The 56,832-nt window shown below is 40.9% G+C and carries 61 protein-coding genes, 2 pseudogenes and 2 other annotated features (2 of these 65 only partly in view); of the genes and pseudogenes, 47 read left to right on the forward strand and 16 right to left on the reverse strand.

Annotated features, from left to right (window positions below):
- Positions 1-877, forward strand: the 3' portion of a protein-coding gene (locus tag AC1Q59_RS05295) for a nitrate/nitrite transporter (RefSeq protein ID WP_492364750.1). The gene continues 620 nt to the left of window position 1, outside the view; the window shows 877 of its 1,497 coding nt (coding positions 621-1,497); its start codon lies off the left edge, out of view; the stop codon is at positions 875-877.
- A gap of 180 nt (positions 878-1,057) precedes the next feature.
- Positions 1,058-2,728: a dihydroxy-acid dehydratase gene (ilvD, locus tag AC1Q59_RS05300; protein WP_492364882.1), complete on the forward strand. Its 1,671-nt coding sequence runs from the start codon at positions 1,058-1,060 to the stop codon at positions 2,726-2,728.
- Between the two features lie 187 nt (positions 2,729-2,915).
- Here the strand turns inward: ilvD and AC1Q59_RS05305 are convergent.
- A pseudogene (locus AC1Q59_RS05305) lies at positions 2,916-2,996 on the reverse strand (YjcZ family sporulation protein); the annotation flags it as partial.
- Between the two features lie 135 nt (positions 2,997-3,131).
- Here AC1Q59_RS05305 and AC1Q59_RS05310 point away from each other — a divergent pair.
- Both AC1Q59_RS05310 and AC1Q59_RS05315 read left to right on the forward strand, forming a co-directional pair.
- Complete coding sequence (locus AC1Q59_RS05310; protein ID WP_492364751.1) at positions 3,132-3,335, forward strand: hypothetical protein; 204 nt, start codon at positions 3,132-3,134, stop codon at positions 3,333-3,335.
- 18 nt (positions 3,336-3,353) lie between these two features.
- Complete coding sequence (locus AC1Q59_RS05315) at positions 3,354-3,647, forward strand: spore coat protein (RefSeq protein WP_492364752.1); 294 nt, start codon at positions 3,354-3,356, stop codon at positions 3,645-3,647.
- 32 nt (positions 3,648-3,679) lie between these two features.
- On the opposite strand, the gene AC1Q59_RS05320 is transcribed toward AC1Q59_RS05315, so the two are convergent.
- Entirely contained in the window at positions 3,680-3,823 is a 144-nt protein-coding gene (locus AC1Q59_RS05320) for a hypothetical protein (protein WP_492364753.1), read from the reverse strand.
- Between the two features lie 144 nt (positions 3,824-3,967).
- Between AC1Q59_RS05320 and AC1Q59_RS05325 the strand changes: the two genes are divergently transcribed.
- Positions 3,968-5,338 carry an amino acid permease gene (locus tag AC1Q59_RS05325; protein WP_492364754.1) on the forward strand — a complete coding sequence of 457 codons (1,371 nt, stop codon included), beginning with the start codon at positions 3,968-3,970 and terminating at the stop codon, positions 5,336-5,338.
- Between the two features lie 30 nt (positions 5,339-5,368).
- Here AC1Q59_RS05325 and AC1Q59_RS05330 read toward each other — a convergent pair whose 3' ends face one another.
- Positions 5,369-5,995, reverse strand: a complete 627-nt coding sequence (locus AC1Q59_RS05330) for a LysE family transporter (protein WP_492364755.1) — start codon at positions 5,993-5,995, stop codon at positions 5,369-5,371.
- Between the two features lie 133 nt (positions 5,996-6,128).
- On the opposite strand from AC1Q59_RS05330, the gene AC1Q59_RS05335 reads away from it, so the two are divergent.
- The gene (locus AC1Q59_RS05335) at positions 6,129-6,467 is read left to right on the forward strand and encodes a hypothetical protein (protein ID WP_492364756.1); all 339 of its coding nucleotides are present in this window, start codon (positions 6,129-6,131) and stop codon (positions 6,465-6,467) included.
- Positions 6,468-6,556: 89 nt separating this feature from the next.
- A complete protein-coding gene (locus tag AC1Q59_RS05340; protein WP_492364757.1) occupies positions 6,557-6,832 on the forward strand; it encodes a YqhV family protein in 276 nt (91 codons plus the stop codon).
- Between the two features lie 226 nt (positions 6,833-7,058).
- On the opposite strand, the gene AC1Q59_RS05345 is transcribed toward AC1Q59_RS05340, so the two are convergent.
- Complete coding sequence (locus tag AC1Q59_RS05345) at positions 7,059-7,691, reverse strand: LysE family transporter (RefSeq protein ID WP_492364758.1); 633 nt, start codon at positions 7,689-7,691, stop codon at positions 7,059-7,061.
- A gap of 160 nt (positions 7,692-7,851) precedes the next feature.
- On the opposite strand from AC1Q59_RS05345, the gene AC1Q59_RS05350 reads away from it, so the two are divergent.
- The gene (locus tag AC1Q59_RS05350) at positions 7,852-8,301 is read left to right on the forward strand and encodes a YndM family protein (RefSeq protein ID WP_492364759.1); all 450 of its coding nucleotides are present in this window, start codon (positions 7,852-7,854) and stop codon (positions 8,299-8,301) included.
- Positions 8,302-8,439: 138 nt separating this feature from the next.
- Here the strand turns inward: AC1Q59_RS05350 and AC1Q59_RS05355 are convergent, their stop codons facing one another.
- Both AC1Q59_RS05355 and AC1Q59_RS05360 read right to left on the reverse strand, forming a co-directional pair.
- Positions 8,440-8,649, reverse strand: coding sequence for a capping complex subunit for YIEGIA (locus AC1Q59_RS05355; protein ID WP_492364760.1), 210 nt, complete (start codon positions 8,647-8,649; stop codon positions 8,440-8,442).
- 2 nt (positions 8,650-8,651) lie between these two features.
- Positions 8,652-9,563: a YIEGIA domain-containing protein gene (locus tag AC1Q59_RS05360; protein WP_492364761.1), complete on the reverse strand. Its 912-nt coding sequence runs from the start codon at positions 9,561-9,563 to the stop codon at positions 8,652-8,654.
- A 143-nt stretch (positions 9,564-9,706) separates the two neighbouring features.
- On the opposite strand from AC1Q59_RS05360, the gene AC1Q59_RS05365 reads away from it, so the two are divergent.
- Entirely contained in the window at positions 9,707-10,318 is a 612-nt protein-coding gene (locus AC1Q59_RS05365) for a YitT family protein (RefSeq protein WP_492364762.1), read from the forward strand.
- Between the two features lie 3 nt (positions 10,319-10,321).
- Here the strand turns inward: AC1Q59_RS05365 and AC1Q59_RS05370 are convergent.
- A pseudogene (locus tag AC1Q59_RS05370) lies at positions 10,322-11,535 on the reverse strand (MFS transporter).
- A 55-nt stretch (positions 11,536-11,590) separates the two neighbouring features.
- Complete coding sequence (locus tag AC1Q59_RS05375; protein WP_492364763.1) at positions 11,591-12,091, reverse strand: DUF3231 family protein; 501 nt, start codon at positions 12,089-12,091, stop codon at positions 11,591-11,593.
- 190 nt (positions 12,092-12,281) lie between these two features.
- Between AC1Q59_RS05375 and AC1Q59_RS05380 the strand changes: the two genes are divergently transcribed.
- Positions 12,282-14,267 (forward strand): tripartite tricarboxylate transporter permease, encoded by a 1,986-nt coding sequence (locus AC1Q59_RS05380; RefSeq protein WP_492364764.1) that lies wholly within the window; start codon positions 12,282-12,284, stop codon positions 14,265-14,267.
- Between the two features lie 37 nt (positions 14,268-14,304).
- Here the strand turns inward: AC1Q59_RS05380 and AC1Q59_RS05385 are convergent, their stop codons facing one another.
- The gene (locus AC1Q59_RS05385; protein ID WP_492364765.1) at positions 14,305-15,282 is read right to left on the reverse strand and encodes a tripartite tricarboxylate transporter substrate binding protein; all 978 of its coding nucleotides are present in this window, start codon (positions 15,280-15,282) and stop codon (positions 14,305-14,307) included.
- Positions 15,283-15,487: 205 nt separating this feature from the next.
- Here AC1Q59_RS05385 and AC1Q59_RS05390 point away from each other — a divergent pair, with 205 nt between their 5' ends.
- Positions 15,488-16,057 carry a uracil-DNA glycosylase gene (locus tag AC1Q59_RS05390; protein ID WP_492364766.1) on the forward strand — a complete coding sequence of 190 codons (570 nt, stop codon included), beginning with the start codon at positions 15,488-15,490 and terminating at the stop codon, positions 16,055-16,057.
- Positions 16,058-16,109: 52 nt separating this feature from the next.
- Here AC1Q59_RS05390 and AC1Q59_RS05395 read toward each other — a convergent pair whose 3' ends face one another.
- On the reverse strand, positions 16,110-16,406 hold the full coding sequence (locus AC1Q59_RS05395; RefSeq protein WP_492364767.1) for a HesB/YadR/YfhF family protein: 297 nt from the start codon (positions 16,404-16,406) through the stop codon (positions 16,110-16,112).
- Positions 16,407-16,621: 215 nt separating this feature from the next.
- Here AC1Q59_RS05395 and AC1Q59_RS05400 point away from each other — a divergent pair, with 215 nt between their 5' ends.
- The 4 genes from AC1Q59_RS05400 to AC1Q59_RS05415 all read left to right on the forward strand — a co-directional run bounded on the left by AC1Q59_RS05400 (position 16,622) and on the right by AC1Q59_RS05415 (position 21,485).
- Complete coding sequence (locus AC1Q59_RS05400) at positions 16,622-17,326, forward strand: response regulator transcription factor (protein ID WP_492364768.1); 705 nt, start codon at positions 16,622-16,624, stop codon at positions 17,324-17,326.
- Positions 17,323-18,717, forward strand: a complete 1,395-nt coding sequence (locus AC1Q59_RS05405) for a sensor histidine kinase (RefSeq protein WP_492364769.1) — start codon at positions 17,323-17,325, stop codon at positions 18,715-18,717. The genes AC1Q59_RS05400 and AC1Q59_RS05405 overlap by 4 nt, the downstream gene beginning before the upstream one ends.
- 25 nt (positions 18,718-18,742) lie before the next feature.
- Positions 18,743-20,371 carry a DL-endopeptidase inhibitor IseA family protein gene (locus tag AC1Q59_RS05410; protein WP_492364770.1) on the forward strand — a complete coding sequence of 543 codons (1,629 nt, stop codon included), beginning with the start codon at positions 18,743-18,745 and terminating at the stop codon, positions 20,369-20,371.
- A 199-nt stretch (positions 20,372-20,570) separates the two neighbouring features.
- Complete coding sequence (locus tag AC1Q59_RS05415) at positions 20,571-21,485, forward strand: DL-endopeptidase inhibitor IseA family protein (RefSeq protein WP_492364771.1); 915 nt, start codon at positions 20,571-20,573, stop codon at positions 21,483-21,485.
- Positions 21,486-21,543: 58 nt separating this feature from the next.
- Here the strand turns inward: AC1Q59_RS05415 and AC1Q59_RS05420 are convergent, their stop codons facing one another.
- The 3 genes from AC1Q59_RS05420 to AC1Q59_RS05430 all read right to left on the reverse strand — a co-directional run bounded on the left by AC1Q59_RS05420 (position 21,544) and on the right by AC1Q59_RS05430 (position 23,490).
- Positions 21,544-22,170: an FMN-dependent NADH-azoreductase gene (locus tag AC1Q59_RS05420; protein WP_492364772.1), complete on the reverse strand. Its 627-nt coding sequence runs from the start codon at positions 22,168-22,170 to the stop codon at positions 21,544-21,546.
- 97 nt (positions 22,171-22,267) lie between these two features.
- Entirely contained in the window at positions 22,268-22,705 is a 438-nt protein-coding gene (locus AC1Q59_RS05425) for a MarR family winged helix-turn-helix transcriptional regulator (RefSeq protein WP_492364773.1), read from the reverse strand.
- 86 nt (positions 22,706-22,791) lie between these two features.
- Positions 22,792-23,490: a hypothetical protein gene (locus AC1Q59_RS05430; RefSeq protein ID WP_492364774.1), complete on the reverse strand. Its 699-nt coding sequence runs from the start codon at positions 23,488-23,490 to the stop codon at positions 22,792-22,794.
- 144 nt (positions 23,491-23,634) lie between these two features.
- Between AC1Q59_RS05430 and AC1Q59_RS05435 the strand changes: the two genes are divergently transcribed.
- The 4 genes from AC1Q59_RS05435 (at position 23,635) to murB (ending at position 27,800) form a co-directional block, all read left to right on the forward strand.
- Positions 23,635-24,483 carry a pirin family protein gene (locus AC1Q59_RS05435; protein ID WP_492364775.1) on the forward strand — a complete coding sequence of 283 codons (849 nt, stop codon included), beginning with the start codon at positions 23,635-23,637 and terminating at the stop codon, positions 24,481-24,483.
- A 51-nt stretch (positions 24,484-24,534) separates the two neighbouring features.
- On the forward strand, positions 24,535-26,151 hold the full coding sequence (locus AC1Q59_RS05440; protein WP_492364776.1) for an amidohydrolase: 1,617 nt from the start codon (positions 24,535-24,537) through the stop codon (positions 26,149-26,151).
- A gap of 151 nt (positions 26,152-26,302) precedes the next feature.
- On the forward strand, positions 26,303-26,800 hold the full coding sequence (locus AC1Q59_RS05445) for a flavin reductase family protein (protein WP_492364777.1): 498 nt from the start codon (positions 26,303-26,305) through the stop codon (positions 26,798-26,800).
- 82 nt (positions 26,801-26,882) lie between these two features.
- Entirely contained in the window at positions 26,883-27,800 is a 918-nt protein-coding gene (gene murB / locus AC1Q59_RS05450; protein WP_492364883.1) for a UDP-N-acetylmuramate dehydrogenase, read from the forward strand.
- Between the two features lie 62 nt (positions 27,801-27,862).
- Here murB and AC1Q59_RS05455 read toward each other — a convergent pair whose 3' ends face one another.
- Positions 27,863-28,192 (reverse strand): hypothetical protein, encoded by a 330-nt coding sequence (locus tag AC1Q59_RS05455; RefSeq protein WP_492364778.1) that lies wholly within the window; start codon positions 28,190-28,192, stop codon positions 27,863-27,865.
- A gap of 137 nt (positions 28,193-28,329) precedes the next feature.
- Here AC1Q59_RS05455 and AC1Q59_RS05460 point away from each other — a divergent pair, with 137 nt between their 5' ends.
- The 6 genes from AC1Q59_RS05460 to AC1Q59_RS05485 all read left to right on the forward strand — a co-directional run bounded on the left by AC1Q59_RS05460 (position 28,330) and on the right by AC1Q59_RS05485 (position 35,145).
- A complete protein-coding gene (locus AC1Q59_RS05460; RefSeq protein WP_492364779.1) occupies positions 28,330-28,803 on the forward strand; it encodes an ArsR/SmtB family transcription factor in 474 nt (157 codons plus the stop codon).
- A gap of 2 nt (positions 28,804-28,805) precedes the next feature.
- Complete coding sequence (locus AC1Q59_RS05465; RefSeq protein ID WP_492364780.1) at positions 28,806-30,077, forward strand: MFS transporter; 1,272 nt, start codon at positions 28,806-28,808, stop codon at positions 30,075-30,077.
- 236 nt (positions 30,078-30,313) lie between these two features.
- Entirely contained in the window at positions 30,314-31,315 is a 1,002-nt protein-coding gene (locus AC1Q59_RS05470) for a polysaccharide deacetylase family protein (RefSeq protein WP_492364781.1), read from the forward strand.
- 146 nt (positions 31,316-31,461) lie between these two features.
- The gene (gene pfkB, locus AC1Q59_RS05475; protein ID WP_492364782.1) at positions 31,462-32,391 is read left to right on the forward strand and encodes a 1-phosphofructokinase; all 930 of its coding nucleotides are present in this window, start codon (positions 31,462-31,464) and stop codon (positions 32,389-32,391) included.
- Entirely contained in the window at positions 32,388-34,268 is a 1,881-nt protein-coding gene (locus AC1Q59_RS05480; protein ID WP_492364783.1) for a PTS fructose transporter subunit IIABC, read from the forward strand. Before pfkB ends, AC1Q59_RS05480 begins: the two co-directional genes overlap by 4 nt.
- Positions 34,269-34,323: 55 nt before the next feature.
- Complete coding sequence (locus tag AC1Q59_RS05485) at positions 34,324-35,145, forward strand: DUF2935 domain-containing protein (protein WP_492364784.1); 822 nt, start codon at positions 34,324-34,326, stop codon at positions 35,143-35,145.
- A gap of 130 nt (positions 35,146-35,275) precedes the next feature.
- Here the strand turns inward: AC1Q59_RS05485 and bcbE are convergent, their stop codons facing one another.
- The gene (gene bcbE, locus AC1Q59_RS05490) at positions 35,276-36,550 is read right to left on the reverse strand and encodes a bacillibactin exporter BcbE (protein ID WP_492364785.1); all 1,275 of its coding nucleotides are present in this window, start codon (positions 36,548-36,550) and stop codon (positions 35,276-35,278) included.
- Positions 36,551-36,734: 184 nt separating this feature from the next.
- Positions 36,735-36,996: a binding site (T-box leader), on the forward strand.
- Between the two features lie 201 nt (positions 36,997-37,197).
- Positions 37,198-37,444, forward strand: a binding site (T-box leader).
- A gap of 66 nt (positions 37,445-37,510) precedes the next feature.
- On the opposite strand from bcbE, the gene trpE reads away from it, so the two are divergent.
- The 7 genes from trpE to trpA are packed head-to-tail and all read left to right on the forward strand — an operon-like array spanning position 37,511 to position 43,902.
- Entirely contained in the window at positions 37,511-38,908 is a 1,398-nt protein-coding gene (gene trpE, locus AC1Q59_RS05495) for an anthranilate synthase component I (protein WP_492364786.1), read from the forward strand.
- Positions 38,889-39,500 carry an anthranilate synthase component II gene (locus AC1Q59_RS05500; RefSeq protein ID WP_492364787.1) on the forward strand — a complete coding sequence of 204 codons (612 nt, stop codon included), beginning with the start codon at positions 38,889-38,891 and terminating at the stop codon, positions 39,498-39,500. Before trpE ends, AC1Q59_RS05500 begins: the two co-directional genes overlap by 20 nt.
- The gene (gene trpD / locus AC1Q59_RS05505) at positions 39,472-40,500 is read left to right on the forward strand and encodes an anthranilate phosphoribosyltransferase (RefSeq protein WP_492364788.1); all 1,029 of its coding nucleotides are present in this window, start codon (positions 39,472-39,474) and stop codon (positions 40,498-40,500) included. The genes AC1Q59_RS05500 and trpD overlap by 29 nt, the downstream gene beginning before the upstream one ends.
- On the forward strand, positions 40,501-41,292 hold the full coding sequence (trpC, locus tag AC1Q59_RS05510) for an indole-3-glycerol phosphate synthase TrpC (RefSeq protein WP_492364789.1): 792 nt from the start codon (positions 40,501-40,503) through the stop codon (positions 41,290-41,292).
- Entirely contained in the window at positions 41,289-41,909 is a 621-nt protein-coding gene (locus AC1Q59_RS05515) for a phosphoribosylanthranilate isomerase (RefSeq protein WP_492364790.1), read from the forward strand. Before trpC ends, AC1Q59_RS05515 begins: the two co-directional genes overlap by 4 nt.
- Complete coding sequence (gene trpB / locus AC1Q59_RS05520; RefSeq protein ID WP_492364791.1) at positions 41,906-43,123, forward strand: tryptophan synthase subunit beta; 1,218 nt, start codon at positions 41,906-41,908, stop codon at positions 43,121-43,123. The genes AC1Q59_RS05515 and trpB overlap by 4 nt, the downstream gene beginning before the upstream one ends.
- On the forward strand, positions 43,120-43,902 hold the full coding sequence (trpA, locus tag AC1Q59_RS05525; protein ID WP_492364792.1) for a tryptophan synthase subunit alpha: 783 nt from the start codon (positions 43,120-43,122) through the stop codon (positions 43,900-43,902). The genes trpB and trpA overlap by 4 nt, the downstream gene beginning before the upstream one ends.
- A gap of 46 nt (positions 43,903-43,948) precedes the next feature.
- Here the strand turns inward: trpA and AC1Q59_RS05530 are convergent, their stop codons facing one another.
- Positions 43,949-44,407: a DinB family protein gene (locus AC1Q59_RS05530; protein WP_492364793.1), complete on the reverse strand. Its 459-nt coding sequence runs from the start codon at positions 44,405-44,407 to the stop codon at positions 43,949-43,951.
- A 469-nt stretch (positions 44,408-44,876) separates the two neighbouring features.
- On the opposite strand from AC1Q59_RS05530, the gene AC1Q59_RS05535 reads away from it, so the two are divergent.
- The 15 genes from AC1Q59_RS05535 to AC1Q59_RS05605 form a co-directional block, all read left to right on the forward strand.
- Positions 44,877-45,419, forward strand: coding sequence for a hypothetical protein (locus AC1Q59_RS05535; protein WP_492364794.1), 543 nt, complete (start codon positions 44,877-44,879; stop codon positions 45,417-45,419).
- 170 nt (positions 45,420-45,589) lie between these two features.
- Positions 45,590-46,675 carry a hypothetical protein gene (locus tag AC1Q59_RS05540; protein ID WP_492364795.1) on the forward strand — a complete coding sequence of 362 codons (1,086 nt, stop codon included), beginning with the start codon at positions 45,590-45,592 and terminating at the stop codon, positions 46,673-46,675.
- A complete protein-coding gene (locus AC1Q59_RS05545) occupies positions 46,662-48,830 on the forward strand; it encodes a molybdopterin oxidoreductase family protein (protein WP_492364796.1) in 2,169 nt (722 codons plus the stop codon). Before AC1Q59_RS05540 ends, AC1Q59_RS05545 begins: the two co-directional genes overlap by 14 nt.
- Positions 48,831-49,388 carry a 4Fe-4S dicluster domain-containing protein gene (locus AC1Q59_RS05550; protein ID WP_492364797.1) on the forward strand — a complete coding sequence of 186 codons (558 nt, stop codon included), beginning with the start codon at positions 48,831-48,833 and terminating at the stop codon, positions 49,386-49,388.
- Positions 49,389-49,399: 11 nt separating this feature from the next.
- A complete protein-coding gene (locus tag AC1Q59_RS05555; RefSeq protein WP_492364798.1) occupies positions 49,400-49,927 on the forward strand; it encodes a QcrA and Rieske domain-containing protein in 528 nt (175 codons plus the stop codon).
- Entirely contained in the window at positions 49,917-50,102 is a 186-nt protein-coding gene (locus AC1Q59_RS05560; RefSeq protein WP_492364799.1) for a hypothetical protein, read from the forward strand. The genes AC1Q59_RS05555 and AC1Q59_RS05560 overlap by 11 nt, the downstream gene beginning before the upstream one ends.
- 5 nt (positions 50,103-50,107) lie before the next feature.
- Entirely contained in the window at positions 50,108-50,419 is a 312-nt protein-coding gene (locus tag AC1Q59_RS05565) for a hypothetical protein (RefSeq protein ID WP_492364800.1), read from the forward strand.
- Positions 50,406-50,693 (forward strand): hypothetical protein, encoded by a 288-nt coding sequence (locus AC1Q59_RS05570; RefSeq protein ID WP_492364801.1) that lies wholly within the window; start codon positions 50,406-50,408, stop codon positions 50,691-50,693. The genes AC1Q59_RS05565 and AC1Q59_RS05570 overlap by 14 nt, the downstream gene beginning before the upstream one ends.
- On the forward strand, positions 50,686-52,191 hold the full coding sequence (locus tag AC1Q59_RS05575) for a nitrate/nitrite transporter (RefSeq protein ID WP_492364802.1): 1,506 nt from the start codon (positions 50,686-50,688) through the stop codon (positions 52,189-52,191). Before AC1Q59_RS05570 ends, AC1Q59_RS05575 begins: the two co-directional genes overlap by 8 nt.
- 16 nt (positions 52,192-52,207) lie before the next feature.
- Positions 52,208-52,858: a sensor histidine kinase gene (locus tag AC1Q59_RS05580; RefSeq protein WP_492364803.1), complete on the forward strand. Its 651-nt coding sequence runs from the start codon at positions 52,208-52,210 to the stop codon at positions 52,856-52,858.
- Positions 52,859-53,059: 201 nt separating this feature from the next.
- On the forward strand, positions 53,060-53,713 hold the full coding sequence (locus AC1Q59_RS05585; protein ID WP_492364804.1) for a response regulator: 654 nt from the start codon (positions 53,060-53,062) through the stop codon (positions 53,711-53,713).
- 15 nt (positions 53,714-53,728) lie between these two features.
- Positions 53,729-54,184 (forward strand): GAF domain-containing protein, encoded by a 456-nt coding sequence (locus AC1Q59_RS05590; RefSeq protein ID WP_492364805.1) that lies wholly within the window; start codon positions 53,729-53,731, stop codon positions 54,182-54,184.
- The gene (locus AC1Q59_RS05595) at positions 54,177-55,208 is read left to right on the forward strand and encodes a PAS domain-containing sensor histidine kinase (RefSeq protein ID WP_492364806.1); all 1,032 of its coding nucleotides are present in this window, start codon (positions 54,177-54,179) and stop codon (positions 55,206-55,208) included. The genes AC1Q59_RS05590 and AC1Q59_RS05595 overlap by 8 nt, the downstream gene beginning before the upstream one ends.
- 193 nt (positions 55,209-55,401) lie before the next feature.
- On the forward strand, positions 55,402-55,710 hold the full coding sequence (locus tag AC1Q59_RS05600) for a PadR family transcriptional regulator (RefSeq protein WP_492364807.1): 309 nt from the start codon (positions 55,402-55,404) through the stop codon (positions 55,708-55,710).
- Positions 55,711-55,724: 14 nt separating this feature from the next.
- On the forward strand, positions 55,725-56,832 hold the 5' portion of the coding sequence (locus AC1Q59_RS05605) for a chromate transporter (protein ID WP_492364808.1). Its footprint extends 89 nt past the window's final position; only the first 1,108 of its 1,197 coding nucleotides appear in the window; it begins with the start codon at positions 55,725-55,727; its stop codon lies beyond the right edge, outside the window.

The raw sequence follows: 56,832 nt of genomic DNA on the forward strand, positions 1-56,832 counted from the left end.
TCTGTTTTATTTTCTCACCTTTGGATCTTTTGTTGCGTTTACCATCTATCTTCCTAATTTTCTTGTTGCTCATTTTGATCTAGAAAAGGTCGATGCAGGGGTAAGGACTGCAGGATTTATTGCGATTACCACTTTCATTCGTCCTTTAGGAGGATGGCTGGCAGATAAATTTAATTCCTACAAGATTTTGATTTTTGTTTTTGCAGGATTAACCTTATCAGGCATTTTGCTTGCATTTACACCTTCGATCACTTACTATACCGCTGGCTGTCTGACGATTGCCTTTTGTGCGGGTATCGGCAACGGGGTTATTTTTAAGCTTGTGCCAATGTATTTTTCTAAACAGGGCGGCATTGTCAATGGAATTGTTTCAGCAATGGGCGGGCTTGGCGGTTTTTTCCCGCCATTAATGCTTACCTTCTTATATAATTTAACAGGGCACTACGCCATTGGGTTTATGTCCCTAGCGATGGTTGCATTAGCAAGTCTGATTTTAGTCGTCTGGATGTTTTATCAGGAAAAATTACAGATGGCTGTTGACATTGTTGATCATACAGCAGGAGGGATTATTGTTACTGATAGAAATGGGTTGATAGAGACAGTAAATCCAGCTTTTACAAAACTTACAGGCTTTAGTGCAAAAGAAGTTATCGGGAAAAAGCCGAACGTATTAAGTTCGGGCAAGCATGGCCAAGAATTTTATCAGCAGATGTGGGACTCTATCCAAGAGTACGGCTTTTGGCAGGGCGAAATTTGGAATAAACGCAAAAACGGCGAGATTTATTTAGAATGGCTGACCATCAGCTCCGTAAAGGATGATGCTCATGAGGTAAAAAATTATGTTGGAATGTTTAGTGAAATTAAGAGGATTTCCTAAAAAATAGAGAAAACTGCCGAGCATGTCAAAATGTCGGCAGTTTTTTTCATATTTTTCCCTTTACACTAGTAAATTAAAGGTGTTAAATATATAATATTATTAAAATATTATAATAATAGAAAAACGTATAAAATTTCTATTAAATTTTGAATGTGGAGGGGGTTGTTTATCATGGCTGAAATGCGCAGTGATATGATAAAACAAGGTGTTGATCGGGCACCACACAGAAGTTTGCTTCGAGCAGCTGGTGTAAAAGATGAGGATTTTGGCAAGCCGTTTATTGCGGTTGTCAATTCATATATTGATATTGTCCCAGGCCACGTTCATTTACAGGAATTTGGCAAAATTGTTAAGCAAGCAATCCGTGAAGCTGGCGGTGTGCCGTTTGAAATGAATACAATCGGGGTTGATGATGGAATTGCGATGGGCCATATTGGAATGAGATACTCTCTTCCAAGCCGTGAAATTATCGCTGACTCCATTGAAACCGTTGTTTCTGCACACTGGTTTGATGGAATGGTATGTATTCCAAACTGTGATAAAATCACACCTGGAATGATGATGGCTGCACTAAGGGTAAACATTCCAACTATCTTTGTCAGCGGCGGCCCAATGAAGGCTGGAAGAGACAGTGAAGGTAATGCTCTTTCCTTATCATCTGTATTTGAAGGAGTAGGGGCATATCAGTCCGGCCAGATTGACGAAGCTCGGTTAGAAGAAATTGAGCAGGTTGCTTGTCCGACATGCGGATCTTGTTCAGGCATGTTTACAGCAAACTCAATGAACTGTCTTGCTGAAGGACTTGGTCTTGCTCTTCCTGGAAACGGTACAATTTTGGCTGTTGCAGAGGAACGCAAGGATTTTGTTAAAAAGTCAGCGAAACAGTTAATGGAATTGATTAAAAAGGATATCAAGCCTCGTGATATTGTTACAATCGATGCAATCGATAATGCATTTGCCCTAGATATGGCAATGGGCGGTTCAACAAACACCGTTCTTCATACATTAGCATTGGCTCATGAAGCGGAAATTGACTATCCTTTAGAAAGAATAAATGAAATCGCTACCCGCGTGCCGCATTTGGCAAAAATTGCCCCGGCATCTGATTATCATATTGAAGATGTTCATAATGCGGGCGGCGTGAGTGCCATCATCAATGAACTTCTTAAAAAGCCTGGCGCGTTCAAAGGGGATTGCTTATCTGTTTCCGGAAAAACAATTGCTGAAACAGTAGCTGGAAGTGAAATTTTAGATACGGATGTCATTCATCCATTAGAAAACCCGCACTCTGAAAAGGGCGGCCTAGCTGTATTATTCGGTAATCTTGCACCAGACGGTTCTATTATTAAAGTTGGTGCGGTGGATCCCGAAGTTGGCGGTTATCTAAGAGGTCCGGCGATTTGCTTTGATTCTCAAGAGGATGCTCTTTCGGGCATCATTACTGGAAAGGTACAAGAAGGTCATGTCGTAGTTATCCGCTATGAAGGACCTAAGGGCGGACCAGGGATGCCGGAAATGCTTGCCCCAACATCACAGATTGTTGGCCGCGGCTTAGGAGCAAAAGTTGGCTTAATTACGGATGGACGTTTCTCAGGCGCTTCTAGAGGAATTTCCATCGGGCATATTTCACCGGAAGCTGCAGAAGGCGGTCCAATTGCTTTTGTTCAAGATGGCGATATGATAGAGCTTGATTTGAATAATCGCACGATTAATTTAGAAATTTCCGATGAGGAATTTGAAAAACGCAAAGCTGGATGGAAAGGCTTTGAATCAAAAGTGAAAAAAGGCTATTTAGCCCGTTATTCTAAACTTGTTACATCTGCAAGCACAGGCGGAGTAATGAAAATATAATATCATGACAACAGACCTGCCGGTAATCGGCAGGTCTGTTTTTTCACTTTCAAAGGTTTTACTTTAAGATGGTGTTTCTTAACTGCTAAAAAGGTGTTAACAACTTCTATTCAGGGGTTTACCAGAATCCCCCGCCATAACCATAGCCGCCGCCATAACCATAGCCGCCGCCGTAACCGTAGCCCCCTATATAAGCAGTGCCCACAATAATCAAAAGAATAAACAACACAACCAATAAGGCAAATCCGCCTCCGTGTCCAGCACTCATTAAAAAGCACCTCCTTAAAGTTTGGATAGTTTATACTATGTGCGCTTGCCTTCAAAGTGTGGGCGGTTTGAGGATAAAAAATCTGAATGCAATAAATACTAATTTTACATATATCAACTCAGGGGGTGAACGATTGTGAATAAACTTACTACCAAAGAGCTGGCTTTTATTGAAGACGAAATCAGAGCAGAAGAAATCATTGCCAAAACAATGAATTGGTGTGCTTCCCAATGTGAAGACCAGGAGCTAAGAACATCGCTTGAACAGCTTGCAGAAAGCCATCAATTAAAAATAGCTGATTTAGCGCAATATTTTAACCGCTCAAAAATGATTCAATAATTTTTTAGGAGGTACGGTATGCCTAATAATATCGAAGGCCGCGGATTAACAGACCGCGAAATGGTCCAGCTCTGCCTGGAGTTAGAGAAGGGGCGCATAAATAGCATCAGCCATACGATGATGGAAACAAGCCATCAGGATCTTAGGAATATTTATCAGCAATGCTTTACTAATGCTAATGATAATCAATACAAGCTATATAAAATGATGGATGAAAAAGGCTGGTACAAGACAGAGTTAGCAACCGTGGAACAGATTGTAAAAGTACAGGAATATATGCAAAATAATTTACATCCCGATAATCAATTTTAGTTAAAAAAGGGTGCCACAGCTGTGACACCCTTTTAGTCTTTTATTCCCTCGAGCCATTCTTTATAGCATTCCCCGCAAAGGATTTCATCGCGATCCGTATCGGAGACCCTAAATGATACTTGATGAAAATCCCTTTCCTCTGTCTGGCCGCTGCAGTAAAAACATTGTTGAGTCACATGCATCCCCCCTTTATATGAAGCTGATGTTATTTTGGAACGGATGAATTTGAATTATTCCTAGTAAAGTTCAAAAGATTTTGACATACATCAATTCAGTGGCTTCCGCTAATAATAATTTGGAATTGGAAAGGGGGGGTCTTAATGGAGATACCAGCAAGGGCTGCAGAATCGGGTGGCAAGAATAGTGAAAAGAAACTGGCATGGTGGCAGCTTTCTCTTATTGGTGTTGGCTGTATCATTGGCACAGGGTATTTTCTAGGCTCGGGTATTGGCATTAAGATGACAGGCCCATCCATGCTCATCTCCTTTTTACTTGCTGCATTGGGTACCTACCTAGTTTTTGATGCACTAGGAAAAATGTCAGCTAAGGACCCGCAAAAGGGTTCTTTCCGGTCTTATGCGAAAAAAGCGTATGGCAATTGGGCAGGTTTCAGCAGCGGGTGGGTGTATTGGTTTTCTGAAATGCTCATTACGGGGAGTCAGCTAACTGCCTTATCGATACTTTCAAGATTTTGGTTTCCTAATGTTCCTCTTTGGGTATTTTCCGCCATTTACGCTGCCTTAGGAGTTCTTGTCGTAGTCATCGGTACAAAAGGCTTTGAAAGAGCTCAAAATATATTTGCCGTGATAAAAATTGCCGCTATTTTTATGTTTATCGTTTTAGCTATTTTTGTTTTGTTTGGCAAGTTTGGCGGGAGCAGTAAAGACTTTAATATGTCATTGCAGATGAGTGAATTTTTTCCGAATGGGTGGAAAGGTTTATGGTCGTCCCTCATCTTTGGGTTTTATGCATTTGGCGGAATTGAGATTATGGGGATTTTGGCGACACGTTTGAAAAACAAGGAGGATGTGCGCAAATCTGGGTCAGTGATGTTAATTATTTTAACCACAATTTATTTAATATCATTGCTGCTTGCCACAGGCTTAGCTGCTATCAATTTATTCAATACAGAGGAAAGTCCGTTTGTCATTGCTCTTGACAAATATCATCTGAATTTCTTTCCTCACGTATTTAACGGGGGGATTATTATAGCCGGTTTTTCAACAATGGCCGCCTCATTATTTGCCGTAACAAGTATGATTGTTACTTTGTCGGAGGATGGAGACGCACCGAAAATTTTTTCTAAAAAAGGAAAGCTGAAGGTACCTCCGCTTGCTTTAGGGCTGACAATTTGCGGGCTGATTACATCAATTGTCCTGGCATTGGTGATGCCTAATAGCGTCTACGAATACATTACGACAGCTGCCGGACTCATGCTTTTGTATAATTGGCTTTTTATCCTAATATCGTTTCCAAAGCTTATTGAGGCAACTGGATTTGATCATGCCAAACGATTTACAGGTATGGCTTTAATCTTGCTGGCTATCAGTGGAACACTCTTAGAGAAGTCTAGCCGTCCGGGATTTTTTGTCAGCATTGGCTTTGTCGGGTTGGTTATTGTTGTGCTGGTGATTATGCATTTTGTGAAGAAAAGAAAGAAAAAAGCGAGCTTTAACCTAAGAGAAGCATAAACTCCACTTGTTTAAAAGTGGAGTTTTTAGCTAAAAGAATAGAATGAGGACTGCTTGATAGCCAAAATAGCATCCAAAGCCGATTAAGGAAATCCCTGAAAAAATAGAGATCCCTGCAAGGATTTTTGCCGACAAAAATCTTCTAAAGCTGCTTGCCACACTAGCCATCGCAATATCCCACATTAATAATCCAATGATGATGGCCAGGCTATATGCAAGTAAATGGACTTGGTCATATTCGGAAGACGTTTTCGCTAAAACCGAACCGTAAATCCCCAGCCAAAACAGTATGGTTAATGGATTAGAGATGGATATAAAAAAACCGGAAAAAAAGGATTTTATTGATGTGTCACTGCTTCCTCTATTATTTGAAACAATTTTTCCAGCACTTATGATGCTTTCAATACCGGTATAAACAAGAACAAAAAAGCCAAAAGACCATAAAAAGGTCTTCACAATCGGAATTTCGAGAAATTGTACAACGCCAAGAAATACCGCAACCATGTAAATGACATCTGCAAGCATCGCACCTAAGCCGACTAGCCAAGCGTGAAAAAAGCCGCTCTTTATTCCTTTATCCAATTGAGCAGCATTTACTGGCCCAATCGGTGCTGCAAGGGTAAGACCGAGAAATATGTAACCAAAAAAGACACCCATTAGGACATTCCTTTCTATGTTAGGTTTGTACAATTCTATTCAGCCTCTGGGGGTTGTACCACTTATTTAAAATGAATAGATGGATAGAAATTAGAAAATAATAATTGAAAGCTTCTTAGGAGGGCATATAACAATGTCTGTGATTGTGTATCAAACCTTTGATATTAAACAAGATAAATTTAAAGAGGGAATCACAAACTTACAGGAAATTAAAAAATATCGAAATGAAAATTACAATCATAAGGTAGATATTCTAACCCCCATCACTGGAAAAGACCATACATACGCACTTATATCTACTTATGAAGGTCTTGCAGAAATGGAATTGCAGAACAAAAAAATGTTTGATGATGATGAGTATTTGAAATTGATTGGTGAGTTTTTTCTGGAAAACATTGTCCAGGGAAGTATGGAAACGCAATTATACCGAACAATGAGCGAAAAGCCTGAAGGAAAGGGAAAGGAGAAGTAGAACAAGAACCACTTTTTTCATCAACTTGTCCTTCTTAGACAGAATGCTGCATATATATTAATCAGCAAACTGTTTGGGAGGATCATTTTATGTTTCATTATTTAGAAAAGGCAATAATGGGAATGGCTTTTTTGCGCTTTTTATCTGGAAGCCTGGAAATATTCGTTGCTTTTTTGATTTTAAAATACAACGATGTTGAAAAAGCCCTGGTTGTAAATAGCTCTCTTGCTTTAATCGGTCCAATTGTTTTGGTCATTACGACAACCATTGGTCTTTTCGGGATTGCAGAAAATGTTTCTTTCAAAAAACTGATTTGGATATTTGGCGGGGTGGCCTGTATTCTTTATGGTGTTAAAAGCAATTAACAAAGGAAAAACGAGGACGACATATTGTTGTCCTCGTTTTTTTATTAAAGGATTTGTTAAATTTGGCCGTTGATTTCCTCTCCAGGCGCTTCGCTTTCCGGGGGGGGGCATTTCGCGAGCCTCCTCGTCGCTTGCGCTCCTGCGGGGTCTCGCATCAATGCTGATCCCCCAGGAGTCTACGCGCCTGCAGTGAAGATCAACTAAGCAGTTTTAATCAAGATTAAGCTTAATAGAAAAGAGCGTGTAATCCTTGATAGCCAAAATAAAGCCCAAAGCCAACTAATGAGAGACCAGAAATGATGGAAATAGCTTTCAGACTTGTGTAATGAAGAAATCTTCGGAAACCTGTTGTTAAACTTGCAACTAAAATATCCCATAAGGTGAGACCGAGGAAAATCATGCTGCTATATATTAAAAGGAACCCGGTACCGTTAGTCTCGGCTGTTTTTGCCAGAACTGATCCGTAAATTCCTAGCCAGAAGAGTATGGATAAGGGGCTGGTTATTGACATAACAAAGCCTGTAAGAAAACACTTTAATAACGAATCTTTGCCTCTTGTATCAGATAGGGTTATGGCATTTGCCTTAATGATGCTCTCGAAACCGGTATAGATGAGAATAAATCCTCCAAAAAGCCAAAGAAAAATTTGCACTATGGAAACTTCAAGGAAATGTACCATCCCTAGGTAAACCATAAGCATGAAGATCCCATCGGCAATCATCGAACCTGCCCCCACGATCCAAGCATGCCAAAACCCATTCTTTATCCCCTTGTCCAATCTGACTGAATTAACAGGACCTATTGGAGCTGCAAGGGTAAATCCTAATAAAATGTAACTGCACAAGATACTGATACTCATTTGAACACTCCAATCGGTATGAGAGAACTTGTACATTTTATGTGGAAAATTCAGTGCTAATGAACGTTTGTCCTAAAAAAAGATTGGGAAAATGTTTGTTCTATGAATTTGAATAGGAAGGAATCAATGAAGCAAAATATCAATAAGGAGATGATTAATAATGGATCATGTAAAGGCATTAGCAATTAAGTTTATATCTTGTTTGGTCCTTCTATATGTAATTTTGGGTATTTTCTTTGGTATGTCTTTTGGGGCAGTCTTTTTAATCTCATTAGCATTAGGCATTACCTCTTACATCATTGGTGATTTGCTCATTCTTCCGAAAACAAGCAATATTATCGCAACAATCGTAGATTTTGCAATGGCCTTAGGAATCATTTGGCTGCTGAGCTATAGCCTCTATTTTGCTGATAATCTTTTTTTCATGTCATTAATAGCTGCAGCAGGCACAGCTGTATTCGAGTACTTCTTTCACAAATATGTTAAAAATAATGTTATTAATGACAATGAACAGCGTGCGGGATACCGTACCGGCCAGCTCCAGTACCAAACCGAAGCCTCTGAAGAACTGACACCGCCAAGAGTTGACCTCACAAAAAAAGATGAGTAAATCAACGCTGTAACACATTAATCCATTGGGGGACAGGCCCCCAATCATGTACAGCGTTAAAGCGCTGGGGGACAAGCCCCCAGCGCTTTAACGTGTAAGAGAAACATTGATAAAAGTTTGAACCGAAAATAAAATATTTTATAGCATTCGAATGACAAAGTAATCGCCAAATTTAACTTTCACCACGCTGGCCTTCATGGTTAATGCCACTTCTTCCGCCATTGCCTTTTGTTCTTCCTCATTTTGTGCAAGCAATGTCAGCTGTCTTCCGCCTAAAATCCGATCTTTATTTTGAGTAACAATGGCAACAATGTCGTATTGATATTTGCCTTCTATATTTCTCGGCATATTTATTCCCTCCCTGCCATGTTTGTATCAAGGACATCTTGGCTCTTTTTCGTGCTTTCAAGGAGCGGGGTTTGTTTGACAACATCTATAAACCGGTCAATGTTGGGAACAATAGGGACCATTGCAATCACAATTCTTCTCTTCTCAAAGTCTTTTCTGATAAAGTGGTACCGTTTAAGGCCCAATGCCCTCGTTGCTTCAAATAATGCCGCCTGTCTCTGGCCATAGTTATCCAAAGTAATACTGAATCGATACTCATTCGGTTTGATGACAACAGCGAGTCCTTCTCTTTCAAATAGTTCTGATGCATGCTCAGAGCCTAATAAATTGGTTATGTACATACCGTCTACATAAAGGTCAGAATCTCTAATTTCAATTTTTCCTTGATATACCTGAGCAATATCACCAATCATTTTTCCTTTCGAAAATCTCTTTAGGAGGTACAAAGTAATAAATCCTGCAATAGCCCCAGAGATAATATTAATTAACTGAACATCGCTGCTGACAATCCGCATCGTAATTGCTGTAAATAAAGAAACAATAAGTGAAATATAATTGCGGGCTTCAAAGGTTTTGGAAATTCCATCAATATAGGCATCTCCCCGGAAGGTGAATTCCGTCTTTTCCAGCTCCTTCAAACTTTCTTTTTCCGATTTTCGAACATCTCTGAATTGCTGAATTGCAATTGTCAAAAATGTAACCGCAACAAAGTCTTTTGCCATTAATGCTGGGATCGCAACGGCCCCAAGAGCTGACGCGATAAAACCTGTAAATAGATTGATCATATAACCATTTGGATAACTGGGATACTGCCTAATATCGGCCTTAATGGTTGTTAATCTGGCAATCGTTCCAACAATAATCGCTGTTACAATAATGACCAGGTTGTCATTTGAAATAATTTCGCTACTCATCGCATACACCTATTTTTTTATTGTTATGTAACTTTCTATAAGTAATCAAAACATATTCTCTCCAGGGCAAGAATAAAGATGTAAAGTAAGCTTGGTCTACTAGACACTAATAAAAACGGCTAGCCAAAGCAGGGATGGGTAAAATGAATCGATTTTTACGAAAAAACGGTTTAGTAATAGCTGGTGGTACAATACAAGGCTTAGGTATGGGACTATTTTTGTTTCCGCACGCGATTCCATCCGGCGGTGCTGGAGGTTTAGCTGTTTTATTAAATCATTTCTTTCATATCCACATGGGCTTTGGCCTCTGGCTAATGAATTTTTCGATGCTGGCTGTTGGAATTAAATACTTGGGCAACCGCTTTGCCATTTGGACAATGCTGGCGATATCTGTAACCTCTTATGCCATCTATATCTTTCAAAGTTTGATTCCAACACCGCTGGGGAATGTATGGATTGATCTTGTGATCGGTTCCGTACTCCTTGGAACTGGTGTGGGAATATTAATGAGAGAACGAGTTTCCAACGGCGGTGTAGGTGTGATTGCCCTGGTTATTGCTACTCATAAAAATATACTTCCTGGAAAGCCCCTTTTCTGGATCAACTTTTGCATCTTCCTGCTAACCGCTTTTATTATCAGCTGGGAAATCCTCATACAGGCATTTATCAGCCAATGGATTTCCACTAAGATGGTTGATGTGATATGCGGATTGAATTTCAGCCAGACATATACACTTGGATGGAGGAAAAAATAAACCTCACACGTAGTTGTAGCGAAAGGCAACTTTGCCTTTTTCGCCTTTCTTGTCTTTAACATGAATCAAAGTTAAAGCCAGTAAGGCGACTAATAAGGTTAAAGCGGCTAGTGAGATAAACATTCCTACCTTTGACCATTCCATTAATCTGGTGAAAATAGGTGGTCCGACCGCAACGCCAATAAAACGAACAGATCCATATAAAGATGTGACAAAACCTCTTCGTTCTTTTCCAACCGAACCGGTTATAAGGCTGTTGATACATGGCAGGACTAGTCCCGTTCCAACACTGCTGATGGATAAAACAATTAAAAAGGGCACGAGTTTATCAAAAAAAGTAAGTAAACCATAGGATAAAGTCATTAACATAAAACCCAGGACAATCAGTGTTTTCATTGTTACTAGATTTTTCCCAATTTTACTGCCTGTTATATAAGAAGTTGTCCCCATTACAAGCAGCGGGATGGCCAAAATAAATCCCTTTCCAACGCCATCGATGTTATAATCCTTTTCCAGCATATCTGAAAGGTAAAAAAGAATTCCAAATAGCGTAAATAAACAGGTAGCTCCTGCTAAGTAGGTTGTAAAAAGCCACCGGCCTTCATGCTTAAATACACTTAATAACCCCCTTACATATTTTCCAAAAGGGGGAGGTGCCTGGCGGTTCCTCTTTTCTTTAATGAAAATCCATGTCAAGAGAATGGATACAAGACAAATGGCCGGGAAGGCATAAAAACAGCAAACCATGCAAGTAGACCAAGCAGCGAACCAAGAATAGGAGATAATACTTTCCCAAGTCCATTGGATGCCTCTACAATTCCTAAAACTCTGCTTTGTTCCCCGCCTTTAAAAAGGTCCCCGGTTAATGCCATTGCAATAGGAGCAGTTCCTGCAGCGCCAATTCCCTGAAGTGTTCTGCCAATTAAGATCCAAACATACGAATGGGATAGTGCAGAGGCACCAAATCCCGCTAAAAGTCCTCCGATGCCATAGAGAATAAGAGCGGGCAAGATAATGATTTTTCTTGAAAATCTATCGGATAAATAACCTAAGATGGGAATGAAAATAGCGGCTGCAATGGAAAAAACGGTTATGGTTAGACTTGTTTGCAGCTGTGAGAGATGTAAAGTTGACTTCATCTGCGGTAAAATAGGTATGAGCATTGAATTCCCCAGTGTCATTATGAGGGGAATTGAGCCAATGGCGGTAATCATCATTCCTTTATTTTTCTTCGCTGCCACTAAACTGACACTTCCAATCCAACAAATTTTTCTATTTAAGGTTGATAGGAGGAGGAACAAGCCATCCCTTTTCCTTTGAAAGCTTTAATAATTTTGCCTCATACTCTGCTTTTTGTACATGAAACTCCCCAAACATTTCAGCAATGTCCTCCCGAATGGATATACCCATGATATAGCTGCACATAATCTTTCCAGTCATTAATTCCTTCTGGACAAGGGAAGCTATTTCCGGGTCATTAAAACGGGCACCAGCAGGAATGTCTTCTACTTGTACATCAGGTCTCCCTGGAGGCGCTGGAGGGAGGCGAATGCCATTTGTTTTTAAAATTGCTTCAGTTTGCTGTTCCTCCTGCTGAATACAATTTTCTAATAAATCTTCTAATAAGACTTTTAAGTCATGATCCCCTGTATGATTAATTAAGATTTGCAGTGTTACGAGATAGCCCTTTGCTGCATATAAGTGGGACCAAAGGTTAAACACTTCGCCGGAATGCAATGGCTCGTCCTGGGGTTTACCGCTTAGAATTCCCATCTCATCTACGCTCCTTCATCATTTTTTCATCCTTTACTAGTTTTTCTTGTAAAGATATTTTTATGTTTGTAAAATTTGGATAAAAAAGTTAGGTGGGCGGATTTCCTAACTTTGGTAATAAAGGGGATAACTAGGCACAAATGGAGATTGCTGTGAATACCTTACTCTGAAACCGTTCGGAGGTGGGGATGTGTTTGAGTTTTTACAGCTTCTTGAATTTCATCATTTACTGATATTAATAGTCGGGGTATTGCTTGGAATTGTTGTTGGTGCCCTTCCAGGTTTAACACCAACCATGGGTGTAGCCTTATGTATACCTTTTACATTTGCTCTTCCTCCTGTGGATGGGCTCATGCTTTTGGGCGGAATTTATTGCGGAAGTGTGTATGGGGGATCAATCCCTGCCATTATGTTTAATGTTCCCGGGGCTCCGGCCTCTGTCGCAACCACATTTGACGGATATCCGATGGCACAGCAAGGGAAGGCAACTAAGGCATTAGAGCTGTCAACGATTGCTTCAGCTGTTGGCGGATTATTCGGAATGGCAATGCTGATCTTTTTTTCTCCCATTTTTGTGAAATTTTCGCTGCAATTCGGACCCTCAGAAAATTTCTGGATCGCGATTTTTGGCATCACCGTTATTGCAGCCATTTCCGAAGGTGCCATTACGAAGGAAATGATAGGGGGATGTCTAGGTATTCTGATTTCCTTCATTGGAATCAGCTCGTTTACAGGTTTAACCAGATTTACGTTTGGAATGGATTCCTTGGTAGGCGGCCTTCATGTGGTAGCTGTATTGATTGGACTTTTTGCGTTTCCTCAGGCTCTCAGGTTAATTGAAAATCTTTCTAAAAAGGGGGAAAAGGCGCAAATTTCTTATCCTCAATCAAAATCTTCAATCAAAGGCTCGTTTGGTGATATTTTGCGCAAACCTAAATCTGTAACGATTGGCAGTATTGTTGGGAGTATAGTAGGTGTCATCCCAGGAGCCGGCGGAAATATTGCCAGTATTTTAGCCTACAATGAGGCAAAACGCTTTAGTAAAAATAAAGATCAATTTGGCAAAGGAAATAAAGAGGGAATTATTGCCTCTGAAAGCGCCAACAACGCGATGGTTGGAGGATCGCTTATCCCCTTGCTATCCTTAGGTATTCCTGGTTCACCGACTGCTGCGATTTTTTTAGGGGGATTACTTATTCATGGGATCTGGCCAGGACGCAGCTTGTTTGTTGAAAATGCACCTGTTGTCTATACCTTTTTCATTGGGATGATTATAGCGCAGTTTCTATTATTAATCATTGGGTTAGCGATGATTCGCTTTTTGACAAAGCTTAGCTATATCCCTGAACATTTCCTTGCACCAATCATTCTATCCTTTTGTATCATTGGGGCCTACGCGACTCAGAATAGTCTCTTTGATATTTACTCGATGGTCATTATTGGTGCAGCTATGTACATTCTGCAAAAGTTTGGGTTTTCTCCAGCTCCAATTGCCTTAGGGTTTATTTTGGGGCCTATTGCTGAAGAAGGGCTGCTTCAAGGGTTGCGTGTTGGGGAAGCAAATGGATCTGTTGTTCAGCTGTTTTTCACGGGTGCCTGGAATCTTTCGTTAATCGGTTTGATTGCCGTTACGATTGCCTATGCAATTTGGCAATCATATAAGAAGGGATTAAAACAGGAAAGAAGGAAAAATAGCTTTACTTTGTCTAACTTGGTCTCTGCAAAAGCCCTAGGATGGCTGCCAATGGTTATTGGCTCATTCATTATAATGATGTATGTCCTTGCAATGGACTTTGAGCAGGGGATCTTCCCGCAAATTACCGCTGGACTTATGCTGCTGCTGACAGCTATGCATTTTATTCAGTTTGCCTTCAGGCCAAAGGAAGAAACCGTGTTTAAAAATATCCGCATGGATCTGTCGCAACTGGTTGTCCTTTTCTTAATATGTATGATTAGTTTCCTGACAAACCTCATCGGATTTTACGTACAGGTTTTGCTCCTAATGTTAACCGTTTCCCTTTATGTGTACTGGCAGCGAAAGAAAAAGACTCATTCACTGCCAAACATCATGTTTGTCTCCATCTCCTTTACCATCTTTATGTACGTGATATTTACCGGGCTTGTAAAGGTTCCGCTTCCGACATTTTTAACCTTATTTATGACAAAGTTTTTTTAAAAGAAACAGGGCGAAATTATATCGCCCTTTTTTCTGTTTACTCAATCTTAATTTTTTCAAAAAGTTCGCGATATAATTCATTTCTTGTCTCAAATTCCTTTAAAACACTTTCGCGGTCTAAAATAAGCATATCTGATCCGGCTTTTTCCATATCTGCTAAAAATTCTTCATCATTAAGCAGTTCTAAAAATGCTTTTTCCAGCTTCTTAATGATTTCCTCCGGTGTTCCCTTTACAGCCGCAATCCCTCGGTCCGTACTCATTACGACAACCGGGTAGCCAAGCTCTGCAAAGGTTGGCACATCTGGAGCGAATGGGTGACGTTCCTTTGAAGCAATGGCTAACATTTTAACCTCGTCTCCAAGACGATACATATCTGAAAGATTGCCTGAAACAACATCGGTATGCTTTCCTAATAGGGATGCGATAGCTTCAGATGCCCCTTTAAACGGGATATCCTGCAATTGAATATCGGCAGAATTTTCTAGAAGCAAGATGGCCATATGCTGGCCTACGAATTTACCTGCATTTCCAATTGTAATTTGGTCTGGTGCTTGTTTGGCTTTCTGGATTAAATCGTCCAGACTTGATATATCACTATCTGGTGTAACGGCAAAAACCGTCGGATCTTTGCCCCAATTGACAATCGGTTCAAAGGTATCAAGTTTATAAGAGGTGTCGCCAACCAATGGCTGTGTAATAATATGCGGCAGATTGTAGGCGCTTAAGATATACCCATCTGGCTCGACTGATGAGAAAAAGTTCCAGCCAACCTGACCGCCGCCGCCTGGCTTATTGACAATCACTACTTCCTCGCCTAAATATTTTTGTGCATATTTTGCAATAATTCTTGCCTGGGTATCGGTTGCAGCACCAGGCGCATAGGAAACAATCATTTGTATAGGCTTATCGGGGAATTTTTCTGTTGAAGATTGGGAGGAACAGGCGGCAATGAGCAAACTGCATAAAACAAGAAACAGAGTGAGGGCAAACAGTTTCTGTCTTATTTTCGTCAAACCACCTTTCATTGTGTAGTCTTAGTTAATTTATGAAAGCTTAGATCAGAATATATTTTGTCTGAATTTTTTCGAGAAAATATAATTAATATTTTTTTGAAATAGGTGGAAAATACCTTTGATAAAGAATGAAGGTTACTAGCTAATAATATTTAGACTGCTGTGTTCCTAATTCGTGTTGAACCAGCAGACGGGAGTTGAAAATATGTCAGATTTTTGCCCGGTTATGTGGCCAGAGGAGCCGACGCCGGATAATTTCAAAGATTGCCGCGACTGCGGGCTTTATGAACAGGGAACTCGGATGGTCTGGGGTGAAGGAAATCCCAAAGCTCCCATTATGATTATTCTAGATAATCCAGGGGCGCGTGAGGACCGTGAAGGAAATCCCTTTATTTGCGGGACGCGGCAAACCTTGCAAAAGGCAGCCAATGAAGCAGGGATAAGCAGCGATGATCTATATGTCACCTATATTTTAAAACGAAGGCCTGTTAAAAAATATGAAAAAGAACAAACAAGGCAAATTTGTATGAAGCATTTATATGAACAAATTGAAGAGAAAAAACCTAAACTTATTTTTGTACTGGGTAACGTGGCCGTTCAGTCCTTTTTCCAGGATCAAGAGGCTGAAGTGAAAACCTTGCGCGGTTCTTGGCATCAAATACGGGGATTTCAGACAGCAGCTGCCTACCATCCGCTTGCAGTCAGAAGACGGCCTAATTTATGGACAAAATTTATTGAGGATTGGCAGCTGCTTGCCGAAGAATTTAGAAAATAAGCATGGTGGGCGGTCATTTCGATTAATGAGGTATTAAAACCGCCCTAGGTTTTTAAGGCTTCTTATAAGAATACTCAACCTCATCCATTTTTTCATTATACCCCACATATAAATCATGTCCATTAAAGAACCAAAGATCATTTTCTTCTACATAAAAAGTGATTCCATCCGCTTCTGTTATAACTTTCATGTCAACCGGATCATTGTCAACAGTAAACGCAAGAGCGAAGTTTTCCTGCACAGGACTGCTCCCATAAATTTTCGAATAGAACTTCACCATGTCGCCTTTTTTTAATCCAACCTCATTCTTAAACCATTGGAGGGCACCTTCATTAATCACAATTTTCATATCTTCTCACCTTTAGACGTAGTATTTTCACAGAATATCATACCAAAGACTTTATGGCAAAGAAGTGATCTAGCAAACATAAATCCTTTAGCTGTTTAATCCCTGCATTAACTTGAGAGATTTTATTTTTATATATATTCTAAATGTTCTTCCAATTTATTATAATCAGCTTAGAACTCAAAAATACGGCAGGTAAATTACGAGGTGAAGGGGTATTGACGGAAGGAAAGATTTTGGTTGTGGAAGATGAGGGGCCGATAAGAAAACTGATTATGTTTAATTTAAGCAGGTCCAATTTTGAGGTCATTGAAGCTGTTGATGGAAAAACAGCTATTGAGGCGGTGAAAAGTGACCACCCAGATTTGATCATTCTTGATCTTATGCTTCCAGATATGGAGGGACTGGATATTTGTCTGCGAGTAAGGGAGATTAATTCCTATTTGCCAATCATTATCCTTTCTGCCCGCGGACAGGATATGGATAAAATTATGGGGTTTGAAATGGGAGCCGATGACTATATTGTCAAACCCTTTAATCCGCTTGAATTAGTGGCCAGAGTTCGTTCTGTTTTAAGAAGAACATTACAGGTGCCTTCCATAGCTAAAGATCAAGAACTGAGAGCAGGGCCTTTTCGTTTAGACATGAAAATGCAGCGAGTCTATAAATCTGACAATCTAATAAAACTTACGGCCAGAGAGTATCAGATGATGAAACTATTTTTCCAAAGAATGAACGAGCCGATTACGAGAAATGAGCTCCTTGATAAAATTTGGGGAACCGATTATTTTGGTGATCCGAAAACGGTTGACGTTCATATCCGCAGGCTTCGTGAAAAAATAGAGGATAATCCGTCAAAACCAGCTTACCTGAAAACAATGTGGGGATTTGGCTACTGTTTTCAGGAAAGGGAGACCGAATGAATACAGGGATTAAACGCCGTTTGAGCAGGAGTTATTTATTGCTCATTGTTATAACCGTTATTCTGTTTGAGAGTATTATTCTGTTTGCCTTACGCTCTTATTATCTGGAAGGGATTAAGCAGACCTTAAGAGATCAGGGAACCGTTTTTTCTTCTTTTTATAAGCGGGAGATTTTAGAAGGTTCACTGGAGGATCAAGCATCAGTCCTCCTGCAAAGCTATCAATTTTTAATGAACGCCCAGGTGCAGATCATCAATGTACATGGGGATGTAATTGCGGATACACATGATTATGATGGGAAATATGATCAGGTGCCCGACGATGTTTTGATTGCTTTGGGCGGTGAGACTGGAGTATTTAAAGGGAGCATGGGTAAGGAGAAAGTGATGGCCGTCAGTCAGCCGATTATGGCGGATGAACACCTTTTTGGCGCCATTCGCATGATCACATCGCTGGAACGGGTCAATGTGATTTTTAAACAGAATTCATTCATATTAGCAGGGATAGGAATCCTTGTAATTCTGATTGCTGCAGCCATCAGCTATTTCCTTGCGGGAACAATTACGAAGCCACTGGGTGGGATGACTAGGGCAGCCGAACAAATGGCTGCAGGAAAATTTTCTGTACGAATAGCAAAAGAAAGAGAAGATGAGCTGGGGAAACTAGCCGATACTTTAAATTATATGGCCGAACAGGTGGAAAAGCATGAACGTCTGAAGAATGAGTTCATAGCTTCAGTCTCGCATGAATTACGGACACCTTTAACCTCAGTGAAAGGGTGGGCAATTACCCTTCATGCCATGTCCGATGATAAATTGTTTAAAGAGGGCCTGGAGATTATCTCCAATGAAAGTGAACGCCTGTCGACCATGTTAGGGGATTTGCTGGATGTAGCAAGCTTATCGGCAGGAAAAACAGAGTATTGTTTTGAGAAGCTATCTTTGCGGGACTTGCTTCTTCAGGTCATCACTCAGCTAACCCCTCGGGCCCAAAGGCAAGGAGTTGTGCTCAGCTGGGCTGGTGATGCTGATTTTGAAATGACTGGGGATAAAAATCGGCTAAAACAAGTATTTATCAATGTTCTGGATAATGCCTTAAAATTCACACAAGCTGGGGGCAGAATTGCTATTAATGCTGAGATGAATGGCCGTTGTGTCAGCGTGGAAGTTTCCGATACTGGGGCCGGAATCCCCGCGGATGAGCTCCATTTAGTGAAAGAAAAGTTTCATAAAGGCAAATCCAAAGCATCAGGCACCGGATTGGGTCTGGCAATCTGCCAGGAAATTATTAAAGCCCATCATGGTACCATTGATATAAAAAGCACGGACGGGGAAGGAACAACTGTTGAAATCCTCCTGCCGCTTATTGGATTGGAGGTGTCCCGTTATTAACAAATTTCGTTCTATAGGGGTAATTTTGTTTTCCTTTATCTTGGGGGGCTGCAATTTTTTACCTGATCCTGTTAGCTTAATTGAAGCACCAAAGCATGCCCAAAGGACTGAATATATCGAGGATAATCTCCTGCAAACGGTGAAGGGGCTTTTGCCAGCGGGAACATCTCTTTATGTCCCGGATGAGCCGGTGGGCTGTGAAGCTTATTACTTAGAGGATATAAATAATGACGGAAGGAATGAGTTAATCGTTTTTTACAAGTCTACAGTTCGTGCCGATCAGGCTGGGGCTCTAGTTTTCCAAATGGAGAAAGGTGTATGGAAAACGGCGGCTGATCTCAAAGGAACAGGCTTTGAAATTGCTTGGGGAAGTACAGCTGATATAACAGGCGATGATGTCCCAGAATTGCTCCTTGGCTCTAACATGGGGGTGTCTTCAGGCAATATCTTAGAGATCTTTTCCTGGAATGAAGATGGGTTCCAGAAGATTTCTGAGCTTTTATACCATAAGCTTGATGTGATATATAGTCAGGATTTTTATAGGCTGGCTATCTGGAATCGTGAGCTTTCGGATGTTTTTAAGATTGATGTGCTGAAGTGGGAACAGGGGCAGTTTGTGACAGACTTTGAGTCATACCATTCTTATTTTTCAAAGGCTGCAGCCTATTATGAGAAAAGAACAAAAGAGGTTCCTGATGCCTCTTATTATTGGTATTATCTTGCCGATGCCCGGTTAAAGGCTGGGAATCCGTATTCCGCTTTAGCAGCCCTTAATCAAGGATTGTCTATGAAAATTACGGTACCAGCGTATGAAGAATTTCTCCAGCTGCAGGAAAAAATTAAAATAACAGCCGCCGAACAGCAGGAAAACGACTTTCAATATTACGATTCTCACGGAGATCTAACAATGAATCTTCCTCGAGAACTAGTAAGTGGGATATCCATGAAAACGGAGGAAGGCGAAAACTTTGAATATATTATCCATGTTTATTGGGAGAACTTAGGGATCAAGCATTTGCTGTTTGATATAGAAGTCCATGCAAAGGACTTCGTTTTCATGGATGAATTCCCATTGGATGTGGTTGAAGAGACAGATGGATTGATTTACGGAGTCCGTCGAGGGGAAGAGAAGCTGATTGACGAATCTGTTTTGGAGGAGATGATCTCCAGTATCCGCTTAGGTGCACCTTATGCCAAGCATGATGATTCTGGGGAAGAACTGCTGATAAAAAAAGTAAATGACGCCTATAAGAGGTTTGTGTACGTTGGGATGGGCGGCAAGATGGAAACGGAGGTCATTGAATCCTTTCCTGTTAATGAAATGGATTATCGGTATCTTGGCATAGATCTAGACTCTTTTGCCAAGCTTACAGATTATTTATCAAGTGCATTTACAGAGGGAGCGATTCAAGCCATGATTGACTCAACAGGAATCATAGAACATCAGGGGAGGCTTGCCCAGCCAAACGCAGATGGCGGTTCACTATTAAACTACGAACGCGCATCGATCCTGCAAATGCGGGATTTAGGATCGGAAAAACAATTTGATCTTAAGGTTCCAGTCGGATCGAGTTTATCCTATGAAATTGTTCAGGTTGTTTTAAAGAAAACAGAATCAGGGTGGAGAATATCTTCCAATCCGGTGACAATGTAAGGGGAGCGTAGAGGAGAGTGCAGCCGGGGTGAAGGCCATTTGGCAGTGAAAAACTGTGGACTATGTCTTTCATAGCTTCGTTGAAAAGTAATTTTTAAAAGTAACCACATTTCAAACCTTTATTAACCTTTTTGTAACTAATAATCCTTCAATAACCACTACAATCAGATTATAGAATGAAACATTGGGGGAGTTAAGGATGAAAATAAAACAATTATTAATTACAGGCCTTGCTGTGACAATGCTCGGAGGATTGAGTTATCAGCCCATTGAGGCACTTGGAAAGGAAAAGCCTGCCCAGGCCCAGCAAATCGTTAAATATACTGAACTGACGGATGAACAGGTTCAGCGTTTAGTAAAAGATTGGGCGCAAAAGCAATCCTACGTGCAAAGAGGCGGAGACTATAAGGAGGGTGAATACCAATCCTTCCAGTATAAGGGCAGCTTTTATCGGTATTTATCAAAGAATATCGATACGAAAAAAGAGCTTATTAATTATTTGACAAAGACAATCACTCCGTCCTATGCAGAGATATATATAAAGGATCTTGGGCTTATTGAACATAAAGGAAGATTAGCACAGCCAGAGGCAGATGGCGGTTCTATCCTGCAGTGGGATAAAGCCATTGTGCTGCATGAAAGAACCTTTGGTGCAAATAAAGAATATAAAGTATTGGTACCTGTGGGTGAAACAAAGGGCCTGGATGTTTTTAAAGTTCAGTTGAAGTATGTCAAACAACATGGATGGAAAATCAATACTTCTCAATATAGCCACCAGGTAAACTTGGATATACCGTTCAATATCCATCCGGCTTTTATTTATTTTAAATATTTGCTTATAGATTCAAGAACATCAGAAGAACAGCTCATCACGAAGGATATTTTTGATACAGAGGCTTTTAAAAAGGGTATAAAAAAGGTAGAAGTGCGGTCATTAAAAGAGCAGGGAAGACTCAACGACCAAGTCGATTATAAAGCAGTCTTCTATGTAGAACTTGAGAAAACCTATAAAGGGCCACTCAAAAATGGACTAAATGAAATGTACTTTTTAATAGAAAACACTGGGGAATTTGAATATATCATTATGAATATTGGCAGCCAGCCTCATATATAATACGGTCTGCAAAAAATATCGGCCCCTGTGTATACAGGGACCGATTACTATATTTCTATTAAAATTTTGCTGCAGCTTTTGCAACATTTTCTAAACCGTCTGCAATGATTTCTTGTGCACGGTCAGGGTATTGATTGTGTCCTTCGATGATAATGGTTTCTGGGTTAGTAATTCCCCATAGACCTAGGTTTGTTTGTACATATCTCACGGCCATTTCAGATGCTGCCATCGCTTCGGAAGAATAATCTCCGCCACGAGCGTTAAGTAAGGCAACCTTTTTATCCCCAACTAGGCCAATTGGGCCTTCAGCAGTGTATTTGAATGTTTTGCCTGCTTGAGCTAAATAAGAAATGTAGTTAACTAAAGGTGCTGGAACAATGCTATTCCATAATGGGAAGGCAAGCACAATTTTGTCAACTGCAAAGAATTGGTTTAAATATTGGTCAACTAAATCTGCTGCTTTGGTTTCTTCAGCTGTTAATTCTAAACCATTATTGCGTTTATATACGCCCATAATGGCAGTATTTCCGTAATCAGGAAGGTCTGCTTTAAATAGATCTAATTCAGTAATTTCATCTGCTGGATTAGCTTCTTTATATGTGTTTAAGAATACTTCGTACATTTTAGAGCTGATTGCTTGATCAGCTGGACGGTCATTTGCTTTGATAAATAATACTTTAGACATGATAGTTCCTCCAAAGATGTAATTTTAAGTAAAAAGGTTGTTATAGCAACCTTTTTCTTTGCGAATGTTGTTGTAGCAACTATTTGAGGCAAAAGTCCTAATCACAATGATTTAGGACGTTATTATTTATTTTAGAAAGAATCCTTTCAAAAGAAAGTAAATCCTCTTCAGAAATCCCTTTACAGACAATATCATTAAATTCTTCTATAATCGGGATCACCTTTTGGCCAAGTTCTTTACCTGCTGATGTAAGGTGCAATTCTAACGAACGCCGGTCACATGAAGGGCAGATTCTTTTGACAAATCCTTTTTTCTCAAGGTTTGAAGCCATTCGTGCAATGTTTGTTTTGTCTTTGCTTAATTTTTCCACCAGCTGATTTTGTGTTAACCCATCTTTTTCCCAAAGAAGCATCATGATTAAGTTCTGTTCAGGGGCAAGATTAAACGTTTCTAATCTGGATTTAATAAAGCTTGTAAGATTTAAATCCGTTTTATGGATTTTTATGCTTATATATTCTTGGAAAGTTAACCTCAAATGGGATCCCTCATTTTTAGTTGCTATACATACCAAATCACTCGTGTAATACTAATTTAAAATCTGCTATATGTCAAATGAAAGGTTCAATCGACAGGAACAAAGTTTTTCATTTCGCCCGACAATATCGCTGTATCTGATGGATGCCAAAAAAAGGTTTTTCCATCATACTGCATGCCGTATTTATAGGCGACTGGCTCATCTGTGTATAGGATGATATCAAAATAATCGGGATCGCCTTGATTTGCAGCAGGCTGGAAACTGGAGTTAGGAGTACTATTTTTTAAAAGATTAAGAAAATCTTCGATGTTTTTCGCGTCAGATATCTTTTGGATTAATTTATCATTTTCTGGCCACTGTGATTGATACACCTCAATTTGGCTTACTTTGTCTAACGGGACATTTTGAAAATGCCATTGGTAGTCTATATCTGGATTAAAATAAACCTTATAGCCATTAATTGCCTGGTCACTTTTTACAGCTATTAGATTTGGATACCCATCCACTGCATAGATTTCAGTTCCTTTTTCATGGAAGGCCGCGTCACCGTTTCTTATCTTGTATTTGGGATTTGTTACATTGTCAGCAACCTTAAATTTCACCTCGCCGAGCTTATCGCCAAGATCTGCTTCATCCGCAAGGACACCAGAATGGATTCCTTGATACTGAATGCCGTCCCACTTAATAAAATCAACCCAATCAATGACGGAATGTACGTCAAAGGGTGTGGAACGGCACCCAGATAATATGGCAACCAAAAGCAAGAGTAAACCGAGCTTTTTCATAAAATCGCCCCCTTTTTATTATTTGACGGGAATGGGGGTTTAATGGTTTCAGTATGGTGTACACGAGACAGTTCTTTTTACAAGCATTCATACTTCTTTTAGAATGGAGGATATGAGGCAAACCCAGCCAAGGAGGACGAAAGCATGGAAAATGTTTATAAAAGAGATATCACAGAAATCAGAGATGTAAAATTAACTGCATATAGCTCGATTCATTCCGCTGGCCCTGTGATTGCCCCAGGCAATTGGGCAAAGCATGATCCATTTCTTTTGATGATGGAGGATAAGTTTCAAAAGGGGGCATTCGATGTTCACCCGCATAGAGGAATCGAGACGGTAACCTATGTGATTGATGGAGCCATTGAGCATTACGACAGCGCCTCAGGAGAAGGGGGCAAGCTTGGACCTGGCGATGTTCAATGGATGACAGCGGGAAGCGGAGTCATTCATAACGAGGTTCCATCAGAAGGAGTGACGGCCCATTCCCTTCAGCTATGGGTGAATCTTCCCCGCGAGAAAAAAATGACTGCTCCGCGCTATCAAAATTTGCTTGGAAAAGCTATGCCTGTCAGAAAAGAGGCTGGTGCAACGGTAAAAGTCTTTTCAGGGAATTCAAAAGATGTTACCTCATCAACGAAAAACCATGTGCCCGTTACAATGGTGGAAATTGTGCTAGAAGCGGGTGCTTCTATTTCACAAGATTTACCTGGAAGCTATAATGGATTTATTTATATAATTGAAGGAAGCGGGACGTTTGGAACAAGCAGCAGACAGGCTTCAAAAGGACAAGTTCTATTGCTTGGTTCAGCTGGCGGATCTAGAAAAAGTGAAATTGAAATGACAGCGATTGTGCCGTTAAAAGTAATTTTATACGCAGGTGCGCCGGTCAATGAACCGGTTGTGGTAAGAGGTCCGTTTGTCATGAACACAGAAGAAGAAATCATGCAGGCTTATAAGGAGTTTCGCGAGGGAACATTCCTAAAACATGAATAAGGTGTGGAAACTTCTATAAATTTAGGACTTTTTTAAGAAAGGAATATTGGCATGAAGCGACTTTGGTACGGTGGAACCATCTACACAATGGAAAAAGAAAACGAGACAGCAGAGGCTGTACTTGTAGAAAACGATAAAATTATTGCTGTCGGCAACAAAGCGGAGCTTTGGCACAAAGCTGATGAGATAATCGATTTGAAGGGTGCAGCCATGTATCCGGGTTTTGTTGACAGCCATCTGCATATGATTTTTCAAGGTGAAAAATTAATCCGTCTTGATTTATCCAAAGCTTCCACTGCTGAGGAAATGCTGAATCTCATAAAGGAAGCAGCCGAGAACACACCAAGTGATCAGTGGTTATTTGGTGAAGGCTGGAATGAAAATAACTTCCCTGATAAGCGGATCCCTTCAAAGGAAGAGCTTGATGCGATCCGCAAAGAACCGATCATATTAACAAGGGTCTGCCACCATGTAGTCCTTGGAAATACAGCGGCACTTACAGCGGGCGGGATTTCTGAGGAGAGCAACTCCCCTGCAGGCGGTGAAATCGGCCGGGATGAAAATGGACAATTAAATGGCCTTCTATATGACCAAGCCACTAACGCTGTAACCAATGCGATACCTAAAGTGGGAGAATCGTACATAGAATCATTAACAGAAGCTCTTAACCTTGCAATCGATGGTATGCTTGCGCATGGTTTAACTGGCGGCCATACGGAGGATATGCATTATTTCGGAAAATACACCAATCCGCTAACTGCTTTCAAGCGAGTAATTGGGAAAAAGAAGCATTTTCGAGTTAACCTCCTTAGACACCATGAAGTTTTTGAAGAAATGCAGAATGATAAGGCTGAATATACAGAGCCATTTATTGAACCTGGAGCAATGAAAATTTTTGCTGATGGTGCCTTGGGCGGCTCAACCGCTGCTTTAACTAAACCCTATGCCGATCAGCCAAATAATTATGGGCTTCTTATTCATACGGATGACAGGCTTGAGGAACTAGTTAAGCTGGCACGAAAATACGGTGAGCCCGTTGCGGTTCATATGATTGGTGATGCAGGAGCTGAACAGGTCCTTACCATTTTGGAAAAATATCCGCTAACTAATGGAAAAAGAGATCGTCTAATTCATTGTTGTATCCTGAGCGAGGAATTAGCTGCAAGAATAGAGAAATTACCTGTTGTACTCGATCTGCAGCCAGCCTTTGTCCCATCTGATTTTCCGTGGGTCATCAATCGACTAGGCAAGGAGCGGCTCGAATGGGCTTATGCATGGAGAAAGCTAGTTGACCGTGGAATCATGTGCGCGGCAGGGACTGATGCACCTGTTGAAGATATTAGTCCGATTGCCTCTATTTATGGAGCTGTTGAGCGGAAAAAGCCCGGTGCTGATCATGATGGATATCTTCCAGAAGAGAAGCTGACCCGCTTTCAGGCGATTAGAATGTACACGGTAGGAAGCGCTCAGGCGATTGGCAAGGAATATGTGCGCGGACTGATTAAACCTGGATTTGATGCCGACTTTTCCATTTTTGACAGAGATTTGTTTGCTGGAACATCTGAAGATATGCTTGAAGCTAAAGCAGTACAAACCGTTGTTGCAGGGAAAATTGTATTTGATAGAAGAAAGCAAACTCGATCATCAATAGATAACGCACTTGCCTGATGTCAATTGGGAAGTGTTTCTGCAATCATCTCTTCTAACACAGATAAAGGGCTTCTCTTTTTTGATGAAAACGGTAAATGTTTATGCTATGTTTAAACTGTGTATGTAAACAGTCAAAATGATAACTTTTAAAATAGAAAGGCTGGGTAAAATGGAGAATAGCAATCAAGTGGATATTTTTAAACAAGTCCTGGGCAATTATCCAACTGGTGTAACGGTTGTGACAACGACAGACGAAAGCGGGGTACCGCTAGGTCTAACAGTAAATTCTTTTGCGTCTGTGTCAATTGATCCTTTGCTGATTTTATGGTCAATTGATAAAAGAGTTTCCACCCATGATATCTTTGCAAAAATAGATAAATTTGCTGTGCATGTGCTTGCAGCCGATCAGGGCGAATTATGCTCTTTATTTGCATCAAAGGGAATCGACCGTTTTAAAAATTGTGAATGGGAACTGTCAGAACACAAGCTGCCAATTCTTAAAGACGTGGCTGGAATTCTGCAATGCCGCACCTTTAAAACAGTTGACGCTGGAGACCATACTATTTTAATCGGAGAAATCATTGATATTAAAGGTGAACAGAAGGAACCGCTTCTATATCATAAAAGAAAGTTTGGAAAAATCCCGGACGAATTTTATAATAATTAGGAAAACCATGATGTCTTTCCCATTTAGGGGAAAGGCATCATATACTGTTTAGGAAGTAAATGATACGGGGAGTACAGCAATGATGAATTACGAACAGTTTTATCAGGAAATCCTAAAGACGGTGAAGGCAGACCATATCAAATTAGCTGAGCCGATTAAGAATTATACCTTCACAAAGCTCGGCGGCAAAGCAGATATATTCATTACACCAACAACAATAAAAGAAATTCAGTCTGCTTTAAAACTAGCAAAACATTTCCATATTCCTTTGACAATTCTTGGAAGCGGATCAAACGTAATTGTCAAAGATGGCGGTATTCGCGGTATTACATTATGCTTATCTAAGTTTAATCAGATATCAGTAAACGATAACATCATTAACGCACAAAGTGGGGCAGCGATTATCGAGGTTTCAAGGGCTGCTTTGAAAAGTGAATTATCAGGTCTCGAGTTTGCCTGTGGTATACCGGGCAGTGTCGGCGGAGCATTGTATATGAATGCTGGCGCTTATGGGGGCCAAATTTCGGATGTGCTTACTAAAGCGATAGTCATGACAAGAGATGGCGAACTTGTCAGCTTGACTGCTCAGGAACTAGCTCTAAGTTATCGAAGAAGTTTGTTCATGGAGACTGACTATATTATCCTCGAAGCAGAATTTCAACTAAAGAACGCAGACCCAAAGACGGTTAAAAAGAAAATGGATGAACTGACAGTGGCTAGAGAAACGAAACAGCCTTTAGAGTACCCATCTTGTGGAAGTGTTTTCAAACGCCCGCCAGGTTACTTTGCGGGAAAGCTCATTCAGGATAGCGGGCTTCAAGGCACGAGAATCGGCGGGGCTGAAGTTTCCACCAAACATGCCGGGTTTATCGTAAACGTTGACCAGGCAACCTCAAATGATTATATCGAATTAATAGATCATGTAAGAAAAACGGTCAAGAAAAATTTTGATGTGGAGTTAGAAACGGAAGTTATTATCATCGGAGAAGATGAGCAGTAATAAGCAAAGGGACAGATCTAGAACTTTTTGGAATAAGGTTCTAGATCTGTCCCTTAGTTATTTCAACCCCAAAAATAGGGATTTACTGTATCTGGCCGATGCCCGCTATGACCGTAGTGATACTGATGACCTCCGTGATCATGATGGTTCCAATGACCGCCATGGTCATGGTGATATGGATAACCGCCGCCGCTGTAACCATGGTGATATGGATAGCCGCCATAGCCATGCTGGAACGGATAGCCTCCGTAGCCTTGATGATACGGGTAGCCGCCATAGCCATGGTGGTATGGATACTCGCCATATCCCTGATGATATGGTGATGAACCTAATCCAAGAAGATTTGGCAGTAATCCTCCCATACCTGTGGTTCCTCCTAAAATTCTTTGCATGCATATCCCCTCTTCTTTTTAGATTTCTAAAGCATTATATGCATGGATCACTTTTATGTTATTGCCTATTGCGTTCTAAAAAATTAGAACGTATAATTTATTTAGAATGTTAGAATGTTTTTGAAAGGTGACTGGATATGGATTTTGGAGAAAAAGTAATGGAAATTAACCTTGAACAGCAAAAGCTGGTATCAAGCCCGCTGCGGGTAAAGATTATTTATTTACTTGATGAACGTCCGATGACGGCTAAACAAGTGGCAGATGAATTAGGCAAATCTGCTGGAAGTGTTCATTACCATATTCAGCAGCTGCTTCAAGGCGGAATTATTGAAATTGAAGAAACGAAGGAAAATCGCGGAATTATTGAAAAGTATTACCGGGCAAAAGCGACCCATTTTAAGTTGAAAAGGAGTGTTGGGGCGGATGCGAGTCAAAAAATCCGCAAACGGGAAACAAGTCTATCCTTAACAGACGAAGAGCTGAAGGAGTTTGAGAAAGATTTTGATAATTTATTATTAAAATATTTTAAGAAAACAGTGAAGGAGGATGCTTCGAGAACACCGTACCATATCTCATGCCAGTTCGAAAAGCTTTCCGAAGAGGAGGAATAATAATGGCAGGGCAAATAAAAATGAATCTTGTTTTGTTTACATTAGGCAAGGTTACGGCTGTTCTTGGTTCGTCGATTTATGGATTTGCAATCGGTCTCTACATTTTATCGATAACTGGTTCCAGCCTTAATTTTGCCATTACCCTTCTATTAAGCGTTCTTCCAAGAGTCGTGCTTTCACCTATTGCTGGTGCTTTAAGTGACCGCTGGAATAGGAAGCGCATTATAATTGTTTCAGATTTTTCATGTGCCATATGGCTAACGATTATCTTTATAGTCTTTTCATTTTTCTATTCAGATATTTGGGTTTTGTACACTGCAACAGCCGTCCTCAGTATTCTTAACACTTTCTATGCAACAGCTGTTACCTCCGCCATTTATAACATGGCAGGCCCCGATTATCTGCAAAAAGCTATGTCTATGAATCAGGCTGCCGCTTCATTGTCTTCCATACTAGGCCCTGTTCTTGGGGGAGTTTTCTTTGGACTATTTGACATCACCACTTTTATGATTATCAACATTGCCGCATTTGCCGTTTCAGGGCTGGCAAGTACTTTTATTCAATATGAATTGTTTTCGGATAAGAAAAAGGGCAATGCACCAGGATCTGTTATAGAGGATCTAAAGTCTGGTCTTGCCTATGCGAATAAACAAAGCTTTTTGAAAAGTTTAATTTTGATCAGTATTTTTCTGAATTTCTGGTTCGCTGTTTTTCCGGTCGCTATGCCGTATTTAATTCTAACAGTAAGAGGTATGCAGTCCTATCAGCTTGGAATTGTTGAGGGATCTTTTTCAGTTGGCATGCTTGCTATGTCAATTTTCCTATCAGCAAGGCCAGAAATTAAAAGAAAGGAACTCAGTATCATTGGGGGGATTCTGGCAATGTCTGTTGTTTTGATGCTGCTTGGCATTCCAGGACTTCCGGCCATGATTGATGTGTCAAACCATTTTTTCTTTTTATATCTGATTGTCATGGTTTTTATCCTGGCATCCTTCATTATGATTATTAATATGCCCATACAGTTGATTCTTCAAAAAAGCACGCCGGATGAATATCGGGGACGTGTGCTGTCATTGCTGGAAACGGGTGCATTGGCTATGACACCGCTTGGTTTTATCTTGTTTGGATTCTTGCTGGAAAAAGTTCCGGTTTGGATCATATTTCTTATTTGCGGCTTAAGCATCATTGCTCTCATAGTCTATCATTTAAAAAAGAAAACCTTTATCAGGCACCTGCGTGAAGTGAATCAGCCCGATCATTCATCAGTACTTTAAAAAGAGAATCATAGCCAGATTTTCATTGAAAACACATAGGTTTTTCGATACATTAAAGAAGTAATAGCGAAAAAACAAAAAATTTGCAGAAAAATGTAGAATGCAGACAACTTCTCTGGTGGCTTAGCCGTCTATTTTATTAGATCGGCAATATAATATATAAAGGAGCTGATGGATTAGTTTTTCTAGATTATTAGAATTCTATGTTTGCACAAATTAGAGAAAGGTGAACCCTCGTGAGGAGAAATAGGGAATCAAGAAATAAGAAAGAAAAAATGGTGATTTCTTTTTTTGTATTGATGGTATTGGTATTATATACCTTTGAACCAGGAAGCAAGACGGAGGTATTGGCAATTTCAGTTAAGAAGCAGCCAATAAATATTATGTATTCCATGCTGATGGATGGAAACGTCAGTGAATTTGAAGAAATGAACGGCTTAGCATTGCGATATTATCGCACACTAAAAAATGGCAAATTTTACGCAGCAAAAAATAATGAAACTTTCGAGGGCAAAGATGTAAATTACGATCCAGCAGCAAATAAAGAAGTCAATGAAGATAACGAGAAATCGAATCATTCGAGTTCTTCAGCGGAAAAGCCAAAGGAAGAGAAAGCTCAGGAGCCTGTCAACCAGCAGATAAATTTGAAAAAGGTTTACTTAACCTTTGATGATGGACCTTCAGCCTATACTTCCTCTATTCTCGAAGCATTGAACGCCCGAGGAATGAAGGCAACCTTTTTCATGCTGGAGCCAAATATGAACAAATACCCAGATCAATTGAAGCAGATGATTGGCCAGGGGCATGTTCCGGCTTTACACGGTGTCACACATGATGCCGCAAAAATTTACCGTTCCGAAAAAACGGTTGTTGCTGAGATGAGTCAGGCTCAAGCAACATTGATGAAGCTGACTGGCTCAGCCACTACATTAATTAGAACCCCATATGGATCATCTCCGTACATGAAACCATCTTACATAGAAGCAGTGGAAAAAGCAGGATTTCAATTATGGGATTGGACCGTTGATAGCCGGGATTGGCAATATAGAAACGGAGAATTCGTCGGGCAGGTTATTAATCAGATTGAACACTTTAAATTTAAAGATCGGCCCATTGTTATTTTAATGCATGATCGGAATTCAACAGCCGAGCATTTACCGAGGCTGCTCGACTATTTAACAGCACATGGGTATGAAACAGAACTGCTAAGCCAGCAGCTGACAGCTTTTCATTTTTAGGAAACAGGAATCTCACCTGTTTCCTTTTTTTGTGTAATCACACCATAAATAACCCATAATAAGAAAGCGGTAACGTATGTGAAACTATGGGAAATTAATATGTACACATTTTTTAGTAAAATAATGGAAATTGGGGTTGTGAAAAGTTGATTTACACATTGACGTTAAATCCGTCTATAGACTATATCGTTGAATTAAGCGAAGTGAAGCTCGGGGAATTGAACCGGACTCAAAATGAGGCCAAATTTCCAGGCGGAAAGGGGATTAATGTATCAAGGCTGTTAAAAAGAATGGGTATTGAGAGCATTCCGACTGGATTCTTAGGCGGGTTTACTGGGAGATATATTGAGGATTATTTGCAAAAAGAAGACATCCAAACAGATTTTGTTCAGGTGGCAGAAGACACAAGGATTAATATTAAGTTAAAAACAAAAACAGAAACAGAAATTAATGCAAAAGGTCCAGCTATTCAAGAAGAAGATCTGACTGAACTGAAAAGGAAAATCAGTCAATTATCTGCGAATGATCATTTGGTATTGGCGGGCAGTGTACCATCCTCCATGCCGGCAACCATTTATGAAGAGCTTGTTAAAATCTGTTCTGCAAATGGGGTAACCTTTACTGTTGATGCAGAAGGTGATCTGCTGAAAAAGGTGCTTCCATACAAGCCCATGTTAATTAAGCCCAACCACCATGAATTGGGCGAGTTATTTGAGGTGTCCATATCAAATGCACAAGAGGCTATCCCCCATGGAAAAAAGCTGATTGAAATGGGGGCACAGCATGTTATTGTATCGCTGGGGGGCCATGGAGCTGTATTAATAACAAAGGATGGTACATATTTTGCATCGGCGCCAAAAGGTGTTGTGAAGAGCACAGTAGGGGCAGGAGATTCCATGGTTGCAGGGTTTCTTGCTTCATTAAAAAAACAAAGACCGCTTAAAGAAGCCTTTCAATATAGTGTTGCTTCAGGCAGTGCGACGGCATTTTCTGTTGGACTTTGTACAAAGGAAAAAGCAGATGAATTGCTGCCGTCAGTTACTATTAAAGAACTATTTAAGGAGGGGCAGCAATGAAAATCACTGAATTATTAACGAAAGAAACAATCCTCCTCTCTCTGCAAGGAATAAGTAAAGAGGATGGTATTAACCAGCTGGTGGATAAGCTTCAAGAAGCAGGAAAGCTTAATGATCGGGATGAGTATAAAGCTGCTATTTTAAAAAGAGAAGAACAAAGTACGACGGGAATCGGCGAGGGGATCGCCATTCCCCATGCGAAAACAAAAGCAGTGAAAGATCCGGCCATTGCTTTTGGAAAATCGGCTGAAGGAATTGATTATGATTCTCTTGATGGCCAGCCAGCCCATTTATTTTTCATGATCGCAGCTCCTGAAGGCGCAAATAATACACATCTTGAAGCATTATCTCGGCTTTCTTCCATTTTGATGAACGAAGAGGCGCGAAAGAAATTAATGGATGCTGCATCAGAGGAAGATGTAATTTCAATAATCGACAGCTTTGATCATGAAGAAGAGGAGGAACAAAGCACGCCAGAACCAGAGATTTCTGGAGGAAAGGGATATGTCATTGCGGTAACTGCCTGTCCGACCGGAATTGCCCATACCTATATGGCTGCTGATTCCTTAAAAGCCAAAGCAGCGGAAATGGGCGTTGACATTAAGGTGGAAACCAATGGGTCAAGCGGAGCCAAAAATGTTCTGACAGATGAGGATATTAAAAAGGCAACAGCTGTTATTGTGGCTGCGGATACAAAGGTTGCCATGGATCGTTTTAGCGGCAAGCATGTCATCCAAACCCATGTCGCAGACGGAATCCGCAAGCCAGAGGAATTAATAAATAAAGCCTTGAAGCAGGATGCGCCAGTCTATCGTGAAGGAGGCTCTGATCAAAAAGGGCGATCGGAGGGGAAGAAAGAGAAAAAGACTGGGATTTATAAACATTTAATGAATGGTGTTTCAAATATGCTGCCGTTTGTTGTCGGCGGGGGAATTCTTATTGCGATTTCCTTTATGTTTGGCTACAACTCAGCAAATCCTGAAGATCCCTCCTATAATCCATTTGCGGCTGCGCTTAATCTCATTGGCGGCCAAAATGCATTTGGGCTGCTTGTTCCTATATTGGCTGCTTTTATTGCCATGAGTATTGCTGACCGTCCTGGGTTTGCACCTGGAGCAGTAGGCGGGATGCTTGCTGCTAATGGCGGAGCCGGGTTTTTGGGCGGATTAATCGCTGGCTTTCTTGCCGGTTATGTTGTCATTGGACTAAAGAAGCTATTTGCGGGACTTCCTGCTTCTCTGGAAGGAATTAAAACCATTTTACTATATCCCCTGTTTGGGATTGCGATTACAGGGCTATTAATGATATACGTCATTAATAAGCCTGTTGGCGCTTTAAATACAGCGATCACCAATTGGCTGGCAGGCTTAGGAACAGGAAATGCCATATTGCTCGGAGCAATCCTTGGTCTAATGATGGCTTTTGATATGGGAGGACCAATTAATAAATCAGCCTATGTTTTTGGCACGGGTTTGCTTGCAAATGGTGTGTATGAGCCAATGGCTGCAATTATGGCAGCTGGAATGGTTCCTCCTTTAGCGATCGCGCTGGCAACAACGTTTTTTAGAAATCGATTTACTGAGCAGGAAAGAGATGCTGGAAAGGTCAATTATATTATGGGGTTATCCTTCATAACCGAGGGTGCTATTCCGTTTGCTGCGGCAGACCCCTTTCGTGTGATCCCTTCGATTATGGTCGGTGCGGCGGTGGCCGGGGCCATTTCGATGGCAGCACACATAGGCATACGCGCGCCCCATGGGGGGGTGTTTGTCGCCTTTTTGGTTGATGGGTCATGGGTGATGTATTTATTGGCCATCTTAATTGGCTCCATTATTGGCGCATTATTGTTAGGTATTTTGAAAAGACCAGCTTCATAGGAGAAATCCCCCTTTCTGTCTGTCATAAAACTTTCGGCGCATCGATATGCTTTTTATGAGGAAAGAGAAAGGGGGAATTTTTTTGCCTACTTTTACAGAGGCTGCCAGGTTTGAGCATGGCTTTTGGCTGCAGGTCTTAGGAGACCATGCTAGATTTATTCATGATGCTCTTGCTCCGAGTGAGGAGGAATTAATTGAGAGGGCTAATTATTTTATACAAATCTTTGATCAGCTTTTGGGCAGAGTACCGGTAGACAACCTGGCAGAAATGAGCGCTAAGGCTAAAGAAGAAGCTGAGAAAATAAGGGAATTAAAATTAAAGATTATGGAGAAACATTTAGTTGGCAAAGTGAAAATTCAATTAGGACCAACTTTTATCAATCATATGGTTAATGAGGTTGAGGAATACCTGCTTGTCTTGACGTACTTAGAAAAAGGTGAGGCACCGCCTATTTTTCATGAACTGCACCATCATTTAATTTGGCTGCTGGATGCGGCCGGGCATGCTGGAGCCATTTCAGCTAATATGGATCGGGTGGAAAAACGCATCAAAAAGGTCAGCGATGAATTTACAAAGGAATTTGAACACTTTTATTTAAAAGCTGTAGAATTGACTGGATATTTGCGGACAAATCAGACTTCCTTTCCCGCTTTGTCAAGGTTTAATAAAGACGTTTCAATCGAAATGAAGCTGTTTATGAATTTCCTTGAAGAAATCGAAGAGCTCGAATTGAGCAAAGAAGCTCTGGGAACCTTCGCTGCGCTCATGGCCGACCATATGTACCGTGAAGAATGCTACTATCTGACAAAAGTAGCCGAATCCACCCAAACTGAAGCCCCCGACTGCGACCCAGCCAAGCCGCGCATAAAGCAATAAAAGGGAAAAACAACCAAAAAAATATTTAACACTTTAATGCATCGGGGGCCTGACCCCCACCGGTTTAACGCGGTAATTCACTGGGGGTCAGGCCCCCAGTGGGTTAATGCGTTAATGTGATGCATACTGGCTAGGCTTTTTCTTTGTCGGGTTTGATGGCCATGAAGGTGGCGATAATGGCTAGTGCTGTGACACCGCTGAGGATGTAAAAAAGGAAGTTGTCAGCGTGTTTCATTAGGATCGCGACGATTGGCGGACCGGCTGCTACCCCGATAAATCTCATGGAACTGTAAATGGATGTGATGGTTCCTCTTTCTTCTTTTTCAATGCCGTTGGTAATTAAGGCGTCTAAGCAAGGTAAAGTGACTCCTATGCCAATTCCTCCAAAAATAAACAAAATCAGCATATACCACATTCCGTTAGAAAAACTTAATATGGCTATGGAGACCGCAGACAGCAATGACCCAAAGAAAATTAGCCATTTCATCAGGATTTTATTTTCCTTGATAAATTTACCGGTTATAAACGAAGCAATACATAATGCACCTAATGGAATCGCTAAGAGAAAGCCTTTTTTTGTATCTTTCATCCCATAGGTTTTTTCAAGGACATCTGATAAATAGAACAAAACCCCAAACAGGACAAACATCATGATTATACCGATAATAAAAATGGCAATGAGCCATTTTCCATTATGGGTAAAGGTTTTTTTGATGTTTTGCAAAAACTCCTTAAAGGGTATTGGCTCTTCTTTCTCCTTAGGAGTTTTAATTAAAAACATAACCAGCACTATAGAAATGGCACAGAACACCGGAAAAGCTAGAAATGGCAAAAACCAGACAAAGCCGGCTAAAAATGCTCCCAGGACTGGGCTGACAACCTTTCCAAGTGTGTTGGAGGTTTCAATGACACCAAGAGAACTGCTGACTTCATCGTCACTTTTAAACATATCGCCAATTAACGGCAAAACAATCGGGAATGCTCCTGCCGCTCCAACACCCTGCAAGGCGCGGCCAGCTAAAATGATCCAATAAGCATTATCCAATTTCCATGCAGCCCATCCTGATATTAAGCCGCCGATTCCTGCGATGAATAGACTTGGAATAATCACCTTTTTCCTGCCGATATGGTCCGATAAACAGCCGGCCACAGGAATAAGGAGAATAGCGACGATTGAATATACAGTTAATATCATACTGACCTGGAAAGAAGAGATATTTAGATTTTTCTCCATAGCGGGTAAAACAGGAATAAGCATAGAATTGCCAAGGGTCATCACAAGCGGAATGGAGGCAAGTGATAATACAGCCCATTTCATATTTGGAGCTTTGCTGCCTTCTTTTGTTTTTGTTTTTGTTTTTTCCGCCTTACGACTTTTCAATTGTAATTTTTCTAAATGCTCCATTTTGTTTACCTGCCTTAAAAAGTAATCAAACTAATATTAATATTTGTCTAAGAGGGAAAAAGTAATAGGGACTTTTTATGGTAATTCATTAACGCTTACGCCTAAACAGCAGAAGGTTTTAAATTTTTTATAAAATCCCTATTGACTTTTTATAAAATTAGCAATAATATTATAAACAACATAACGAATGGCGTTGACAAAGAGTAGTAACTTTTACAGAAACTGTAGAGAGCTGATGGCTGGTGAAAATCAGTGTGGATGTAAAAGTGAATGGACTTTCGAGCCTCCAAACCGAACCTTTTAGATTCTAACCTAAAAGTAAGTAGGCTTTGGCGAACGGTCTCATCGTTACAAGAGACAGGTATTAAAATAAGTATATTTTGATGCCTGCAAAGTGAGCTAATTTTAGCTAATGAAGGTGGCACCACGGGTTTCTCGTCCTTTTTTATAAAGACGGGGAACCCTTTTTGTGTTTTATAAATAATGTATACCTTTTACTTGTTGATTGGAGTGGAGGGGGCGAAGACTTCTGCGGGATGAACGGGGCTAGGGAGACCCCGCAGGAGCGCAGCGACGAGGAGGTTCCCCGGGCCGCCCGCGAAAAGCGAAGCCCCCGGAGCGGAAATCAACCATTTACAAAATAATATAAAAAATCGCCGATTAAGAGTAGTACATTGATTCGAACCGTTACAGAGAGCCGGGTATGGTGAAAACCGGTACGGCAAGACCAATGGAATGGACTTATGAGAGGCCTCCTGAAGGACAGTAGGGAAGCACGGATTCCTCCGTTAAAAGGATAGGGTATCGAAAAAAGTTTTTCCGTACCCGAATAAGGGAGCATTTCAATAGCTCCGAAGCTGAGGTGGCACCACGGTCATTCGATACGTCCTCTATACACAGTAAACCACTGTGTATAGGGGACTTTTTTATTTATATTGGACAATATGAGGAGTGAAACTCATGAAAACAAAAGAAATATTCTTAATGAAAGAAATTGAAGGCGACACATTAACACCGATTCTTGTTTACCAGCGCATGCAGGGAAAGAAAAAATTTTTGCTGGAAAGCTCCTTAAAGCACGAAAAATCAGGAAGATATTCCTTTATTGGAGCAGATCCTGTGATGGAGCTCATTGGAAACGGCGAAGCATCAACCCTGCTAACTGATGAAGGCAAAGAAGTCCTAAATGAAAAGCCTCTTGAAGCACTTAAAAGGCTGCTGCCAAAAAACAGCCAGACTCAATCAGAGCTTTTCCCATTTTTCGGCGGAGCTGTCGGATATGTCGGCTACGATGTCATCAGACAATACGAGGAGATCGGAACTCAGCCGGAGGACGAAATAAATACTCCTGATGTACATCTAATGTTTTTCGAGGAACTAGCCATCTTTGACCATTTGGATCAAAAGGTATTTCTTGTTGCTTCTCCAATCAAAAGCGATATTTCAGTATTAGAAAAACGGCTGTTAAAGAGAAAGGAAGAAATTCAAAACGGTTTAGCGCCAAAAGCGGCGGATGAAGCGGTTTTATCTTCCTTTAAGGCTGCTGTTAAAAAAGAAGATTTTATCGAGAGAGTAAAAACGGCAAAGGAACATATTGCCTCAGGAGATATTTTTCAGGTAGTGCTGTCACAGAGGCTTGAAGCTGAGATGCATGGCGATCCGTTCTCATTCTATCGAAAGTTAAGGGTGAAAAATCCATCGCCATATATGTACTTTCTGGATTTTGAGGATTACCAGATTGTCGGTGCTTCACCAGAGAGCCTAATCAAAGTGGTTGACAATAAAGTCGTCACGAACCCCATCGCAGGAACAAGGCCAAGAGGAAAAACAGATCTGGAAGACAGCGCTCTTGAAAAGGATTTACTTGCAGATGAAAAAGAGGTGGCTGAACATCGCATGCTTCTAGATCTTGGCAGAAATGATATTGGCCGTGTCTGTGAATTTGGCTCAATAACAATCGAGAAGGAAATGGAAATTGAAAAATTTAAACATGTTATGCATATTGTCTCAGAGGTGAGCGGGAAATTAAATCCTTCGCTGTTAGCCATCGATGCACTGATTTCCACTTTGCCAGCAGGAACGGTATCTGGAGCGCCAAAGATTCGTGCCATGGAAATCATCAATGACTTGGAGGATGTGAAAAGAGGCATTTATTCTGGGGCAGTCGGATATTTTTCAGCCAATGGAAACATGGATTTCGCCCTCGCCATCCGAACAATGATTATAAAGGATCAAAAGGCGTACATTCAAGCCGGTGCCGGCATTGTCCATGATTCAGTGCCAGAAAAAGAATATGAAGAAACACTTCATAAATTAAGAGCATTTTTGGGGGATCAAAATGATATTGCTAATAGATAATTACGATTCGTTTACATTTAACCTTTATCAATATTTAGGCGAACTTGACCAGGAAGTTACAGTTGTCAGAAATGACAAGATTTCAATAGAGGAAATTGAAGAGATGAATCCGGAGGCGATTATCTTATCACCTGGACCTGGAAGGCCTGAAAACGCTGGAAAATGTATTGAAATCATTAAAGCTTTCCATAAAACAAAGCCGATCTTAGGCATTTGTCTTGGCCATCAGGCTATTGGATATGCCTTTGGAGCAACCATTGGCCGAGCGCAAAACATCATGCATGGCAAGGTTTCAAAATTAAAGCACACTGGCTTGGATCTGTTTGAATATATGCCGCAGCCGCTAGATGTCATGCGCTATCACTCACTTGTCGTTAAACAAGGGACACTGCCAGATACGTTTGAGGTTTTAGGAACATCAATGGATGATCAGGAAATTATGGCCATAAAGCACCGGAAATATCCGATCTATGGTATGCAATTTCATCCAGAGTCAATTGGAACTGTTAACGGAAAGAAAATGTTAAATAATTTTTTAGCGATTGCGGAAAGGGGAAAGGATCATGAAGGAAATTTTAAAACGATTTGCTGAACGGAAGTCATTAAGCGAAGCAGAAATGAAGCAGGCGATGCAGCACATTTTAGACAATGAAGAGGTAAGCGACAGCGAAATTGCTGCCATCATGATGGGGCTAGTAATGAAAGGTGAAACTGCTGAGGAAATTGCCGGGATTGCTAGAGCGATGCAGGAAAAATCATTACGTTTCAGCAAGAGTATCCCTAATGTCATTGACAACTGTGGCACAGGTGGGGATGGGTCGAAAAGCTTTAACATCAGCACAACTTCTGCTTTTGTTATTGCAGGGGCAGGAATACCGGTTGCAAAGCACGGCAACCGCAGCATTACAAGCAAGACGGGAAGCGCTGATGTTCTTGAACATCTTGGCATTTCCTTAAACCTTCCAGCTGAAAAAACGGAGGAAATTCTTGAGGACATTGGAATTGCGTTTCTATTTGCCCCAAATGTGCATCCGCATATTAAAAAAATTATGAAGGTTCGCAACGATTTAAGGATCCCAACCACCTTTAACTTAATCGGACCATTAACAAATCCAGTTCAGCTGGAGACACAGGTGCTTGGGATTTATCGCCGAGACATGGTGACGATGTTTGCTGAAGTTCTGAAAACATTGGGGAGAAAGCGCGCGGTAGTGTTAAATGGTGCAGGATATATGGATGAAGCTTCTTTGCAAGGCGATAATTATTTAGCGATTCTTGACAATGGTGCTGTAACAGAAAAAATACTTCATCCTGAAGAAGTCGGATTACCCGTTTATTCAAATGACGCAATAAGAGGCGGCGACTCAAAAGAAAATGCGGAGATCCTGCTTAAAATATTAAAAGGGGAAAAAGGACCGCAAAGGGACACGGTACTTTTAAACGCGGGAATTGGTATTTACACAGGAGGAAAAGCAGATTCCATTCAAAAGGGAATTGACCTTGCCAAAGAGAGCATTGATTCAGGAGCGGCCTTGGCGAAGCTTGAACAGCTAGTGACAGCGAGCAAATCAGTGAAGGAACAGGTGATTTAAATGGCGACCATACTTGATAAAATCATAGCAGAAAAAAGAATTGAGGTTGCGATGCTGAAGGAACAGCAGCCAAATTTTCCAGCAGGACAGCAAAAGAACCGGTCTTTTTTAGAAAAACTGCAAAAAGGCGAAGAACTAGCAATCATTGCTGAGTTCAAAAGGGCTTCACCTTCGAAAGGGGATATCAACATAGGAAAAGATCCGCAAGAGCAGGCTTCTTCATACATTGAATATGGCGCAGATGCGATCTCTGTCCTAACCGATACACCCTTTTTTAAAGGAACAATAGAGGATTTAGCCGCTGTCAGGGAGGCAGTCGATGCTCCAATTCTGTGCAAGGATTTCGTTATTGATGAGATTCAAATTGAACGGGCGGAAGCTGCAGGAGCTAACTTGATTCTGCTGATTGCTGCAGCCTTAGAAGAAGAACGGCTGAAAGAGCTATATAGCTATGCAGCTGCAAAAGGGCTTGAGGTTCTCATGGAGGTCCACAATGAGGAAGAACTTGAAAAGGCACTGAAGACGGATGCAAAAATAATTGGTGTCAATAACCGCGATTTAAAAACTTTTACAGTGGATTTAGCGGTCACAGAACGGCTTGCACCAAAGGTAAAGGCAGCGGGTGCCTTTTTGATCAGTGAAAGCGGGATTAAGACTGAAGAGGATATTGAACGGGTGCTAAAGGCTGGAGCCAATGGAATCCTAGTCGGCGAAGCGTTTATGATGGCAGACAACCTTGAATCTTTATTAAAAGTTATGAAGCAGCCATTAAACAAGGCATTGAACTCATGAAAGTGAAAATTTGCGGAATTACCGACTTACAAACGGCCTTGTTTGCGATTGAATCTGGTGCAGATGCAATTGGGTTTGTTTTTGCTGAGAGCAAAAGGCGTATTGAAACACAAAAAGCACGGGAAATCATTTCTGTGCTTCCGGATGAAACGTTAAAGGTTGGCGTCTTCGTCAACGAAACGAAGGAAGGAATAGAAAAGATTGTTGAAGAGACAGGAATCAACGTCGTACAGCTTCATGGGGATGAAACACCGGAATTTTGTTCAGGGTTTTCGGTACCTGTGATCAAAGCACTTAGCATCGCTTCCGAAGAAGATTTGCAAGAGATTGAAACATACAATTGCGATTATATCCTGCTCGACAGTCCAAAAGGAAAATACCGCGGCGGGAATGGAATTGCTTTTGATTGGCGTTTGCTTGCCAATGTGAACCTTGAGGAGAAGAAAATCATTCTTGCAGGCGGGCTTACGATTGATAATGTTGAAACTGGAATTGAACTAGCCGATCCATATATGGTCGATGTCAGCAGCGGCGTAGAAACAGATGGAAAAAAAGATCATGAAAAAATCGTACATTTTATTAAAACAGCGAAAAAGCAAGGGGAGAAAATCATATGACAACGAAAGCAAACACCCGCTATACTTTACCAGATGAACGCGGACATTTTGGCTCATTCGGCGGACGATATGTGCCAGAAACTTTAATGCAGGCAGTACTTGAATTGGAAGCTGAATATAATAAAGCAAAAGACGATCCAGCATTCCAAAAGGAGCTTCAGGATCTGTTAAAGGATTATGTTGGACGGGAAACACCGCTTTATTATGCGAAAAATTTAACGGAAAAATTAAATGGCGCAAAAGTTTATTTAAAGCGTGAGGATCTAAACCATACAGGTGCTCACAAAATTAATAATGCGTTAGGCCAGGCACTTTTAGCAGTAAGAATGGGAAAAAGAAAGATAGTTGCTGAAACGGGAGCTGGACAGCACGGTGTTGCAACGGCAACAGCATGTGCCCTGTTAAATCTTGATTGCATTGTTTTCATGGGTGCCGAGGATATCCGCAGACAGCAGCTGAACGTATTCCGCATGGAGCTTCTAGGGGCAAAGGTAGTCAGTGTTGAATCAGGAAGTGCGACATTGAAGGATGCGGTAAATGAAGCATTAAGATACTGGGTGTCAAATGTAGAGGACACTCATTATATTTTGGGATCAGTCACAGGTCCGCATCCATTCCCAATGATTGTCCGTGATTTCCAAAGCGTCATTGGTTCGGAAACAAAGGAGCAATTTTTAGAAAAGGAAGGCAGGCTGCCGGAGGCTGTTGTCGCTTGTATTGGCGGCGGAAGCAATGCAATGGGCATGTTCTATCCATTTATTAATGATGAATCCGTCCGCATGTATGGCGTGGAAGCCGCTGGACTAGGTATAGAAACAGGAAAACATGCTGCATCAATGGCGGAAGGAAAACCTGGGATTTTACATGGAGCCTTCATGTACCTATTACAGGACCAGGATGGCCAAGTGCAGGAAGCTCATTCGATTTCCGCTGGACTTGACTATCCTGGCGTTGGTCCAGAGCATAGTTATTTTAAGGATTCAGGAAGAGTGCAATATGAATCAGTGACAGATGACGAAGCACTAGAGGCATTAAAGCTTCTTTGTCAGGTTGAAGGAATAATACCTGCACTGGAAAGTTCCCATGCCGTAGCATATGCATTGAAGCTTGCACCAAAGATGAAAAAGGATGAAGCACTTGTGATTTGTTTATCTGGCAGAGGAGATAAGGATGTCGACACAGTGAAAGCACGTCTTGGAGGGGAAGCGAAATGAATCGGATTGAAAAAGTAATGACAAACCTGCAAACTAGCGGAGAGAAAGCATTTATTCCTTATATCATGGCTGGGGATGGCGGTCTTGATGTCCTGGCTGAAAGAATTACATTTTTAGAAAAAGCTGGGGCAACCGCAATTGAATTAGGAATCCCTTTCTCTGATCCGGTAGCTGATGGACCTGTCATACAAAAAGCTGGCATCAGAGCATTAGCCAATGGTACGACCTTAAGAGCCGTACTTAATAAAGTAGCTGAAATTCGTCCGATTGTTCATATTCCATTAATTTTTATGACCTATATGAACCCAATCATGGCTTATGGTGCTGCTTCCTTTATTGAGGACTGCGCCAAGGCTGGGATTGATGGACTCATTTTACCAGATCTGCCAATTGAAGAAGAAGATTTAATTGCCCCCATTGCAGAAAAAGCAGGCATTGAGATTATCCGCCTTGTTACATTGACAAGTCCGCTCGAACGTATTGAAAAAATTGCTGGCAAAGGCAAAGGCTTCTTATATGCTGTCACTGTTACGGGAACAACGGGAGTAAGAAGAGAGTTTAATGAAAAATTAGGTGAGCATTTGGCACGGGTAAAAAGCGTCAGCCAGATACCAGTTTTTGCAGGATTCGGCATTTCAAGCCCAGAGCATGTCAAAAAAATGACCCAGCTATGTGACGGAGTCATCGTTGGCAGCAGAATCATTGAACTCCTTGAAGCAGAAGATTACGCGGGTATTGAAGCATTAATTGGGGCTTCGAAAACGGTTGATGTAATATAAAGAAGAAAACGGACCAGCCAAAGCGGCGATTGGTCCGTTTCTATTTTTATGCTTTTGGATTTACATATAGCGGCAGGTCAGTATGTCCCATTAATCGCAAGTAAACAAATAAATTTCCTTTGTGATTAATTTCATGCTCAAGCGCCATGTATACAAGCGCATGGCCAGTAACTTTTGCGCCAAAGATGTGTGTTGTATCTAATTCGCGGTTCAGCTCATCTTCTGTCAGAGAATCAAGCAGTTCAACGGTTTTATCCGTTAAGTCTTTGCCGAATTCAATTAATGTTTCATATGTATTTTCAACTTTTTCCGTAATAGGTGAAGCATTTCCTTCCTTTACTGCTTTCATAAACCCGTAGTAGGAAGTATACATATGTTCCACTAATGTTTTTGCTGACATGGAAGTTTCAGTTGGTTTGTAATCATAGCTGCTTTTTTCAATTTTCTCGACTAACGTATTGGTAACTGAACGGTGAGTTAAAAAGTGATGGGCTAACTGGCTCATCTAATCCCCTCCTATAGATAAATCATGGATTTACTCTTATGATATCCCTTTAAAGAAGGAGAAATCAACTAAATCGACTCTGATCTTCGCTTGATCTTCAATTTCATTAGGATCCATTTGAAAAACCGCTGGATTCTCTTTTCCATATTTGAACGCCCAAAAATCCTCCTATTTACGAAAAAGTAAATTCCTTCTTCAAATATCGCTAATATAATAATTGGAATAAGAACCAACAACCAGAGTGACATGCTCAACACCCTTCCTACGGAAAATTTACAGCTAATTATTAATATTCCTAATATTTATATTTACTTGTATAATATGCCTATGAATCTGTAAGATTTACTAATTCTTACAACCTGAGACCTAGAAAAATATCAATCTATGGTGTCTTATGGCAAGTCATCAGTTTTGATTTAATGAAAGGAGATGATTATTTACTTATAAGTTCGTTTTCAGGAGGATTTTTATGGGAGATAGAAAGGTTTATCTTCTGCTGACCGATACGGGAACCTTATTCACAAGAATGATTAAATTATATACAAAGGAATGTCATAATCATGCTTCCATTGGTCTCGATTGTGAGTTGAAGGAAGTATATAGCTTTGGAAGAAAACGGCCGAGAAATCCGTTTATCGGTGGCTTTGTCAAAGAGGATGTCAGATCTGAGTTTTTCAAAAACGCTTCTTGTGCTGTATTTGTCTTTACCGTCAATGAGCAACAATATCGGAGAATGCTGAGTTTAATTAAGGAAATGGATGAAAATCAGCAAAGATACCGATATAATTTGCTTGGGCTGCTGGCTGTAGCTTTAAATAAGCAGCTTTACCGAAAAGACGCCTATTTTTGTTCACATTTTGTCGCCTCTGTTTTAAAGGAAGGGAGTTTAATACAGCCAAGGAAACACTTATCCATGATCACTCCAAAAGATTTGAAAATAGCTGCATCCGAAAACCTGATTTATCAGGGAAGTCTGCACTCTTTTTTAACTCTTCGTGAACTTCATCAATAGAAGATATGACAAGAACCATCACCATATGTGTGAATGGTTCTTTTTTGCGCGGTTTTTTCCCCGATGAAATTAAGGGGATTTTAGCCTCAAGATAGGGGGTTCCCCCGATGTGATAAAAATCACGCTTATTCTACAATAAAGATAAGTTAATCGTTTGAGGAGGAGTTAGTATGCAGGTAAAAGCTGCAGCATTACAAGAGAAGCGAGTTTCTTCATATAATAATGCTTTTGCTTCTAAATTTGCCAAGTCTATGTTTCTAGCAATCTTGGGGCTGGCTATTTTAACATTTATCGGTACGAGAATGTTTACACATGTGGATTTAAACCTATATGGCTATATGGTTGGAACCATTGTTTTTCTAGGAGGGTTCTTTTACCGTTTTATCTCTTGGGGAGAGAGGCCGCCAACAAAGATCATCATTAAAAAAGGCTTAAAGCTTCTGTTTAGAAAATCAACACCAAAAACATCTGTTGAACATTTGGCAACCTACAATTTCATTTGGAATAGGGGAATTTACCGATGGACCCAGCACGTTTTAATCGGCTGGGGATGTATCCTTTCCTGCTTCGTTACTTTCCCGCTGGTGTTTGGCTGGATGTACTTTACGATGGATGACAATGGATATTACAACATTATCGCTATGGGCATGAAAGTAATGACGGTCCCAGCAGAAGGAATTATCGCAAATCTTTCCTATAATGCCTTAAACATTACGGCGGTGATGGTGATTGCAGGGGTGTGCATGGCTTTATACCGCCGGATGAAAAATCTGCAGGCGAGAGCAGAACAAAAGTTCATGTATGATTTACTGCCATTATATATGCTGCTGTTTGTCAGTATTACAGGCTTACTGCTTACCTTTATGAACATCTTTTTACATGGCTGGGGTCAGCCGGTTATGTCAATGATTCACCAGTGGTCCGTTATCATGACACTGATTTATCTGCCGTTTGGCAAGCTTGCACATATTCCATTCCGTCCAATGAGTGTGTTAGCAAGAAACTATCGCGACCATTACGCAGAACAAGAAACAAAAAAATGCAAAGTTTGCGGAGAAGGCTTTGTCTCTGTTGAACAATCAACCGATGTCATCGAGGTGCTCGATGTAAACGATATCCATTTTAAAACAAGTGAAGGCCACCACTTAGCTGAAATGTGCCTTCCATGCCGCAGAAAGTACCGGATTGCACAATTTTCCGGTTTTCCAACCCACGAGGTAAGAGTCAAGGAGGCCAATCAGAATGCAAAGGGATAAGTTTTTTAAAGAAATAGATAATGTAATTCATCCAAATGAAAAATTAGTAAAAACACATTGCAGCTATTGCGGTATGCAGTGTGGCATGAATTTACGAGTAAATACAATGACTAATAAAATTGTTGGCGTGGAACCACGCTATGACTGGCCGGTTACCGTTGGAAAAATGTGTCCGAAAGGGGTCACTGCTTACCAGCAGACAAATCATAAGGACCGAATTTTAAAACCACTTATTCGGGATGATGCTTCATTAAAAGGAACCACACAAGGTTTCCGTGAAGCAAGCTGGGAAGAAGCATACGACCTGATCGCAAAGAACTTTACAAAACTGCAAGATGAATTTGGCAAAGATTCATTGTCAGTATTCAGCGGTGTTTCAATGACAAATGAAAAATGTTATTTAACTGGTAAATTTGCCCGTGTTGCACTAGGAACTCGTTATATCGATTACAACGGACGCTTCTGTATGTCAAGCGCAGCCGGCGGTTTCCTTCGTTCCTTCGGCGTTGACCGCGGATCGACATTGCCTTGGACAGATATACATGAAACAGACTGCCTATTTATTGCCGGAAGTAACACAGCTGAATGTCATCCAACTTCAATGTTCCGTGTCTGGAATGTCCAGGAAAGAGGCGGATACATAATTGTTGCTGACCCGCGTGAAACCCCATTGGCAAGAAGAGCAGATGTTCATCTTGATTTGCGCCCGGGAACAGACCTTGCTTTAGCGAACGGAATCTTACATTTGCTTATTCAAAATGGCTATGCTGATGAAGAATTTATTAATAATCATACAAATGGCTTTGAAGAAACCAAGGAGCTTGTGAAGGAATTTACTCCTGAATATACTAGCAGGCTAACGGGTGTGGCTCCTGAAAAAATTATCCGTGCAGCAGAAATATATGGAATGGCGCCAAATGCTGTGGTGATGTTTGCACGTGGTGTCGAGCAGCAGCATAAAGGTGTGGATAATGTATCAGCCTACACGAATATGGCACTTGTCACTGGGAAAATCGGCCGGCCTAAGTCAGGTGTAGCAACATTTACCGGCCAAGGAAATGGACAAGGCGGGCGTGAACACGGCCAAAAAGCAGACTTATTGCCAGGCTACCGTAAATTGACGAACCCAAAGCATGTAGAAGAGGTATGTCAGGTTTGGGGAATTACGCCTGAGGAAATGCCGCAGCCAGGTGTTTCAGCTTATGAGATGTTTGAGCTAATGGAGCAAAAAACGATTCGCGGATTATATTTACTATGCTCAAATCCGGCAGTATCCGCGCCAAACCTAAACTTTGTCAGAAAAGCACTTACCTCATTAGACTTTATGGTTTGTGCAGACTTTTATTTATCTGAATCAGCTGAATTTGCCGATGTAGTTCTTCCATCTGTGACATGGTCTGAGGATGAAGGCACCGTTACAAATATCGAGGGACGCATTATTAAAATTAATAAAGCACAAGAACCGCTTGGCGAATCAAAGCCTGACTGGCAAATGCAAGTGGAGCTTGCTGAGCGTTTAGGAAGAGGGAAATATTTTTCACACTTGAAGACAGCCAAGGATGTTGCTGATGAGTTCCGCTTGGCAAGCAAGGGCGGATATGCCGATTACTATGGGGCCACTTGGGATAAAATCGATAAGCAAGATGGCGTGTTCTGGCCATGCCGTGATGAAAATGACAAAGGAAATCCGCATATGTTCCTTGATAAAAAATTCTATCATCCAGATGGAAAAGCAAAGATTTGTGCACTGCCATACCGTCCGCCAGCTGAAGAACCGAATCAGGAATATCCGCTTCGCTTAACAACCGGACGTGTGGTTTACCATTACTTATCAGGAAACCAGACAAGAAGAATTCCATTTCTGCACGATATGTGTCCAGAACCGTTTGTGGAGGTTCATCCGGAAACAGCGGAAAAATATGATATTAACCATGAAGAACGTGTTCGTCTTTTTACAAGAAGAGGCGAAGCAATCTATAAAGTGAAAATAACTGAAGCAATCAGAAAAGATACTGTTTTTGTCCCGTATCATTTTGGTCACGAAGAATCTATCAATCTATTAACGATTGCAGCACTTGATCCGATTTCAAGAATGCCAGAGTTCAAGGCATGTGCTGCCCAAATTGAAAAACTTGAATTAAAGAAGGTGCAGTAAATGAAAAAGAGGCTGTATTTAGAACTGGAAAACTGTATAGGATGCCGCTCCTGTTTAGCAGCATGTACGCAATGCGGGGGGCATGAGCAAAGAAACCGGAACTATGTGTATGATGTCAATCCGCTAGTAAATAGACAGACCATGCCTCTAATGTGTCTGCACTGTGTCAATCCGGCATGTGCGAGAAGCTGTCCGGCTCAAGCCATTCAAATCCATGAAACAGGGGCAGTATTATCGGCACTTGTGGAAAAATGCATCGGCTGTCAGAATTGTACGATTGCCTGTCCATATGGAATCCCGAAATTTGATACGGAACAAAACTTAATGTACAAATGTGATTTATGTATTGACCGTTCAAAAGACGGCATTCCGCCAATGTGTGCAAGTGTCTGTCCATCAAACACGATTCAGTGGCTGACAGATGAAGAAATCGAAAATAAGAAAAATCAATTCAACCTTGATAATGGAAAATGGGTTACAAGCATGGCACTGGAAGGCGAAACAAATGTAAAAGTAAACTTGCCTGGAATATTACAGGGTATTACGAAGTTATTTTAGGAGTGATAGGAATGCCGTCTGATAAAAACAATCAAATTCCTTTTAAAGAAGACAATTATACTCATAATATCAACCGAAATAATGAAAGAAAGCTAGATCGCAGAGGCTTTATGAAAACACTGGTTGGTGCGGCTGGGGTATTTGCGATTTCCTCTCTCCCATGGGGAGCAGTCGCAGCCAAAGAGTTAATGGGACTGGGAGAGAAAGAATACCAGCATAAAAAAATTACGGATATCAGTAAATTAGCTGTTGGCGAATCCATTGATTTCACTTTTCCCGGTGAGCACGATGATGCGATATTGATCAGGCTGTCCGAAAATAAATATGTCGCCTATCAAAATGCATGCACACATCTCCGCTGTCCAGTGTTTTGGGTAAAGGATCAGGGAGAAATGGTTTGTCCATGCCATCATGGCAAGTTTGATGTTCAGACAGGCGCACCGACAGCCGGCCCGCCAAGACGTCCGCTGCCGGAAATTCAGGTGAAGGTTGAAAACGGCGCGGTTTATGCAGTAAGGGTGAAACGATATGAAGCGTAGCTATCTGGGAGTCATTGTTGTTGCTGTCATATTATTTTTGAATATCGTGTTTACGCAGAAAATGGTTCATCAATATTTCTATGAAAACTATGTCAATACACTTATATTTTGTGGATTAAATATCATTCTCTTTCCCATCGCGCTATTGGCGTACAAAAAGTTGAAGAAGGCGTGAAGCAAATGAACAGTGAAACATATCTTGATTTTTGTTTTATAAGAGAAGCGGCAGGAAATTTCTCAGAAGAAATTGATCAGCTGCTGACGGAGCTTTTTAAAGGGATACGCTTGAATTGGTACTTAGAAGAAAAAATCGAAAATGGTGCAGAAATAGTTGTGGCTGAGGTCAAGGGCATGAGCAGATGGACATCAGAGGATGAAACCATCGAATTCATTGAAACACACGCCGATGAATCTTTTTGGTCCTATCTCCAAGGCTATAAAATGTTTATCTATCCGGCAAAGAGAGGGTGCGGCAGCTGTGGAACCCATTGAAATGAAAATACTGGAAACATTTATTTTACAAAATGCAGAGGTAGCTATTTTAGACGAACAGGGAGAGGATCAGGCACCGTTCTTGCAAAAGAAAATTGCCAAAACAGAGCTTTGTCCCGATAAAACTCATCTGCGCATTTACTTTGACCGCCGTACATTTTTTGCTGTTCCATTAACCGCAGCCGTCACCATGAACGACAGCGAATGGACAGCGGTTGATCAGCAAACAGGACTTAAATATGTAATTAGAAGAGAGAGTGGTTTGGATGCATAGAAAAATACAGCTTCCATTACAAACTTTAAACCTTGTCGTCGGCTTTATGGTATGGGTACTAATTTCATCCCTGCTGCCTTTTATTAAAGAGGATATTGACATCCCGGCCAATCAGCTGGCGCTCGTAACAGCTATTCCGGTAATCCTTGGCTCGATTTTGCGGATCCCGCTCGGATACTATGCCAACCAATTTGGAGCAAGAAAAATCTTTTTGATTAGTTTTATTGTGCTGCTGTTTCCCGTTTATTATATCAGTATCGCAAATTCGCTGATGGATCTGCTAATCGGCGGGTTATTCCTGGGTGTCGGCGGTGCGGTATTCTCAGTTGGGGTTACGTCACTTCCGAAATATTATCCAAAGGAAAAGCATGGATTTGTTAACGGTATATATGGTGCAGGGAATTTAGGGACTGCGATTTCAACTTTTGCCGCACCTGTTATTGCCACAAAAATGGGCTGGTCATTTACTATCCAGCTGTATTTAGCTGTTCTTGCAATCTTCATTGCTGCGAACTTCTTTTTAGGAGATAAGAAGGAAACAAAGGTGAATGCACCGCTTTTACAGCAAATTAAAGGTGTCTATAAAAATGAAAAACTATGGCTGTTAAGCTTGTTTTATTTTATTACCTTCGGTTCTTTTGTTGCATTCACGATTTATTTGCCTAACTTCTTGGTAGAGAATTTTGGCTTGGATAAGGTAGATGCAGGAGTAAGAACAGCCGGGTTTATCGTTCTTGCTACATTGATGAGACCGATTGGCGGCTGGCTTGCTGACCGCTTTCATTCTCTTGTACTGCTGATGTTTGTTTTCGGTATCTATACCATTTCAGCAATGATTCTTTCCTTTGCACCTTCAATCGGCTGGTACACTTTTGGATGCTTAACCATTGCTTTTTGTGCGGGAATTGGAAATGGTGTCATCTTTAAGCTAGTACCAATGTATTTTCAAAAGCAGGCAGGGATTGTCAACGGGATAGTATCTGCCATGGGAGGTTTAGGAGGATTCTTTCCGCCAATCATCCTCGCTGTCTTATTCAATATAAATGGCCACTATGCTATTGGTTTCATGGCTTTGTCTGAGGTCGCATTAGCAAGTTTAATTTTGGTTATTTGGATGTATTACCATGGAAAAATGGAATTAGCTAAGCAGGTCATTGATTACACAGCAGAAGGAATTATGGTCACCGATATTCATGGGAAAATTATTTCTGTAAATCCAGCTTTTTCAGTTGTAACAGGATATAGCGAAGAGGAAGTAATTGGAAAAAGCCCTAGTGTCTTAAAATCTGGCAAACAATCTAATGATTTTTATGAGGAATTATGGCATTCTATTGGAACAAAAGGATTCTGGCAGGGACAAATTTGGAATAAGCGAAAAGATGGCTCCCTTTATTTGCAATGGCTGACGATCAGCGCAATCAAAAACGATGCAGGGGATATTGTCCAATATGCAGGGATGCTAAGTGATATGACAGGAAAACAGATCAAAGAAGCTTAATAGGGAGGACAGGCGGATGGGTAGCAAAGAGGCAGCACAAAAAAATGTCACTGCATATATTATTCAATCCCAGGAGGACGAACTCAAAAGGATTGCCGGTGAGCTTCACGAAGGAGTTGGGCAAACTTTATACAGTATTTATACTGGATTGGGATTTATTAAGCAAGCTGCTAAAGATGACACGATTAAAGGCTATGTGGGGGACATGGCCGAGCAGCTTGAAAAAACCATTCAAGAAATTAGAATGCTTGCTGTCGAATTGCATCCGCCTGCCTTAACAAGCATGGGAATTATTCCTGCAATGAAAAGTTATCTTAAGCTTTACACGTCAACATTTGGGGTAGAAATAGATTTCAAGGTATCAGGGGAAGAAATGCCATTATCATACGGAAAAAGAATAACATTATTCAGAGTCTGTCAGGAGGCACTGGCCAATATTGCCAGATATGCAGATACGGCCAAGGCAGAAATGACATTCACATGGGGGAAAGGTTATTTAGCGGTGAGCATATGTGATCAGGGTAAAGGATTTGATGTAGGGAAAGTACAGGAACAATCAATGGGCCTTGCTGCCATGAGAGAAAGGATGCAATTGATCGGCGGGGAATGGACTCTTACTTCCTCCATCGGCGCAGGAACAGCGATTGATCTTTATCTTCCGATATAAATCCGCGGAGTTTGCGGGATATATTAATTGATTAATTGAAATATCCGCCAACGAATTTGTTAATAAAAATGGGGATTGCATAGCGCAATCCTTTTTTTATTATCCTATGTTTTGAAAATATGTTAAAATACCTTGACATATAAAAAACAACTTAAACAAGTTAGATATAAGAAAATCGAAAATACTTTTGGGGGAGATGTCTTGTTAAAAATACTGCTTTGTGATGATCATGCCGTGGTAAGAATGGGCTTGAAGATGCTCTTGAACAATCATCCGGATCTTGAGGTTGTTGGTGAGGCCTCTGAAGGGAATGAAGGAATTCAAAAAGCACTTGAGCTAAAACCAGATGTAGTGATTATGGATTTAAGCATGCCTCATGGAAAAGATGGTCTGTCTGCCACTGCGGAATTAAAAAGGCTTTTGCCTGAAACGATGATATTAATCCTTACCATGCATGATGATGAAGAATATTTATTCAGAGCCATTCAAGCAGGGGCATCCGGCTGTATTTTAAAAAGTGCCCCGCACGATGAACTTCTTGGTGCGATCCGTTCGGTGGCAGAAGGACAGGCTTACCTCCATCCATCCGCCACAAAACGTTTAATGGAAGAATATATTACTGGTGTCAAACATGGAAATGCGGATACGTTTCAATTATTATCAGACCGGGAAAAGGAAGTCCTCACATATATTGCAAAGGGTTTTTCAAATAAGGAAATTGCCGAGCAGCTTATTCTTAGTGTAAAAACTGTTGAATCGCATAAAGGAAAAATCATGGAAAAGCTGCAGATGAAAACGCGGCCAGAGCTTGTTGAATATGCCTTGAAAAAGGGGTTATTAGGTTATGGAATATAAAGGAATGTTACCAAGTTGAATCGATCAGCCGAAATGGAAAAAGTATGTCAAGCCATCTTAGCTAAACTTGACGCAGATTTTGCAGGCATTGCCTTACAGAACAGGTTAAGCCCTGATGTACAATGGCATCATGCAGCTGGAAACAGGAATGAAAAGTATAAACGAATCACCGTTCGGTATGGGAAGGGAATTGCTGGAAAGGTTATCTCAACGGGTAGCCCAATCATCATCAGCCATTTTCCTGAGGGCATTACAGGCAAAGCCTTAGAATATCCAATTATGCTGGCTGAAGGACTGCTTCATGCCTATGCGGCACCCATTTATTATAAAGGAAAACCAAAAGGGGTATTGCTTGTTGGGAGACGAGGCCGTGCTCCAATGACAGAACAAGAACAGCATATGGTTAACCAGGAAGTGAAAAAAATCGAAAGCAGTATAGAGGGCTTGTTTTCAGGAGGAGATAATGAATAACATTCAGCAGACACAAAAGGGAAATCGGCTTCCATATGATTCTAATTTAACCGATTTATCATACGCACTTGATGAATCAACGATCGTTGCTTTTACCGATTCAAAAGGAATCATTACGTATGTGAATGAAAAGTTTTGCAAGGTATCTAAATACCTAAAAGAGGAATTGATTGGCAAAGACCATCGGATTATTAATTCAGGACACCATCCAAAGGAATTTATGAAGGATCTCTGGCGGACTATTGGTTCTGGAAATGTTTGGCGGGGAGAAATTAAAAACCTGGCCAAGGATGGGACGTTTTATTGGGTAGATACGACTATCGTTCCTTTTTTAAATGAAAACGGAAAACCAGCTAAATACTTAGCAATTAGATATGAAATTACAGAACGAAAGCGGATTGAAGAGGAACTGCAGAGGATGATGACAAGAATCATTGATGTTCAGGAAGAGGAAAGACGGCGTTTTTCAAGGGAACTTCATGACGGAATTGGTCAAAATCTTTACAGTCATCTTATCACTCTCCAGCGTCTGCAGGCAGAAGTTAATCACCCATTAATTGGGCAATTACTGGATGAGTCAACGGAAATTATTGAGGATTTGCGCAGTCTTTCCTGGGAGCTGCGTCCATCAGTCCTTGATGATCTTGGATTGGTCCCTGCGATTCGCTCCTATTTGGTTCGTTTTGCAGAACATTATAAAATTAATGTCCATTTTGACTGCCATTTGAAAAATCGTCTAAGCTCCAATAAGGAGATAACGATTTACCGTATTGTTCAGGAATGCTTAACAAATATCCGTAAATATGCAGAAACAGATGAGGCATCCGTTATCATTCGTGAAATAGACAATGTTGTCCGCCTTGTGATAGAAGATCAGGGAAAAGGCTTTGATCCGGAAAAAATGGAGCGGGGAGTAGGGCTTTTCAGTATGGAAGAAAGAGCCCGGGCGGCCAATGGGACTGTCTCAATTCAATCAGAAGAAGGCAGAGGCACAAAAATAATAATGGAAGTACCAGTTGATTAAAAAGTTGAACATAGTGTCTAATCTTAAAGGTTCGGTTTTATAACTGAGCCTTTTTTTGTCCATGAAATTAAATTAGAATTGTAAAGATCATGTAAATTTTGCAGAGCACGGATTGAAAATGCTGATTTTATAAAGTAGAATTTCGTTATCGGTTTTCGATATTGAAATGCGATATCGCTGGGAGGTGATTATTTTGGAGGATAAAGTATTGCGGAAGTTATTTCTAGGCTTTATCCACATACATATTTTGCATCACGCAAAGGAACATCCTATTTATGGTGCGTGGATGGTCGATGAGCTGAAGGAACATGGCTACAATATTAGCTCCGGTACACTATATCCAATCCTGCATTCCATGGAATCAGATGGACTGTTGAGTAAAGAAGACCGCAATGTAGAAGGGAAAATTAGAAAATACTACCGCACGACTGAAAAGGGGAATGACATTCTAGATGATGCCAGGAAAAAGGCTTATGAGCTTTTTAAAGAAATAAAAGACTAAATAAAGAAGGTGAGATGGTGAAAGAAAAGAAAACAAACGGGGGATTAAGCGCTCTTTTAGAGATTCTTCTCGTTTCCACAAGACTTGGATTAACCTCATTTGGCGGTCCAGTCGCTCATTTAGGCTACTTTCATAATGAATATATCCGCAGAAGAAAGTGGATGGATGAAAAAAGCTATGCGGATCTAGTTGCTTTATGTCAATTTCTCCCGGGACCGGCAAGCAGTCAGGTTGGAATTGGGATCGGGGTAATGCGGGCAGGTGTTTTAGGTGGAATCGTATCCTTTATTGGGTTTACGCTGCCATCTGTTATTGCTCTTATCCTTTTTGCTTTAATTCTTCAAGGATTAGATGTTTCCGATGCCGGCTGGATACACGGATTAAAGATCGTAGCAGTTGCGGTTGTAGCTCAGGCGATATTAGGAATGGCACAAAAGCTTACACCAGATTTGAAAAGAAAGGCAATTGCTTTGCTGGCTTTAGTTGCCGTGCTTTTATGGCAAACAGCCTTCACACAGGTTGGGGTTATTCTTATCGCTGCGTTTTTAGGCTATCTTTTTTATAAGGATCATAACGGCACCGAAGATACAGACATTAAGGTCCCTATTTCTAAAGGGTTTGCCACCGGCTGTTTAGTCCTGTTTTTTGGACTGCTGATCCTATTGCCGGTATTAAGAGAAATGACAGCACACCATTGGATTGCCATTTTTGATAGTTTTTATCGCTCGGGTTCTTTAGTCTTTGGCGGCGGTCATGTTGTTTTACCATTATTAGAACGGGAATTTGTACCAACGGGATTCTTGAGTGAAGAAGCATTTTTAGCTGGCTACGGAGCGGCACAGGCTGTACCTGGACCTTTATTTACTTTTGCTGCCTACCTTGGTGCCGTAATGGATGGATGGCAGGGCGGACTTTTAGCAACATTAGCTATCTTTTTACCTGCTTTTCTGCTTATTTTAGGGACACTGCCGTTTTGGGACTTATTACGGAAAAATCCGAAGATTAAAGGAGCATTAATGGGTGTAAATGCTGCAGTTATTGGCATTTTAATTGCTGCTTTTTATCATCCGATTTGGATCAGCTCGATCCTAGCTCCGATTGATTTTGCATTTGCTGCAGTTT

The sequence above is a fragment of the Cytobacillus sp. MT66 genome, assembly GCF_058792595.1.

Bases quoted from the DNA above. Each gene is read 5' to 3' on its own strand.
- ilvD (WP_492364882.1), top strand. From the start codon at position 1,058: ATGCGCAGTGATATGATAAAACAAGGTGTTGATCGGGCACCACACAGA.
- AC1Q59_RS05315 (WP_492364752.1), top strand. From the start codon at position 3,354: ATGCCTAATAATATCGAAGGCCGCGGATTAACAGACCGCGAAATGGTC.
- AC1Q59_RS05325 (WP_492364754.1), top strand. From the start codon at position 3,968: ATGGAGATACCAGCAAGGGCTGCAGAATCGGGTGGCAAGAATAGTGAA.
- AC1Q59_RS05330 (WP_492364755.1), bottom strand. From the start codon at position 5,995: ATGGGTGTCTTTTTTGGTTACATATTTCTCGGTCTTACCCTTGCAGCA.
- AC1Q59_RS05335 (WP_492364756.1), top strand. From the start codon at position 6,129: ATGTCTGTGATTGTGTATCAAACCTTTGATATTAAACAAGATAAATTT.
- AC1Q59_RS05340 (WP_492364757.1), top strand. From the start codon at position 6,557: ATGTTTCATTATTTAGAAAAGGCAATAATGGGAATGGCTTTTTTGCGC.
- AC1Q59_RS05345 (WP_492364758.1), bottom strand. From the start codon at position 7,691: ATGAGTATCAGTATCTTGTGCAGTTACATTTTATTAGGATTTACCCTT.
- AC1Q59_RS05350 (WP_492364759.1), top strand. From the start codon at position 7,852: ATGGATCATGTAAAGGCATTAGCAATTAAGTTTATATCTTGTTTGGTC.
- AC1Q59_RS05355 (WP_492364760.1), bottom strand. From the start codon at position 8,649: ATGCCGAGAAATATAGAAGGCAAATATCAATACGACATTGTTGCCATT.
- AC1Q59_RS05360 (WP_492364761.1), bottom strand. From the start codon at position 9,563: ATGAGTAGCGAAATTATTTCAAATGACAACCTGGTCATTATTGTAACA.
- AC1Q59_RS05365 (WP_492364762.1), top strand. From the start codon at position 9,707: ATGAATCGATTTTTACGAAAAAACGGTTTAGTAATAGCTGGTGGTACA.
- AC1Q59_RS05375 (WP_492364763.1), bottom strand. From the start codon at position 12,091: ATGGGAATTCTAAGCGGTAAACCCCAGGACGAGCCATTGCATTCCGGC.
- AC1Q59_RS05390 (WP_492364766.1), top strand. From the start codon at position 15,488: ATGTCAGATTTTTGCCCGGTTATGTGGCCAGAGGAGCCGACGCCGGAT.
- AC1Q59_RS05395 (WP_492364767.1), bottom strand. From the start codon at position 16,406: ATGAAAATTGTGATTAATGAAGGTGCCCTCCAATGGTTTAAGAATGAG.
- AC1Q59_RS05405 (WP_492364769.1), top strand. From the start codon at position 17,323: ATGAATACAGGGATTAAACGCCGTTTGAGCAGGAGTTATTTATTGCTC.
- AC1Q59_RS05415 (WP_492364771.1), top strand. From the start codon at position 20,571: ATGAAAATAAAACAATTATTAATTACAGGCCTTGCTGTGACAATGCTC.
- AC1Q59_RS05420 (WP_492364772.1), bottom strand. From the start codon at position 22,170: ATGTCTAAAGTATTATTTATCAAAGCAAATGACCGTCCAGCTGATCAA.
- AC1Q59_RS05430 (WP_492364774.1), bottom strand. From the start codon at position 23,490: ATGAAAAAGCTCGGTTTACTCTTGCTTTTGGTTGCCATATTATCTGGG.
- AC1Q59_RS05435 (WP_492364775.1), top strand. From the start codon at position 23,635: ATGGAAAATGTTTATAAAAGAGATATCACAGAAATCAGAGATGTAAAA.
- AC1Q59_RS05440 (WP_492364776.1), top strand. From the start codon at position 24,535: ATGAAGCGACTTTGGTACGGTGGAACCATCTACACAATGGAAAAAGAA.
- AC1Q59_RS05445 (WP_492364777.1), top strand. From the start codon at position 26,303: ATGGAGAATAGCAATCAAGTGGATATTTTTAAACAAGTCCTGGGCAAT.
- murB (WP_492364883.1), top strand. From the start codon at position 26,883: ATGAATTACGAACAGTTTTATCAGGAAATCCTAAAGACGGTGAAGGCA.
- AC1Q59_RS05455 (WP_492364778.1), bottom strand. From the start codon at position 28,192: ATGCAAAGAATTTTAGGAGGAACCACAGGTATGGGAGGATTACTGCCA.
- AC1Q59_RS05460 (WP_492364779.1), top strand. From the start codon at position 28,330: ATGGATTTTGGAGAAAAAGTAATGGAAATTAACCTTGAACAGCAAAAG.
- AC1Q59_RS05465 (WP_492364780.1), top strand. From the start codon at position 28,806: ATGGCAGGGCAAATAAAAATGAATCTTGTTTTGTTTACATTAGGCAAG.
- AC1Q59_RS05480 (WP_492364783.1), top strand. From the start codon at position 32,388: ATGAAAATCACTGAATTATTAACGAAAGAAACAATCCTCCTCTCTCTG.
- AC1Q59_RS05485 (WP_492364784.1), top strand. From the start codon at position 34,324: ATGAGGAAAGAGAAAGGGGGAATTTTTTTGCCTACTTTTACAGAGGCT.
- bcbE (WP_492364785.1), bottom strand. From the start codon at position 36,550: ATGGAGCATTTAGAAAAATTACAATTGAAAAGTCGTAAGGCGGAAAAA.
- trpE (WP_492364786.1), top strand. From the start codon at position 37,511: ATGAAAACAAAAGAAATATTCTTAATGAAAGAAATTGAAGGCGACACA.
- AC1Q59_RS05500 (WP_492364787.1), top strand. From the start codon at position 38,889: ATGATATTGCTAATAGATAATTACGATTCGTTTACATTTAACCTTTAT.
- trpD (WP_492364788.1), top strand. From the start codon at position 39,472: ATGAAGGAAATTTTAAAACGATTTGCTGAACGGAAGTCATTAAGCGAA.
- trpC (WP_492364789.1), top strand. From the start codon at position 40,501: ATGGCGACCATACTTGATAAAATCATAGCAGAAAAAAGAATTGAGGTT.
- AC1Q59_RS05515 (WP_492364790.1), top strand. From the start codon at position 41,289: ATGAAAGTGAAAATTTGCGGAATTACCGACTTACAAACGGCCTTGTTT.
- trpB (WP_492364791.1), top strand. From the start codon at position 41,906: ATGACAACGAAAGCAAACACCCGCTATACTTTACCAGATGAACGCGGA.
- trpA (WP_492364792.1), top strand. From the start codon at position 43,120: ATGAATCGGATTGAAAAAGTAATGACAAACCTGCAAACTAGCGGAGAG.
- AC1Q59_RS05530 (WP_492364793.1), bottom strand. From the start codon at position 44,407: ATGAGCCAGTTAGCCCATCACTTTTTAACTCACCGTTCAGTTACCAAT.
- AC1Q59_RS05535 (WP_492364794.1), top strand. From the start codon at position 44,877: ATGGGAGATAGAAAGGTTTATCTTCTGCTGACCGATACGGGAACCTTA.
- AC1Q59_RS05540 (WP_492364795.1), top strand. From the start codon at position 45,590: ATGCAGGTAAAAGCTGCAGCATTACAAGAGAAGCGAGTTTCTTCATAT.
- AC1Q59_RS05545 (WP_492364796.1), top strand. From the start codon at position 46,662: ATGCAAAGGGATAAGTTTTTTAAAGAAATAGATAATGTAATTCATCCA.
- AC1Q59_RS05550 (WP_492364797.1), top strand. From the start codon at position 48,831: ATGAAAAAGAGGCTGTATTTAGAACTGGAAAACTGTATAGGATGCCGC.
- AC1Q59_RS05555 (WP_492364798.1), top strand. From the start codon at position 49,400: ATGCCGTCTGATAAAAACAATCAAATTCCTTTTAAAGAAGACAATTAT.
- AC1Q59_RS05560 (WP_492364799.1), top strand. From the start codon at position 49,917: ATGAAGCGTAGCTATCTGGGAGTCATTGTTGTTGCTGTCATATTATTT.
- AC1Q59_RS05565 (WP_492364800.1), top strand. From the start codon at position 50,108: ATGAACAGTGAAACATATCTTGATTTTTGTTTTATAAGAGAAGCGGCA.
- AC1Q59_RS05575 (WP_492364802.1), top strand. From the start codon at position 50,686: ATGCATAGAAAAATACAGCTTCCATTACAAACTTTAAACCTTGTCGTC.
- AC1Q59_RS05580 (WP_492364803.1), top strand. From the start codon at position 52,208: ATGGGTAGCAAAGAGGCAGCACAAAAAAATGTCACTGCATATATTATT.
- AC1Q59_RS05595 (WP_492364806.1), top strand. From the start codon at position 54,177: ATGAATAACATTCAGCAGACACAAAAGGGAAATCGGCTTCCATATGAT.